We start from the raw sequence: 57,671 nt of genomic DNA on the forward strand, positions 1-57,671 counted from the left end.
CCTGTAACTCCATCTTGAGATGCATAAAGGTTTAACTGTAACGCATTTGAAATTTCAGTAACTGGACTTCCAACATTATGAAGTTGTCCTACTATACTATTGAACTCTGCACGTTTGTTTTCTATATCATCAGAATGTTTAAGCAAATAGTCTATCGCCAAGAAATCGGTGTCGTTTAAAATTTTATCTTCATTAAAAAGCTGTTTTGTAAATCCTTGGTTTTTGATTTCCTTTACAATTGTTTCAACCAAATAAATATCTGATTTAGTATCTTTTTGATGAGCTTCAATTAATTTTTTCCAACTTGCGGCAACTTCTTTTTTGTCTAAAGGTGTTTTTGTGAATACAAATTCTGTTGAATTAGGATCTGTTACTACATCTTCTGAATCGTAGTCATAAGAAGCTTCGAGCATTGCTGCTTTATTAAAAGCCTTAATTATATCGGCATCACCTGCTTTTTTATTCTTTAAAACAGTATTCATTGCTAAAAAAGCATCTGTTCGCAGAAGTTTGCGATAAAAATCACCATAATAACTAAATTGATATTTCTGAGCTTCTAAATCAGATTTTGCAACTGCTAGTATATTGCCTTGACCGTTCAATACCAATACGCTTGGATCATTTGTTATTTTATTGTTTTTGAGCCATTTTTTATCATCGGCTCCAGCCAAATAATAATTAAAAACATCGTAAACAGGATTATAAGCATCGTACATACTATATCCAGCTTGAGTTTCTTGATCTTTTATAAATAAATCAAAACTCTCTTTTGCTTCTTTTTTACTATTGACATAAACTCCTAAAAACTTATTATTGTTTGATTCTTTAGTCGCCGAAATGGCTTTGTTCAGATTATTTTCAATTTTTAATTTAAAATCATATTGTGTATAAGCTGGAGTTGCTACATCTTCAACGGCAACCACAACACTATCTTTTGCAACAAGTCCTGTCCCAAAATCTTCGTTCACCAAAACATTTTCTTTACCTGGATAAGTCCAATTTGCAATAGACAAACTTTCTAGAGGAGTAACTTTTGAAGTTTTGGCTGCTGGCTGAGGATCTTTTTCATTAGTAAAAACTAAAGGATTTAATCCTGATTTTTCAGAGATTATCAATTGATTGGTTTTTCTATCAAAAAATCCTGAAATTTTCAAATCTCCCAAAACTGCCAATTCATAACCAATTGTTATTTCAGAAACATCTTTTGGCAATGCGTATTTATTAACCGTCGTTGGGTTGTAGTTATCTTCAAATACTAAATATAAAAAGTCTGCTTTTTCAATTTCAAAAGTAAGATCAGTCTCCTTCCATTCTGGATCTATCTTCGTTTTAATGTCTGAAATTCTTTGGTATTTAATTTCTTCTTTACCTTTTTGAGTTCCTATATAAAAGGAATAGTACGAAGGATCTAAGAATTTTACTTTTATGCTTTTAGCTTTTTTATCTACTTTAAAAGAAAGATCAAAATTAGTTGCTGTAGCTGTGTTTTTAGCAAACAGCAATGAATCTCCTTTTACCTCATAATCACCTGAATAAAATACTAGTTCATATTTGTTACCATCCAATAAATTTAATTTGATTTTCTGGCCTTTGTTTGTAGATAAATAGGTTCCTTTTTCATTATTTTCTTGAGAAAAAGACATAGAAATTGCCGAAGTAAATAGCAATAAACTCCAAATAAAATTGCGCATAATATAAAAATTTGGCTGTTAATATTCATGTAAAGATATTCCATTCTTATTTAAATAAACACCTTATTTATAAAATTAAACCAATTCTATTACTATAAATTATATTTCATCGAAAAGATGATGTATCGGGGCTGTACGGTATATTGAGAAACTCTTGTAGAGAATTGCGTAAAATTATCATCGTTCAAATATCTTGTATTTAACAAGTTGGTTGCCGAAATTTTATACTCCCATTTACTGTTTTTCTTTTGATAAATTAAACTGGCACTTAAGAAATCATATTCATTATCGACCGTTTTATCTCCGTTGTAATAATGGTAAAATTCATACTCCGAAACAAAAGAAAAACTATCTAAGAAATAGTAATCTAATCGAGCAAATGGTTTATCGGTATAAAATGTAGAGCCGCTATATTTATTCACCAAAAGATTGTAACCAAATTCGATATTCGGGAGTTTTTTATAATTTGTTGATGCTCTTACGGTGTAACTCTGCACAAAACTTTCGGTTGTTCTCAATTCGTTATCTTGAATATTATTGAACTTTGACCAGTTGATACTCGCACTTGCCGACGCTTTGTAATTTTTTAAAAACGAACGTCCATAAGATCCCATTCCAGAAAAAGTTTCATCGGCTAAATTTGAATTGTATGGAACTGACGATTGGTTAATTCCATCAAAATCTGCTTTCGTTTTAATAGCATCTACTTTTCTCGTGTAAGTTGCATTGGCAAAAATATTTTCAAAATTGAACATATTATACTTGAAATAACGAAGCGAATGCACTTGCGAAGTGGCATTTTCTAAAAATCGATTTCCATGAAACAAATTGCTGTAATTGGACAAAACATAACCTGCTGCCAACTGATTAACATCTGTAAAATCATTGGTTAAAGAGAAATTATAAGTCAATGTTTCTGCCTTTTTAATTTGATATAAAGCAAAGAAATCTGGCAGTAATTTGGTAAAACTTTGAGAATAATCGCTTCCTAATTGTCCGTTTGTCATTTGGTAGGAATGCAGGCTGACTCCTGGTGTTAAAGTAAATTTTCCCGTTAAGATTTTATAATGAAAACCCAGAAAAGCATCATTAAATCTATAATCTACATCATTGTTATTTGCCGAATCATTCAAATCATTCCGTGTTCCGTTATCCAATATTTGGAAAATATGAGAATTGAAGTTTTGGTACGAATAAGTATTTCCTAAAGTAATATTGATATTGCTTTTTGGCGTTACCATATAATAGTAATCCAGTTTTGCATCTAGTTTATTGGTTTTTACAAAACGATTTTGATTGTAATCATTTCGATCTTGTTTAACAAATCCTGACAAACTAAAAGGAAGCGTCGCCAGATTGGCATTGTAAAAAGGATTCTCGTCTTGGTACAAATGCTGCATTTCAAAAGCAAAAATATTTTTATCGCTTTGCGTGTAATACAAACTCAAGTTCTGATTAATCGAAGTTGGATCTTGTTTTTTTGTTGTAAAAATAGTTTCTGGAGTAGATTGGTTCTGTACAATCTGTTCTCTAAATAAATCTGAATATTCTTCTTGTTTGGTCAACTTGGTTAAGATATCATAATCAAACTGAAATTTATCGTTTGGTTTGTAAGTCGAACTTAATTTGAAAAGTCCCAAGTTATTCTTTTGACTTGTATTTTCGTCTCTTCTTTCCTGATTTCCAGAATTTAAAAATGTAGTCTGAGATTTGGTTTCTAATTCTGTTTTTGAAGTAGAAAGAATTCCGAAACCACTGATATTCCAAGCTTTATTGACTGAATAAGCAAAGTTTGTTGCACCAAATTTTGTTTCAATTTCTTTAGCGCGATTATTTCGAAGCAATGAAATTCCTAAATCGTTTGACGAAACATTAAAACTGCTTCCACCTTTTTTCATTAGATTTTTGAATCCTCCGGTGAACTTAAAATAATCCTGTGCCGTTAAAGGTAATTCTCCAATATTATTAAAATTGGTAATTAAATTGATGCTGTATTTGGGACTGTAATAAAATAATTTTGGGTTAATTATATAACGGCTGTCTAATTCTGCAACGCCAATTCCTGCGGTAACATCTCCAAACCAAAAGTTCTTTTTTCCGTCTTTTAGTTTAATATTCATCGCCACATTGTCTTGATCATTTTCCAGACCTTTTAATGCGCTGACTTCATTGTAATTTCGTAAAACCTGAATTTTATCAATCGCATCGGCAGGAATATTTTTTACGCCTAATTTGGTATCTCCATCAAAGAAGTCTTTTCCTTCAACCATCAATTTACTGACTTTTTTTCCTTCCACTTCAATTTCTCCGTCGGTATTTACCTCAACGCCCGGAAGTTTTTTCAAAACGTCTTCCAGTTTTTTTTCAGTTCCTGATTTAAAAGAATCTGCGTTATAAACAATCGTATCTCCTTTTATAGAAACGGGCATTTCGCGTACAATTTCAACACCTTCCAATTCAATTCCTGCTCCATCCAAAACAATATTTTGGTTTATGTTTTCAGCTTTAGTTGTTACGGCGATTTCTTTTGATTTCATTCCGAGGTAACTAACTTTGATTGTATAAGCAGTATTCGGTTTTAAAGTCAGCTGGAATTTTCCTTTATCATTGGTAATTCCGTAAGAGTCCATTGCTTTTGTAGCTGTATTTACAGCCATAATATTGGCCATCTCCAACGGATTTTTTTGTTCGTCTTGAATAAATCCATCAAAACGAATACTTTGTGAAAAAGAAACAGAAGTAATTAAAAAAGCTAAGAAAAGATATAATTTGCTCATTAAAAGAATACTTAGAATAAATAATAAATGCCAGAAATTTATCTTCCCATTGGAGGTGGCCCGCCGGCGCGGCCACGGTTCATTTCTCTAAATTCTTCCATTTTTTTAATTACTGTTTCGTCGTAATCTTTTTGAGAAATTACTTTCCCTTTTTTAGAAGGTTTTATTTCTACTTTATCCTTTGCATTCAAAACAATTTTAGAACATAAAATAGTTGTTCTTCCATCATTTACTTCCAAAATCAAACCTGGAAGCCCCCAATAATTCTCTGGTCCTTGGTTTACAGGAATCTCTGGTGTATACCAAGCCGTTACAACAATTTCTTTTGGCATCTCAAAGTTATCCTCAAAATTGGTTTTTGTGTCTCCAGAAGTCTTCTTTGGTTCTTCTTTTTTATCATCATTATTTTTAGGTCGGAAGTTTCTAAAATCGGTTTTACTTGCTTCTTTTACTGCTGTTGCTTTAAAACAATTGTAACCGCCAATTTGTTTGGTTTCCTGCTCTAGCTTCCAGTTTAATTTCGGCAGTGAATCAACAACTAAAAATTCTTTTCCCATAAATTCTTTATCAACGGTATACGATTTTGTTTTCACGTCTTTGTAGAAAGTGCCTCCGCCTCCCATGAAAGAGTTCATCATAATGCGCATACCGCCTTGCTGTCCAGGAGCTTCTAATTTTTCCTCCTCTTTATAAATTGATGCCGATTTATCGAAGTTTAGAATAAATGTTTTCTCCAGCATTTTTTTCATACGCTCTTCCATATTCTTTTGCATCTCTGGCGTAATGTCTCTGTTTCCGCGCATTCCTTCAAACTTTGGCGCTTGAGTTTTTGACTCATAAACTGCCATTCCCTGAAAATCTTTTTGAGCTTGAATTTGTGTACCAACAAGCATCAATGTCATATAAAAAAATATTTTCTTCATTTCATTTTCTTTAAAAGTGAGTAAATCCGAGAAACTTACAATCAAATGTATTATTAATTTAAAAGTACTAAAAATTAAATATATTAATAGCCGCACGGCATAGACAGAAGCCCTTATTTTTTAGACTATTAGAATTAAAAAAGGTTTAAATGCTAAAATTGAACTTCTAATGAGGGATTTTTGTAATTTGCACTCTTGTAAATTTATTTCTAATGCGTGAAACTGTGCAAAAACTTGTATACTATTTATTTCTTTTCTGCACTTTTAATGCATTGACTGCTCAGGAAGCCAGCATAAATCCGAAATTAATTTCTCATTATAAAAATGAAGCTGAACAATTTTTAGGATACGATTCTTTTGGTTATTCTTATCAGATAACAAATAATGTTTTTAGTAAAATTAAAGGGAAAGAGATATTTGAATATAAAAATGTTTCTCTCGGAAAAATTACAAAAGTCGATTTACAAAATCCGCTGAAAATAGTTTTGTTTTATGAAGACTTTAATAGCGTCGTTTTATTGGATAATCAATTGAATAAAATGACTGAAATTAATTTTTCGCAAAATTCAACGCCTATTGTAGTTGCCGGAATCGGGATGTCTACTCAAAATCAATTATGGATTTACAACACTTTAAATCAGCAGATTGGTCTTTTTGATTATTTAAAAAATGAATATAAAACAGTTTCAATTCCGCTAACAGAGCCTATTAAATATTATCAGACTGATTTTAATACTTTCTATTGGATCGACAAAAATAACAACTGGTTTTCTTGTGACATTTTTGGAAAAATTACTTCGTTGGCCAAAATAGAAGACTTTGATAAAATTGAAATAATAAATCCTTCACAATATATCTTCAGCAGAGATAGCTTACTTTATTTTAAAGGGATTAATAAAGCAAATCCTGATGTAATTTCTGAGATTAAAATTTTAGAAAAAACCTTTACCAATTTTTATTACAAAGACCAAATTTTATCTATTTTTACATCTACAGATATATCAAATTATAAAATCGTAACACCGTAATGCACATAGCAATAGCAGGAAACATAGGCGCAGGAAAAACTACTTTGACCAAATTATTAGCGAAACATTTTAAATGGGAACCTCATTATGAAGATGTAGTTGATAATCCGTATTTAGATGATTTCTATCATCAGATGGAACGCTGGTCATTTAATCTTCAGATTTATTTCTTGAACAGCCGTTTTCGTCAAGTGCAGCAAATTCGCGAAAGCGGGAAAAAAATCATTCAAGACAGAACGATTTATGAAGATGCACATATTTTTGCTCCGAACTTATATGCAATGGGTTTGATGACAAGCCGTGATTTTGAAAATTACACTTCTTTGTTTGAATTAATGGAATCTTTGGTTAAAGCTCCAGATTTGTTGATTTATTTAAGAAGTTCTATTCCGAATTTGGTTGGGCAGATCCATAAACGCGGACGTGAGTACGAAAACTCAATTTCTATTGATTATTTAAGCCGTTTGAACGAAAGATATGAAGCCTGGATTCAGACTTACACTAAAGGGAAATTATTAATTATTGATGTTGACAATATTAATTTTGTTGATAATCCGGAAGACTTAGGAAACATCATTAATCGAATTGATGCTGAATTGAACGGGTTGTTTTAAACACGAATTACACAGATTTACACGAAATAAAAAAAGCCTCTAAATAATATTTTTTAGAGGCTTTTCTGTTAATTATGATCCTAACAGGTTTCCAAAACCTGTTAGGTATTTTTTATTCTCAGCATTTAACTAGATAGATACCTAACAGGTTTTGGAAACCTGTTAGGATAGTGAGTATCATTTTTTATTGTGCAGCGTTAATTTTTGCCTGCACTTCTTCTTCTGTTCCTTCGTAAACTTCTGTAGTTGTTTTACCATTTTCTTTTTTAGTAACAGTTCCAGTCGTTTTTCCGTTTATATTTTTAACCTCAACGCGAACCGATTTTCTCTCATAACCAGCATCAGAGTATTTTCCGCTTGCATCAAAATGCGCTAAACATTTAGCCGTTTCTTCTGGAGAACAGCCTTTTTCTTTGCACATTTTAATACATTCTTCTTTTGTCATTCCAGACATGTCTCCACATTTAGAAACTCCTCCATGCATTTCAGTTTTTGCACAGCAAGAAGCTGAAGCTGCTATATCTGATGGAGAATGTCCTTCTCCCAAAATTGGTGCAATTACCAATCCAATCAAACAGGTTAACTTAATTAAAATATTCATTGATGGTCCAGAAGTATCTTTAAATGGATCTCCAACTGTATCTCCAGTAACTGCTGCTTTATGTGCATCAGAGCCTTTATACGTCATTTCGCCATTAATCATAACTCCTGCTTCAAAAGATTTTTTAGCATTATCCCAAGCTCCTCCAGCATTGTTTTGAAAAACTGCCCAAAGAACTCCAGAAACGGTAACTCCAGCCATATATCCACCTAACATTTCTGCAATTAGCTGGTTGTTATCTCCGTAAACTAATTTTCCAATCAAGACAATTAGAATCGGAAAACCAATTGTCAAAATCCCAGGAAGCATCATTTCGCGTAAAGCTGCTTTTGTAGAAATCTCCACACATTTTCCATATTCTGGTTTTCCAGTTCCTTCCATAATTCCAGGAATTTCTTTGAACTGGCGGCGCACTTCGTATACCATATCCATCGCAGCTTTTCCAACAGAATTCATCGCTAAAGCGGAGAAAACCACCGGAATCATTCCGCCGACAAATAACATCGCTAAAACGGGTGCTTTAAAAATATTAATTCCGTCAATTCCTGTAAAAGTTACATAAGCTGCGAATAATGCTAGTGAAGTTAAAGCTGCAGAAGCAATTGCAAAACCTTTTCCAGTTGCTGCTGTTGTATTTCCAACAGAATCTAAAATATCAGTTCTCGTACGAACTTCTTTTGGTAATTCGCTCATTTCTGCGATTCCTCCAGCATTATCAGAAATTGGTCCGAAAGCATCAATTGCTAATTGCATTGCTGTAGTTGCCATCATAGCTGATGCTGCCAATGCCACTCCATAAAATCCCGCCAAAGCATACGAAATCCAGATTGCTCCAGCGAACAATAATACGGTTGGAAAAGTCGAAATCATTCCAGTTGCCAAACCAGCAATTACATTTGTTCCCGCACCTGTTGATGATTTTTGAACAATAGCCAAAACTGGTTTTGTTCCTAATCCTGTATAATATTCTGTTACAGATGAAATTGCACCTCCAACAACTAATCCTACCAAAGTAGCATAGAAAACTCGCAATGATGAAATCGCTTTTGATCCTTCACCAAAAAAGCTCATCTGCATCGTTTCCGGAAGCATATATTGTACTAAAAAGAAACACGCAACAGCCGTTAAAGCAATCGAAACCCAGTTTCCTATATTTAATGCTTTCTGCACTTGTGCTTCTTTTGCATTGTCATCTGAAATTTTTACTAAAAGTGTCCCAATAATTGAGAATATAATTCCGAAACCGGCAATTGCCATTGGAAGCAAAATTGGACCAATTCCCCCAAAAGCATCATTGATACTTCCGCCCATATCTTTGATCACATAATTCCCTAGCACCATTGCTGCTAAAACAGTTGCTACATACGAACCAAATAAATCGGCTCCCATTCCGGCAACGTCTCCAACATTATCTCCCACGTTATCAGCAATTGTTGCAGGATTACGTGGATCGTCTTCTGGAATTCCCGCTTCAACCTTACCAACTAAATCGGCACCAACATCTGCTGCTTTGGTATAGATTCCGCCTCCAACTCTGGCAAACAAAGCGATTGATTCGGCACCAAGTGAAAATCCAGCTAATGTTTCTAAAACAACTGTCATTGTTTCGGTGTCTTTCCAAACTCCGTCAGAAAAAAGATTAAAGAAAATGATAAAAAAAGCTGTTAAACCTAAAACGGCTAAACCTGCAACGCCTAAACCCATTACGGTTCCGCCTCCAAAAGAAACCTTTAAGGCTTGTGGAAGACTTGTACGCGCAGCTTGAGTAGTTCTAACGTTTGTTTTAGTTGCTATTTTCATTCCTATATTTCCCGCATAAGCAGAAAATAAAGCTCCAAAAATAAATGCAATTACGATTAATAAATGTGTTTTTACACCCGGAATAAAAGTAATTCCTGCCAAGGCTAAACTGGCAATAATTACAAATATGGTTAATAGTTTATATTCGGCTTTTAGGAAGGCTAAGGCTCCTTCGTAGATGTAATCTGAAATCTCTTTCATCTTGCCATCTCCAGCATCTTGTTTTAAAACCCAAGTCCTTTTTATTCCCATGAAAAGTAATCCTAAAACTGCCATAATAATTGGCAGGTAAATCATAAATGCATTCATAATTTTTAATGGTTTTGGTTAATAGTCAACAATCTAACTGAAACGAATTTAAACAAAAAAGCAATACTCCTGACGGAGTATTGCTTTTTTTATAAAATATAGAACCTTAAATTATTTAATACTAAATAATCCCTCTGGTTTATTTTCAATATCGTTAAAACGTTTTGTACACTCAGCAATAATTTCAAATGCTTCGTTCACATCTCCCCATCCTTCAACATCTACTTTCTTGTTTTCAAGATCTTTGTAAACTTGGAAGAAATGCTCAATTTCTTTTACTAAGTGAGGGTTGATGTCTGATAAATCTGTTAATGAATTCCAGATTGGATCTGAAACTGGTACACAAATAATTTTTTCATCTGGTCCTTTATCATCTGCCATATGGAAAACACCAATTGGCTTAACTTCCATAACACATCCAGGAAAAGTTGGTTCGTTTACCAAAACTAATACATCAAGAGGATCACCGTCTAAAGCTAAAGTTTCTGGAATAAATCCGTAATCTGCTGGGTACATCATTGAAGAGAATAACATTCTGTCGAAACGCATTCTTTTAATTTCAAAATCGTACTCGTATTTATTTCTGCTTCCTCTTGGTATTTCGATTAATACATCGAAAGTCGTTAATTTGTCTGCGGTCATTTTCGTTTTTTATTGTTTCTATAATTTCGGTTGCAAAAATAACTAAAGAATCCAGTTTTACAATAAAAAACAAGGTTAAATTATCCTCATTAGAGTTTAAAAAACAAGCATTTAATAGGTAATTTTTCTGTTTCGCTTATTTAGGTAGTAATGCCAGAGCAAATAGGTTGCATACGATCGATAAGGACTCCATTGTTCGGCATGAATTTCCATTTCTTGTTTATCGTGTATATTCAACAATTCTTTAATGGTATTTACGACTGCAATATCTCCTAACGGAATCAAATCTGGCTGTTGAAGACAGAACATTAAATAAATATCTATTGTCCAGTTTCCGATGCCTTTTAGTTTTATAAGTTCTTCGCGGACTTCCTTTGCTGATTTTGAAGCCAAACTTTCAACATCTAATTCTTTGTTTAAAATCGCTTCGGCTAAAATCTTAATGTATTTTGTTTTCTGACGGCTGACACCAAGATTTCTATATTCTTCATCAGAAAGGACAGCCATAGTTTCTGGATTACAAGTAGTATATGCTTTAATTTTTAAGAATGTGGCTTTCGCCGAATCTATGGAAACCTGCTGTTCGAGGATTAATAAAACCAAAGTCTCAAATCCCTGAGGTCGTTTCGGAATTGCCGGAAGTCCATACTTCTCGATTATCTCTCGAAATATTGGATTTTTATTGATTAGAAAATCGATGGCTTCCTGCATGGTTTTGATTTAAGTCTATTCAAAATTAAAGAAAAAAGAATTTCGCAGGTATAAAGTTTTTTCACGCAGATTTTGCAGATTTAAACAGATTTTTAAATTTAGCAGAAATTACAAATCTGCAAAATCAGTGTCAAACAAAAAAGCCGCAAAGATTTAAACCTTTGCGACTTTGTAACTTTGTACCTGTGAACCTCATCTAAAAACTTAAAAATAGAATCCGAAAGATCCTTTTATAGCAAATTTATGAGCATCTGGCATATCTAAATAATTTCCTCTCCACGAAAAATCAAGTCTGAAAACTTTAAAGATATTTCCAATTCCGGCGTTGTATTCCCAGTATACTTTTTCAGGAGCATTATAAGGCAATCCAGAAGCATTAATGGCGCGATTAGCATCAGAAATAGTTCCATGAACGGCTCTAACTCCTATAAATTCTCTCCAATTTAATTTTCTCATGAATGGAATTCTAGCAAATAATCTTCCTCCAAAATCATGATTCCATTGTAAGGTTGTGTATTGATCTGTAACAAATTCGTAGAAATTCAAATTACTAAACGTATTTTCTATCGTAAAATAAGTTTGGTTACCTGGAATTACGCTCATCAATCCTAACGGAATTGTTCCAAAGGTTTTTCCCGTTTCTACTATAATATTTGATCTTCCTAATGGTCCGATAATAATAGGCTGTTTATAGAAAATCTGAATTTTTTCATACGCAAAATCACTATCCATAACTCCTTTTAGACCGTAACTAAAGTTTACAAAGAAATGACTGAAAGGGCTGTCAACTAAATCTCTTTCTACTCCGTAACCAATCGTTTTTCGGTTCGGCATATATTCAAATTGAATATTGGCTTCTGATTGTTTTACATCACTTTTAACAACTCCCAAAGGGTTTGCTGCAGTTGGCAATGTTGTATAATAATCTAAACTAAAAGTTTTTGAAGCCGATTCCAATGTTCTATAAGAGAATCCCGCCGAAACAATGAAGTTCTTCTTAGCTTCCATTTCAACAGAAACATTGCTCAGGTTGATATTGGTCAGCTTTCCGTTACTTCCTGTTGTAAATAAAGCAGAAGATGCAAAACTTCGCCCTAAAACATCATTCGTAGTAGTTAAACTGGCTCCAATTTGTTCGATGTCCCGCCTGTTCCCTCCAGAAATAATAACTCGGTTTTTCTTATCAACCATCCATTTTCCTGAAAGTCCGTATTTGAATTTATTATCATCAAATCCGTATGCTGTGTAAGCTTGTATACGCCAAGGGTCATTTGGTCCGAAATAAGTTCTTCCTCCTACCCTTAATCTTAAACCTTCAACTTCATTATACCCAAAGGTTGAATAAATAGGTCCGTAATCGAAATTCTTAAATTCGACGTAACCGCTTCCCAAGATGGAGACGAGATTATACAACTGTTTAAATCGCTTAACGGTCTGCAATGTATCAAGCATTTTATAAACGCCTGCTTCGTCTTTATTTAATTTTTCAAAACGATTTTCTTCCCAGAATTCAGGCGGTCGTTCATAGACGGCATTGTCAATAAAATTGACTTCTTCTTTATAGAATTTCTCTGGTTTTTGAATATTAAATTTATGATTACGATACAATGTCGTTCGTTTTCCATAAACTCCTTTTGATTTTTCTTTTTTATTTAAAGCAAAATCAGACATCATATAATCACGGGTTAAAAGGAAAACAGAATCGTTTTGTACTTCAAACTCCTGTTCGATATAAATATCTTTTACCCAGTTAATATTGGCGCTTTTTGTTACACCCATATTAATTTTTTTGATCGCAAAAGTCGTATCGTTTACCCAGAAATCACCTTTAAAAGTCAATTCGTTTTTACGTCTTGGATAGAAAACAATGTTGTAACACCATTTTTTATCAATATACGCACTGTCTTTTAAGACATAATTGTAAACATCAATCCCTGTTCGCGAAAGCGGACTTGTGAAGCTTTTATCAAAAAATTTAAGGTGATTATCGTAAATATTATAATCCGAATAAAGGTCTTTTACAAAAGATAAAATCTGCTGATTTCCATTAAAACCAGACATTTTATTTCCAGTTAGGTTTTCTTTTACTTTCTTTAATTTATTATCTCCGTAAACATCATAAACTGATTCGTTGATGAAAATTGGCAGATAAGTTTTTCCAGTAACATCTGAAGTATCAACATGATTAAAGATAAACTCCATTCCCTTGAAAAGTTTGTTTTTCATGAATGCGCTATCAATAGTATTCATATCAAACTCTACTTTTTCATACTTCTGCATTTGATATTGATTAAATTGGTAAAGTCCGTTTTTACGTTTTCTTTCCCATATTTTTCTCAAAATATCAAGCGCTGGATTATTCTTTTTGGAGGTTTTACCAGTATAAATTACAACTTCATTAAGTGCTTCGGCTTCGCCTAAAACAATTTTAAAATTATAATTAACTGCTTTTTCTAGTGGAACTTCTTTATCTGAAAATCCTGCCGAGGTAACTAATAAAGCTGTATAAGTATTTGGAGATTCTAAATAAAAACGACCGTCTTCATTAGAAACGATTCCAGTATTTGAACCTTTAAAAACAACATTTGCAAAAGGTATCGGCTGATTAGATTTGTCCAAAACAATTCCACTCACTTTCGTTTGTGCAGTAGCAATAGTCGCAAATGCGATTACAAAAAATAGGCTGAGTAAAATTATTCTTTTCATAATCTGGGCAAAAAAAAACTTCATCAATTAACTATGAATGATGAAGTTTTGTGAGTATTTTAAATATGTATTATTTGTATAATACTTTTTTAACTGCTTTTACTACATCACCTGCGTTTGGCAACCAGTCTTTTAACAGTACTGGAGAGTAAGGTGCAGGAGTGTCTGCTGTTGTAATACGTTGAATTGGCGCATCAAGGAAGTCGAATGCTTGTTCTTGAACAATATATGTAATTTCAGAAGAAATACTTGCAAATGGCCAAGCTTCTTCAAGAATTACTAAACGATTTGTTTTTTTAACAGATTTAAGGATTGCATCTTTATCCATAGGACGAACTGTTCTTAAATCGATAATCTCACAAGAGATTCCTTCTTTAGCTAATTCATCAGCAGCAATAAAAGCTTCTTTGATAATTTTTCCGAAAGAAACGATAGTTACATCTGTTCCTTCACGTTTAACATCAGCAACTCCTAATGGAATAGTGTATTCTCCGTCTGGCACTTCACCTTTGTCACCATACATTTGCTCAGATTCCATGAAAATAACTGGATCATTATCGCGAATTGCAGATTTCAAAAGTCCTTTTGCATCGTAAGGAGTTGAAGGAACAACAACTTTAAGACCTGGAGTATTAGCAAACCAGTTTTCTAAAGCTTGAGAGTGAGTAGCTCCTAATTGACCAGCAGAAGCTGTTGGCCCGCGGAAAACGATTGGCACATTAAATTGTCCACCAGTCATTTGACGCATTTTAGCAGCGTTATTAATGATTTGATCAATACCAACTAAACAGAAGTTGAATGTCATATATTCTACAATAGGACGATTTCCATTCATTGCAGAACCTACTGCAATTCCTGTAAAACCAAGCTCAGCAATTGGAGTATCAATAACTCTTTTTTCGCCAAACTCCGCAAGCATTCCTTTTGAAGCTTTGTATGCTCCGTTGTATTCTGCAACTTCTTCGCCCATTAAATATATGGATTCATCGTGACGCATTTCTTCACTCATCGCTTCGCAAATGGCCTCTCTAAATTGTATTGTTCTCATATTTATATTGTATGTTGAATTTTCTGAAGAGCAAAAATAAATATTTTAAATAACTTAAAAGCATAAATTGAATTTAAAATCGCATGAAGTTCTTTCTCTCTTTAGCTTTTAACTTTTTAAAGTTAATTGTGATATTTACGAAATCGATATAATAGCGTAAAATTCACACTTAATTTACTGGAAATATTTTTTAGACAAACTTTAATCTATTTGTTTAATTCTTTGTTTCTCTGAAATTCATTCATCAAAACGTAAATATTTAAAGTTTAGTATTTTTAATAGAAAATATTTTACAAATTAATTTTATCAGATATTGTAAAATTACTAACAATCAGTCAAAATGATTGATTTTTTAATTTCAGATTCCGATAAAAATCACCTCAAACTACATAATCTTCGAAATCGTAATAGTTTTAAAAAATATTATGCATGCATAGTATAATTATTCCAAATTAAATTCTAAATTTGTAAAAGCATATTATAAATTCAAAATATATACTTATGAAAATACTAGTTTGCATCAGCCATGTGCCTGATACTACTTCAAAAATTAACTTTACTAACGGCGATTCAGAATTTGATACAGCCGGTGTACAATATGTGATAAACCCTAACGACGAATTTGGACTTACACGTGCAATCTGGTTTCAAGAACAACAAGGTGCAAATGTAACTGTCGTAAATGTCGGAGGTCCTGATACTGAACCAACTTTACGTAAGGCTTTGGCAATTGGTGCAAATGAAGCTATTCGTGTTAACGCGAATCCTACTGATGGTTTTTTTGTTGCTAAACAATTAGCAGAAGTAATTAAAAATGGAGGTTACGATCTTGTAATTGCAGGAAAAGAATCTCTTGATTATAATGGCGGAATGGTTCCTGGAATGATCGCTGGAATTTTAGGTTCTAACTTTTTAAACTCTTGTACAGCTTTAACTGTTGATGGAAACAATGTAAAAGCGGTTCGTGAGATTGATGGCGGAAAAGAAACAGTAAGCACTACTCTACCTTTAATTATTGGAGGTCAAAAAGGTCTTGTTGAAGAAAAAGATTTACGTATTCCCAACATGAGAGGAATTATGACAGCAAGAACTAAAGCTTTAACTATTTTGGAACCAGTTGATGCTCCAGCAAATACTAAAGCGGTGAAATTTGAAAAACCAGCTCCAAAATCAGCAGTAAAATTAATTTCTCCTGATAATTTAGATGAGTTAATCAATTTATTACACAACGAAGCGAAGGTAATCTAGTAATCAGTTTTCAGTCTCGGTTTTCAGCTTTCAGTTTATCAACTTGAAACCTGAAACTTGAAACTCATAACCTCTAAACAAAAAAATCATGTCAATATTAATATATGCAGAATCTGCAGAAGGAAAATTTAAAAAAGTAGCTTTCGAATTAGCTTCTTATGCAAAAAAAGTAGCCGAAAGTTTAGGAACAACCGTTACGGCTTTAACTGTAAACATTAGCGACGTAAGCGAATTAGCTAAATACGGAGTTGATAAGGTTTTAAAAGTAAACAACGATAAATTAGCTGGTTTTACCGCTAAGGCTTATGCGGACGTAATCAAACAAGCCGCTGAAAAAGAAGGAACAAAAGTAGTTTTACTTTCTTCTACAACAGATAGTATTTATCTTTCATCATTGGTTGCAGTAGCTTTAAATGCCGGTTTTGCCTCAAATGTTGTTGGACTGCCAGTCAGCACTTCGCCTTTCCAAGTAAAAAGAAATGCGTTCTCAAACAAAGCTTTCAACATTACTCAAATCGATACAGATGTAAAAGTTCTTGGTTTGGCTAAAAACTCATATGGAATTTTTGAAAGTGCAGGATCTGCTGCTGAAGAAGATTTTAATCCATCGATTGGAGAAAATGACTTTGGAATAAAAGTAGATTCTGTTGAAAAAGTTACTGGAAAAGTTTCTATTGCTGATGCTGATATCGTAGTTTCTGGCGGACGCGGATTGAAAGGTCCAGAAAACTGGGGATTAATCGAAGATCTTGCTGCTGTTTTGGGAGCTGCAACTGCATGTTCTAAACCAGTTTCAGATTTAGGATGGAGACCTCACAGCGAGCACGTTGGACAAACAGGAAAACCAGTTGCAACTAATTTATATATTGCGGTAGGTATTTCTGGAGCAATTCAGCATATTGCTGGTATTAACTCGTCAAAAGTAAAAGTGGTTATCAATAACGATCCTGAAGCTCCTTTCTTTAAAGTTGCTGATTACGGAATTGTTGGTGATGCTTTTGAAATTGTACCTCAATTAACAGAGAAATTAAAAGCTTTTAAAGCTCAGCATTCTTAATTCAAGAATTCTCTTCAAAATATTTGCTGCCTAAAAACAAGATATTGTATCTTTGTTTATAGGCAGCTTTTTTGTTCCATATTTTTTGATTAAAATTGCAGCTTTATTTTTCAAACAAAAAAAGCAATAAAACAAGGCTCTAAGTGCCTTTTTTACAAACATATATGAGTCTAGTAAAATTATCTATAAAAGGAATTTCATACAGTCAAACTCAAAATGGAGCTTATGCCCTAATTTTGAACGAAGTTGATGGCGAACGAAAATTACCTATCGTTATTGGCGCTTTTGAGGCCCAGTCGATAGCTATTGCCTTAGAAAAAGAAATAAAACCACCTCGTCCGTTAACACACGATTTATTCAAAAACTTCGCTGAAAGATTTGATATTGTAGTAAAACAAGTAATTATTCACAAACTGGTTGACGGCGTTTTTTATTCTAGTTTAATCTGCGAAAGAGATAAAATTGAAGAAATTATCGATGCCAGAACTTCTGATGCAATCGCTTTAGCTTTACGCTTTAATGCACCGATTTTTACTTATAAAAACATCTTAGATAAAGCAGGAATTTATTTAAAATCAAATACTGCAGATACAGATCAAGGTTCTCAGGAAATTGATGATGTTCTTTCGAATCCAGAAACTTTTGGACACGAGGAAGAAACAAATCAATCGGGAGAAGTTTACGCAAAACATACCCTGCAAGAACTGAATGAACTTTTGGATCAAGCCGTTTCTCAGGAAGATTACGAAAAAGCAGCCAAAATTAGAGACGAAATCTCGAAAAGATAATTTTATGGCTATAAGCCATAGGCCTTAGGCTGTAAGCTTAAGCTAAAAACATAAAAAAATCCAAGCTACAAGATTTTAGGAAAAAGCCTAAAGCCTATAGCATAAAGCTTAAAGCATCTATGAAGCAATACTTAGATTTAGTAAAACACGTTTTAGAAAACGGCTGTCAAAAAGGAGACCGAACTGGAACTGGAACAAAAAGTGTTTTTGGTTACCAAATGCGTTTTGATTTAAGTGAAGGTTTCCCAATGGTTACGACCAAAAAATTACATTTAAAATCGATCATTTACGAATTGCTTTGGTTTTTAAAAGGCGATACAAACGTAAAATATCTTCAGGAAAACGGAGTAAAAATTTGGGATGAATGGGCAGATTCTAATGGTGATTTAGGACCTGTTTACGGACATCAATGGAGAAACTGGAACAGTGAAGAAATTGATCAGATTACTGAATTAATTACTGAATTAAAAACAAATCCGAACAGTCGCAGAATGCTGGTTTCTGCTTGGAATCCTTCGGTTTTGCCAGACACTAAAAAATCATTTGAAGAAAATGTAGCTAACAATAAAGCGGCTTTGCCTCCATGTCATGCATTTTTTCAATTTTATGTGGCAACACCAGATTTAGAAAAAGGAGAAACTAAAGGAAAATTATCTTGTCAGTTATACCAAAGAAGCGCAGATATATTTCTGGGAGTTCCTTTTAATATTGCTTCTTACGCATTATTGACCATGATGATTGCTCAGGTTTGCGATTTAGAACCAGGCGATTTTATTCACACTTTTGGTGACGCACATATTTACAACAATCATTTTGAGCAATTGGAATTACAATTGACTCGCGAACCAAAACCATTACCAAAAATGATTTTAAATCCAGAGATTAAAAACATTTTTGATTTTGATTTTAATGATTTTACATTAGTAGATTACGATCCGCATCCTGCTATAAAAGGAAGTGTTGCAGTATAATTATAAAAAAATCCGCTTGAATTTTAAGCGGATTTTTTTATACAACTAAAACACTATTCTCACTTCCAGCATAATCATTCCATTTGTAGAAATCTGCTTCTGGATCATTTACATAAATCCCGTCGATTACATACTTAAATTCGTAAATCGCATCTTTCACCAAATCATAAGTCGCTTTAAAAGTTCCATTTTTCAACTTACTTAAAGTTCCTTCTTCAACATTCCAGTTGTTAAAATCCCCTACGACCGCTGCCGAATCAGCGTCTTTGGCATCTATAGAAAATGTTACTTTACAAACTGGCTTCGTTTTGATAAATTGTTTTTTTAAAGACATAACTATTTAGTTTTTAGTTTTATACATCTAAAATTAATTAAAATCAACCAAACACTCACCACTACGGCAATCGATTTATGATAATGCTAAAAACAGTATATCATTTTAGATTTATCTATAATTTTAAAGACATAAAATTTTGTTTTTCAAATTCTTATATCGATTTAAAACAAATATTGTATCTCCAAAATATTGACTTTCAAAAATAAATTTTAACTTTATAATCTCATATTTATCTTATGGAAAAAGAAGTGCACGAACAATACGAATACGCTAGACGACGATTAAGACAAAAAAAAATACTATATTTTCATTTTGTTCTTTTCCTTTTAGGAAGTTTATTTTTATTTATTGCTAATAGATTTTTTGGTTTTGGAGAAGGGACAACTCAAAACTGGTGTATTTGGGGTATTACGATCTGGCTTTTTATTTTTATTTTACATTTTATAAAAGTTTACATTACCGACCGCTTTATGAATAAAAAATGGGAAAGAGAGCAAATTGACAGATTAGTGGCTTTACAACAAAAAAGAATCACTCAGCTTGAATCTTCTATTAATGAAGAGAATGAAAATAAAATTTAGTTTCAGCATACCATGATTATAATGATAGCGGCAGCAGCCGAAAACAATGCGCTTGGAAAAAACAATGAATTAGTATGGCATCTGCCAAATGATTTTAAACGTTTTAAATCGCTTACTACAGGGCATCATATTATTATGGGAAGAAAAACTTTTGAAAGTTTCCCAAAACCATTGCCAGACCGAGTTCATGTTGTAATTACACGTCAGGAAAATTACCAGCCAGAAGGATGTATTGTTGTAGACAGTATTGAAAAAGCAATTGCTGTTTGTCCTGAAAATGATGACAGTTATATTATAGGAGGCGGTGAAATTTACAATCTGGCACTTCCATTTACCGATATAATAGAACTTACTAGAGTTCACCATACTTTTGAAGCAGATGCTTTTTTTCCAAAAATTAGCAGAAGTGAATGGATTTTGGTAGAATCTGAAGAAAATTACAAAGATGAAAAGCATCTTTATGATTATACTTATGAAACTTACATTAGAAAATAAATAAAAAAACATCCTCTTTTGGGAGGATGTTTTTAAAACGATTGATTTTTTAGACCTGACTTACTCAAGAATAGTTTTGTTTAAAATCACAAATACTCAAAAAGCATTTGAAATAACTGAATAACATTTAATGTTATTTGAGATATAAATCTCAAAAACGCCTTTAATAACAAATACCACTAAGATATTAAAGGCAGAAAATTAAAATTTCCAAAAACAAATTTAATCCTAAGAACGTATTTTGCACTATAAAATAGTATTTCCCCCCAAGAACAATACTTACAAAACTTTTTCAAGAACAAATGAAATTACAAGTGCAAAAAAAGTAACCATCTGCTTAAGTCTTTGCGGTACTACCAATCATTAAAACTTTAATCATTTTTACTTCTACAAAGTTGCTCATAATGGAGCGATTGGACAATACCGTGATTTGGTGATTTTACCAAAATCCCTAAATTTAGGGATGCAGAGAATACAACTTGAATTAACTTTAAAATAAATCATTCAAAACATTTATTTTACAAATTAAAAAACTCAATTACAGTTAAACTAGATTGTTTATATTTGCCTAAATAAAAAAAATGTCTGAAAAAATAACTCCGTATAAAGACTCTTCTTTAGGTAAAAAAGAGCAAGTAACCCAAATGTTTGACACCATTTCTGGGAATTACGACAATTTAAACCGTGTCATTTCATTTGGAATTGATGTAAAATGGCGTAAAAAAGTATTGAAAATAGTCTCAGACAAAAAACCAAAAGTTATTCTGGACATTGCAACAGGAACTGGCGATTTGGCTATTTTACTTGCACAGACTAATGCTGATAAAATTATTGGTTTAGACATTTCTGAAGGAATGCTGGAAGTTGGAAAAAAGAAAGTTGCAGAAAAAAATCTTTCTAATATTATTGAATTAGTTTTAGGCGATTCTGAAAACATGCCTTTTGAGGATAATTATTTTGACGCTATTACGGTAAGTTTTGGTGTTAGAAATTTTGAAAACCTTGAAAAAGGTTTTGGAGAAATCTTAAGAGTTCTAAAACCAAATGGTGTTTTTGTTATATTAGAAACTTCTGTTCCAGATAAGTTCCCTTATAAACAAGGTTATAATTTTTATAGTAAAAATATACTTCCGTTAATCGGGAAATTATTTTCTAAAGACAATGATGCCTATGGTTATTTATCTGAATCTGCTGCTGCTTTTCCTTATGGAGAAGCGTTAAACAATATTTTGAGAAAAACTGGGTTTATAGATGTTGTGGCAATGCCTCAAACTTTTGGTGTCGCAACGATTTATTCTGCATCTAAAAAATAGTATGAAAAAAGCTGTAATCTTATTTTTATTGGTCTTCGCGACAAAAGGGTATTCTCAATTTGCTAAAAACATGTTTAGCAAAGACCCTATTATTAATCTTGAAAACTGGCAAAAGCAGCGTGTCTACTTTGGCTATTATTTAGGTTTTAATAGTTTTGACTTTAAATTTGATTACAAAACTCCTGTACAAGCTGATATTCAGGTAAAAAAAACTACTGGTTTTAATGTGGGTGTTGTTGCCGATTTAAGATTACAGGAATATATTAATCTGCGTTTTGAACCAGGATTGTATTATACAAAACGTGATTTATATTTTCCTGGCGTAGGAACTTCAGAAAATGATTATTTGAGAGAAGTAAATAGTACTTATATTCACTTTCCTTTATTATTAAAATTCTCTGCTTTGCGTACAGGAAACATTCGTCCTTACTTAGTTGGCGGTATGTCTACAACTTTAAATTTATCGAGTAATTCTAAATCTAAAGACGATAACTTTCAGCAGAAATTTAGAGTTAAACAATGGACCGCTGCTTATGAATTAGGTGTAGGAATTGATATTTTTACTGAATACTTTATTTTCTCGCCTTCTGTAAGAGGAATGTTTGGTATAACCGACGAACTTATCAGAGATAATACTGCAGATAGTCCGTGGACTGGAAATATTGATTCAATGAAATCTAGAGCAATTTTAATAAATTTCACTTTTCATTAAAACAAAAATCTAACTATTTCGTTTAAATTCACTAAGAATAATTGCTGTTGCAGTAGCTACATTTAAACTTTCGGTTTTTTGCAGCTCTCCAAATCTAGGAATTGTTAGACGAGTTGTAACTACTTTCTCAATCTCTTCTGAAATACCGTTAGCTTCGTTACCCATAATAATGATGCCGTCTTGAGGTAATTCTGATTGATAGATATTTGCGCCGACCATAAAAGTTCCAAAAACGGGCAGTTTAGTTTGAGCAAGGAAAGATTTTAAATCAACGTAATTTATATTTACCCTAGTAATGGAGCCCATTGTTGCTTGTACTACTTTCGGATTATAAATATCTACTGTTTCTTTAGAACAAATTACTTGTTTAATGCCAAACCAATCGCAGAGACGTAAAATAGTTCCTAAATTTCCAGGATCTCTAATATCGTCTAAAGCCAAAATTAAGCCCGAATCAATTATTTGCTTTTCGGCAGGAATTTTGAAAACACCCAGACAAGAATTTGGAGTTGTTAAAGCACTTATTTTTTTTAGTTCTTGTTCATTAATAAGAGTTCGTTTAGAAGATTGAACCTCTTCAAAATCATTTAATGTAGTGTATAAATGTTCTAATTCAAAATTGGATTGCAGAAATTCTTGAATTACTTTTACTCCTTCAGCAAAAAATAATTGATTAGCAAAACGCTGCTTTTTTTGATGTAAACTTGAGATAAGCTTTATTTGGTTTTTACTAACCATAAAATAATGTACTTTTGAATTAAATATTAAAAAACACTTGAAAAATAATTCCACAAAAATAATAGCATTTCTTCTAATTGCAATACTTATTTGCGCTTGTAATGCCGTAAAAAGAGTTCCCGATGGAAAAAACCTTCTTGTAAAAAACAATATTATAGTAAATGGCAAATCTTCAAACGACGAAATTGCCACAAATCAAATGTATCAAAAACCTAATGGTAAACTATTGGGTTACAAACTTCGATTGAATTTATACAATTTAGCCAATTTAAATCCAGACTCAACTTACCAGGCAAAATTCAAAAACAATCCTGGCAAATATGAGCGTATGTCTAAAATATTATCTGCAAAACAAGTAGATCGTCTGGGACAGTCTTTTTATTACAAAGGAATTCATGAGTTTTTAAAAAATACTGGCGAACCTCCTGTAATTATTGATACTTCTAAAACTAAAAAATCATTGCTTCGTTTGAAATTCTATTATTTCAATAATGGTTATTTTAATGTGAAGACTGATTATACTATTGATACAGTTGGACGAAAAAGAGCCGCAATTAATTATAACATCACTACTGGTCCTGCTTATAAGCTGGATACAATCAAAAGTAATATATTGACACCTGCACTAGATTCATTATACAAAACAAATAATGAACCTTCTTTGTTAAAATCTGGCAATCAATACAAAACTACAGATTTTGAAGATGAAAAAAATCGTATTACAACATATTTCAGGAATCATGGTGCATATTACTTTCAGCCCACTTACGTAACTTTTGATATTGATACCATTGGTAAAAAGAATAAAGCTGATGTTACTTTAAATATTACTAATAATGTTATTCAAGGAAGAGATTCAAGCCGTACTGAACCTTTCAAACTATACACTATTAGCGACGTTAATATTTACACCGATTATTCTGCCGCAAATTCAAAGAAAAAACCAACCGACAGCACAACATACAATAATTTCAATCTTTACAGTTACAACAAACTTAAGTACAAGCCTCGTGCCATAACTGATGCTATTTTTATAACCAAAGGAAGTACTTTCGCAGATTTTAGAACTACCCTTTCTTCTCGTTATTTAAATAATTTAAAGATTTTTAATTATCCTTCAATACAATATGAAGTAGACAAAAGAGATTCTACTGCTCAATCTCTTATTGCTAATGTTTATTTAACGCCTAGAAAAAAATATAGTTTTGGGGCAACTTTCGACGTAACACATTCTAACATTCAAGATTTTGGAATTGGAGCAAGTGTTTCTGAAACCATACGAAATGTATTTAATCGTGCCGAAACCTTAGAAATTTCTGCCCGTTTAAATATTGGTTCTTCAAGAGATATGGCAAATCCGAATAACAATTTCTTCAATGTTTCCGAATATGGTTTGGATCTTAAATTGAACTTTCCGAGAATTTTACTGCCTTTTGGAACTGAAAAAATCATTCCTAAAAGTATGATTCCGTCGACCTCTATTACTTCTGGTTTTTCAAAACAGCGGAATATTGGTTTAGATAAAGAGAATTTTACTGGAGGTATTGCTTATAATTGGTCGCCAAAACGTCATAACACTGCAAAATTAGAATTATTGAATGCACAGTTTGTTCGTAATTTAAATCCTGGCAATTATTTTAATGTCTATACATCTTCTTATAATGATTTGAATAATATTGGAAAAGATTACAATATTAACCCACTTAACTGGGGAGAAACAACAGAAGAGCAAAATAGAAAAGACCTAACGATACCTAATGGAACTACAGGTTTTACCAATGACGTTTTAACCAATCAAACAGCTTTACTGCCTGGAAATCCGGAATATAAAGAGGTACAAAGTATTGAAGAGCGCCGCATTAGGCTGACAGAAAATGATTTTATTTTGGCTACAAGTTATTCTTTCACTAAAACAACCAAAAAAGATTTAGCAGATAATAACTTCTATCAATTTAGAACAAAAATAGAATCGGCAGGAACATTATTATCTGCGATTTCAAGCATAGGAAATCTACCTAAAAATGCAAGAGGTAATTATGAGATATTCAACTTAGAATACTCAGAGTATATCAAAACCGAATTTGATTACATTAAACACTGGGATTTCGGAAAAGAAAAAGTGCTTGCTGTAAGAAGCTTTTTCGGAATTGCAATTCCTTTTGGAAATTCAAATTATATTCCATTTTCACGAAGTTATTATGGCGGAGGTTCAAATGACAACCGTGCATGGCAGCCTTATGCTTTAGGACCTGGAAGCACAAATGCTGTAAATGACTTTAATGAGGCAAATATGAAAATTGCAATGAGTGCAGAATTTCGTTTCAAAATTGCCGGAGATGTAAAGGGAGCGATCTTTGCAGATGCTGGAAATATCTGGAATGTGCTCGATAATGTTACTGATGAGAAAGCAAAATTTGACAACTTAAACGATTTAGAAGAAATTGCTTTAGGTACAGGATTTGGTTTAAGATACGATTTAAGCTTTTTTGTTATTCGTTTAGATTTAGGCTTTAAGACTTATAATCCGGCACATGAGAAGGGAGATCGATGGTTTAAAGAATATAATTTTGGACACTCGGTTTTAAATTTTGGTATAAATTATCCGTTCTAATGCTAATTAATTCTTATTTTTGCAACCTAAAAACTAAAAACAACTATAAAAAAAATTACAATGGCACACAATATTAAACCCGGAGTAGCTACAGGAGATCAAGTTCAGGAGATTTTTAATTATGCGAAAGAAAAAGGATTTGCTTTACCTGCAGTAAACGTTACAGGATCTAGTACAATTAATGGAGTTCTAGAAACTGCAGCAAAATTAAATGCACCGGTTATCATTCAATTTTCTAACGGAGGAGCACAATTCAACGCTGGAAAAGGATTATCAAATGCAGGCGAAAAAGCAGCAATCGCTGGTGGTATCGCTGGAGCAAAACACATTCACACTTTAGCAGAAGCTTACGGTGCAACTGTAATTTTACATACTGACCACTGTGCAAAAAAATTATTACCTTGGATCGATGGTTTATTAGATGCTTCTGAAAAACACTTTGCAGAAACAGGAAAACCATTATTCAGTTCTCACATGATCGATTTGTCTGAGGAGCCAATCGAAGAAAACATAGAGATCTGTAAAGAATATTTAGCAAGAATGAGCAAAATGGGCATGACATTGGAAATCGAACTTGGTATTACAGGTGGAGAAGAAGATGGTGTAGACAACTCTGATGTTGACAGCTCAAAATTATATACACAACCAGAAGAAGTAGCTTATGCTTACGAAGAATTATCTAAAGTAAGTCCTAAATTTACAATTGCTGCTGCTTTTGGAAACGTTCACGGTGTTTACAAACCAGGAAACGTAAAATTAACTCCAAAAATCTTAAAAAATTCTCAAGATTTCGTACAAAAGAAATTCAACACTGGACACAACCCAGTAGATTTCGTTTTCCACGGAGGTTCAGGTTCTACACTTGAAGAAATCAGAGAAGGAATTAGCTACGGAGTTATCAAAATGAACATCGATACAGATTTACAGTTTGCATACACTGAAGGAATCCGTGATTATATGGTTAAAAACCTTGACTATTTAAAATCTCAAATTGGAAACCCAGAAGGTGCTGATGCTCCTAACAAAAAATATTATGACCCAAGAAGATGGGTTCGTGAAAGCGAAGTAACATTCAACGCAAGACTTGAACAAGCTTTTGCTGATTTAAATAATGTGAATACACTATAATAAAAAAGTTTAAAGTTTCAGGTTTCAGGTTTAGCAACTTTAAACTTTAAACCTGAAACAAAAAAAACATTCAATATGGCTTGGTTTAAAAGACAAGAAAAAGGGATTACGACCGCTACAGAAGATAAGATGGACGTTCCGAAAGGATTGTGGTACAAATCTCCTACTGGAAAAATTATTGATGCTGACGAATTAGCTCGTAACTTATTCGTAAGCCCTGAAGATGATTTTCACGTTCGAATTGGAAGCGCAACCTATTTTGAAATTTTATTCGACAACAACGAATTTGTTGAGTTAGATAAAAACATGACATCAAAAGATCCTTTGCATTTTGTGGATACAAAAAAATATGCAGAGAGATTAAAAGATGTAATGGAAAAAACTCATCTTAAAGACGCTGTGCGTACGGGAGTAGGAAAATCTAAAGGAAGAGAACTTGTAATCTGCTGTATGGATTTTGCCTTTATTGGTGGATCTATGGGAGCTGTTGTAGGTGAAAAAATTGCAAGAGGTATTGATCACGCGATCAAAAACAAACTGCCTTTTGTTATGATTTCTAAATCTGGTGGAGCTCGTATGATGGAAGCTGCTTATTCTTTAATGCAATTAGCTAAAACTTCTGTAAAACTAGCTCAATTAGCTGAAGCTAAATTACCTTATATCTCTCTTTGTACAGATCCAACAACTGGAGGAACAACTGCATCTTACGCTATGTTAGGAGACATTAATATCTCTGAACCAGGCGCTTTGATTGGCTTTGCTGGCCCACGTGTTGTTCGTGATACTACTGGAAAAGATTTACCAGAAGGTTTCCAAACTGCTGAGTTTCTTTTAGAGCACGGTTTCTTAGACTTTATCACGCCAAGAAAAGAATTGAAAGATAAGATCAACTTATATATCGATTTGATTCAAAACAATGATATTAGATAGTTTTTGAACTATTCAAAATAGAAAAATCCCAAGAAATTGCTTCTTGGGATTTTTTTATATCTACTGATGTGTCGTTCCTACAGAACTTTTTTACTGAATAAATTCACCATAAACATGACATTGAATAGCAATCCTAAAATCCTTCTTCTTTGAAAAAACAAAAAAATTAAATCATCCCGCTTTTTTCAAATCCTTTTTCAATTCCCTATCAGCAATTTTAAAAGCTAGTTTCTCACGCCAAATTGCATAGCGTTCTCTAAAAACTACTTTTATGGCGCTATCGACTGCACCATGCATAAATAAGCTCCAAACGCTTCCCATTTTTCGAGTTATTGATCTATCCCACGCACGAAGACTTAGCGAGAAAGAGCCGTCTATGTAGCGCATCCAGTGCCACATTCCGGTAGGCATGAATAGAGTGTCTCCGTGTTCTAGGAAAACCTCATAGCCTTCTACTCCTTTTAGTGCCGGAAATTTTTCAAAATCTGGATTGGCAACATCATAATCTTCTAAAGCGTAAGTAGTATTTGGCACACAATAGAGCCTCTTTTTCCATTTATTATCGAACAAGATTATATGTTTTCTGCCACCAAAATGTGTGTGAAAGAGATGTGGTAGATCAATATCGTAATGCAGGAAAGTAATCGCCTTTGAGCCTCCAAAAAACATAGCAGGCATACTTTCTATAAAACCACCCATTAATTCTTTGGGAATTTTTACATCATTAATTAATTCAGGCCTGTGTTTAAAAAGATTAAAGAAAAAAATACGTAATTGAGTCGGCTCCCTTTTTATTAAATCGAGATATTCACCAAATTTCATACTGGCAATAGAAGCATTAATTACTTTTGCAGGATCTGCCTTAGAATTATCAACTAGCTTTACTTCAATATCTCCTGCAATTTCTTTAAAATAATCCGTAGACCATTTTTCTCGTGCAGGCCAATCTTTGGTTAATCCTTTTATTATAAGAGGCTTTCTTTTATCTAGATAATTCTTTTTAAAATCTTCTCTAGAAATAGATTCAACTGTATCAACATTTTTTAGGATAAAGCTCATTGTTTTCCGATTTAAATTATCTACACCACCACAACAATTATTCTAGTTTTAAAATTTCAGAAGCAAATACACACAATAACTACATTCCAGTTCGAATAGCTTCTACGGGATCTAGATTTGCTGCAGAAATAGCAGGTAAAATTCCCGAAACTAAACCGATAAATGCCGCTAAACCAGTTCCTAAAAGAATATTTCCTAAACTCAAAACAAATTCAAAGTCAAGTAATTTAGTTAAGACTAAAGCAATTCCCCAAACCATAAGAAGTCCAATGATTCCGCCTATAACTGATAAAATTACAGCTTCAAATAAAAACTGGAATAAGATAAATTTATTTTTTGCTCCTAATGATTTCTGAATTCCGATAAGGTTTGTCCTTTCTTTAACAGAAACAAACATAATATTAGCAATTCCGAAACCACCAACCAAAAGCGAAAATCCACTGATTATCCATCCAACAACATTCATTTGTCCTAGAATCCCGTCAATAAAATCAGTAAATCCAGAAAGTACATTAATAAAGAAATTATCCATTTCTCCTGCTTTCATTCCGCGAATAGCTCGGAGTTTTTGAGCTATTTGAGCTTTATAAGCTTCCATGTCTACTCCTTTAACTGGTTTTAAAATAATTACTGGTGTCATGGCATCAGTGTCCCCGTACATTCTGCGTAAAAAATTGGCTGGAAGATAAACCGAAGTATCATTACTATCTCCAAAAAAACCTGCTCCTTGTTTTGCCATTACACCAATGACGGTAAATCGCTGTCCGTACAAACGGATATTTTTTCCAATTGGATCACTTGAACCAAAAAGTCCTTCAGCAATATCATATCCAAGAACAATAACTGCTGTTCCAGAATTAGATTCAGATTCGTTATAAAATCTGCCTTTATCGAAACTTAATCCATCAATGTTAACCATTTCGCTTGACGATGGAACAATATTTACATCACTAACCGTTTTAGAATCGTATTTTAAACTTTCTCTATTTACAAAAAGCTGATATCCTACTTGATCAGTATCGTTCATTGAATTTTTCAACCCTATATACTCATCATATTTTACATTTGGAAACTGTTCTCTTTTCCATTGTGGAATTTCAGATGGCCCAAAGCAGAATTTCATTAAATAAATCGTATTTTTATCTAAACTGCTCAAATCTTTAGAGATTTTTTTATCTAAAGAGTCAACGGCAGCCAAAACAGCAATAATTGAAAAAATACCAATTGTAACACCTAAGAGCGACAACAAAGTACGTAATTTATTATTTCGCAAAGCGTTGATAGCAAAGCTCAGACTTTCTTTTAATAATCTTAAATAAACAAGCATATTTTAGTATTTTTCAATAAAGTAAAATTCAATAATTTAAAATCAAAAACCTAATAAAAGTTAACTTACTCATCAGTAGATTTTTTTAGCATTTTGTTACACTAATTTTTTTTAATATAATATATAAAAAAACTACTTTTGCAGTCTCAAAATCATAACTACAAAATGAGCACAACTAAAAAAATACAATCGGCATTAATTTCTGTTTTTTCGAAAGATGGATTAGAACCAATCGTTAGAAAATTACACGAACAAAATGTTACACTTTATTCTACTGGAGGAACTGAAGATTTTATCAAAAACCTTGGAATTCCTGTAGTTCCTGTTGAAGACATTACATCTTTTCCTGAAATTCTTGGAGGAAGAGTTAAAACTTTACATCCAAAAATTTTCGGTGGTATCTTGAATCGTCAGGATAATGAAAGTGATGTACAACAAATGAAGGAATTTGATATTCCTCAAATCGATTTAGTTATCGTTGATTTGTATCCTTTTGAAAAAACAGTTGCTTCTGGTGCAAGCGAACAAGATATTATTGAAAAAATTGATATTGGCGGAATTTCATTAATTCGTGCTGGTGCAAAAAATTTCAAAGACACTGTAATTGTAGCTTCTGTGAATGAATACAGTTTGCTTTTAGATTTAATTACAGAACAAGACGGAGCAACAACTCTTGAAAACAGAAGATTGTTTGCCACTAAAGCGTTCCATGTTTCTTCTCATTATGACGGAGCTATTTTCAATTATTTCAACACAGACGAGACTATTTACAAAGAAAGTATTGCAAACGGTCAAGTTTTAAGATATGGTGAAAACCCTCACCAAAAAGGATTTTTCTTTGGAGATTTTGATGCAATGTTCAGCAAACTTCACGGAAAAGAATTATCATACAACAACTTACTTGATGTTGATGCTGCAGTAAATTTAATTGCTGAATTTAAAACTGACGGACCAACGTTCGCAATTTTAAAACATAACAATGCTTGCGGTTTAGCGTCAAGAAAAACAATCAGCGAAGCTTATTTAGCAGCTTTGGCTTGCGATCCTACATCTGCTTTTGGAGGTGTTTTAATTTCAAATACTAAAATTGATTTAGCTACAGCTCAGGAAATCAACAAATTATTCTGCGAAGTAGTTATTGCTCCAGCGTATGATGATGAAGCTGTTGCTGTTTTACAAGAAAAGAAAAACAGAATTATATTAGTTCAAAATGATGTTGAATTACCATCTCGCCAAGTAAGAACTTGTCTTAATGGATTGTTAATTCAGGATAGAAATAATATTACGGATAATAAAGAGCATTTAAAAACCGTTACTATAACAGAACCTACTGCTCAGGAGATCGAAGATTTGATCTTTGCTTCTAAAATCTGCAAGAATACAAAATCAAACACAATTGTTTTTGCTAAGAATGGAACATTGATTTCATCAGGTACAGGTCAGACTTCAAGAGTTGACGCCTTAATACAAGCTGTTGATAAAGCAAAAGCTTTTGGATTTGATTTAAATGGAGCTTCGATGGCGAGTGATGCATTTTTCCCATTTCCGGATTGTGTAGAATTAGCCAAAAAAGCAGGAATTACAGCAGTAATTCAGCCAGGAGGTTCGATAAAAGACGAATTAAGCATAAATTATTGCAACGAAAATAATCTTGCAATGGTATTTACAGGAACTCGTCATTTTAAACATTAATTTGTTTAACTTTGTTCAAAATAATTTATAACATTTTAAACCCCTAAAAAACTTATGGGATTTTTTGATTTCATGACTGAGGATATTGCAATAGACCTTGGTACCGCAAACACTTTAATCATTCATAATGATAAAGTTGTTATTGACAGCCCCTCTATCGTAGCACGTGATAGAGTATCAGGCAAAATCATCGCTGTTGGTAAAGAAGCCAACATGATGCAAGGTAAAACGCATGAAAACATCAAGACCATAAGGCCTTTAAAAGATGGTGTAATTGCAGATTTTGACGCGTCAGAAAAAATGATCAATATGTTCATTAAAAGTATTCCTGCGTTAAAAAAGCGAATGTTTACACCAGCATTAAGAATGGTAGTTTGTATTCCTTCTGGAATTACTGAGGTTGAAATGCGTGCAGTAAAAGAATCTTGTGAGCGTGTAAATGGAAAAGAAGTTTACTTGATTCACGAACCAATGGCCGCTGCAATCGGTATTGGAATTGACATCATGCAGCCAAAAGGAAACATGATTGTTGACATTGGAGGTGGTACAACAGAAATCGCTGTAATTGCTTTAGGTGGTATTGTATGTGATAAATCTGTAAAAATTGCCGGTGACGTTTTCACAAATGATATTGTTTATTATATGCGTACACAACATAACCTTTTTGTTGGAGAAAGTACTGCTGAAAAAATAAAAATTCAAATTGGAGCTGCAATCGAAGATTTAGATGGTCCGCCAGAAGACATGTCTGTTCAAGGTAGAGATTTACTTACTGGTAAACCGAAACAAGTAGATGTTTCTTACCGTGAAATTGCAAAAGCTTTAGACAAATCTATTCAACGTATCGAGGATGCAGTAATGGAAACATTATCTCAAACTCCTCCTGAGTTAGCTGCCGATATTTATAATACTGGTATCTATTTAGCGGGTGGTGGATCTATGTTGAGAGGTCTTGACAAACGTATTTCTCAAAAAACAGATTTACCTGTTTACATTGCAGAAGATCCTTTAAGAGCTGTTGTTCGCGGTACAGGAATGGCACTTAAAAATATTGCAAAATTTAAAAGTATCTTAATCAAATAAGATTCAAAATAACAATCAATTTACTTTTATAAGGGTCAAATTTTTAATATTTGATCCTTATAAAATCTGAAACCATAAAGCATATCCTGAAACAAAATAACCAAACAAGAAATGCAGCAAATTTTTAATTTCATTATAAGAAACAGTAATCGATTGCTGTTTTTGCTGCTTTTAGGTATTTCGTTAGGACTCACAATTCAATCTCATTCTTATCACAGAAGCAAGGTAATCAGTTCTGCTAATTTTTTAAGCGGCGGTGTTTATGAAAAAATAAATCGTGTAAATGAATATTTGAATTTAAGAGCTGAAAACGACGAACTTGTACTTGAGAACGCAAGATTAAAAAGTCTTTTATTCAACAAGGAAGACACTACAAAATTACCTTTACCTGACAGTATCAAAGGCGTAAAACCTGCTGACATAATCGTATCAAAAGTAATTCACAACTCTTATAATACACATGAAAATTACATCACCTTAAATGCTGGAAGCAATGAAGGGATTAAACAAGATATGGGTGTTATTAATAGCTTAGGAATTATTGGAGTCGTTGATAATACTTCGCCAAGATATTCTACTGTTGTGAGTATTTTAAACATGAAATCGCAGATTAATGCTAAAATCAAAAAATCAAATCATTTTGGTTCATTAACTTGGGATGGAAAAAGTACAGGATTTGTGCAATTAGAAGATGTTCCTAGATTAGCTTCTATTAGAAAAGGCGATACTATTGTAACTGGAGGTCAATCTGTGATTTTCCCAGAAGGAATCAATATTGGTACGGTAGATAAAATATACATCAAAAAGAATACAAGTTATTATGTCATAAATGTTAAGCTATTTAATGACATGACAAATCTTGGACACGTTTATATTATCAAGAGTAAGGACAGAGAAGAACTTATTAATTTAGAAAACAAAAGCAAAGAAAAAGATGAATAGCGCTTTGTTGGTAAATATTTTTCGATTTATTATGCTGCTGGCAATTCAGATTGTTATATTCAACAATATGAATTTCTTAGGATACATAAGTCCTTTTCCGTATATCTTGTACATTATTTTGTATCCTGTAAACAGCAATAAAGCTGGTTTAATTCTTTCTAGTTTCTTACTAGGAATAACAATGGATATGTTTTGTAATTCTGGTGGAATACATGCAACTGCTTGTGTTATTCTAGCCTACTACAGGCCTTATATTTTCAAATTTTCATTCGGACTTAGTTACGAATATCAAACCATAAAATTAAATGAGTCTCTAACTCCAGAGCGTTTTTCATTTATTTTGGTTTCGGTTTTAATACACCACATTGTATTATTTGTTCTCGAAGCATTTCAGTTTAAATTTATCTGGGACATTTTACTCCGAACCTTATTTAGCTCTATCTTTACTATAATCACCTCAATAATAATAATTTATCTTATTAAGCCCAATAAACGATGAGAAAAGTTCTGCTGCCCACTATAATTATTATTGCAGCATCTTTGCTAGTGATTAGGATATTTTATCTGCAGATTATTGACGATTCTTTTAAATTGAAATCAGAAAATAATGCGATAAAAAAAGTTTATGATTACCCTGAGCGAGGTTACATTTACGATCGAAATGGAAAACTTCTTGTGGCTAATCAGGCTTCGTATGATATTATGGTAATTCCTAGAGAAGTAAAGAAAGACCTTAATATTGCTGAATTTTGTAATCTTCTAAATATTACTCAAGAAGAATATCATAAACGTATTGAAAAGGCAAAAGTATACAGTCCGAGACTTCCTTCTGTTTTTCTATCGCAATTAAATAAAACTGAATTTGCTGCTTTTCAAGAAAAAATCAGAAAGTATGAAGGCTTTTATTTCCAAAAAAGATCTTTACGTGATTATGAAGTAGATTATGGTGCAAATATTTTTGGTTTCATCACACAAGTTAATGAGAAATTAATTGCCAAGAATCCTTACTATAACAGTGGTGATTTAATCGGAAAACAAGGTGTAGAAGAAAGTTACGAAGAAATTTTACGTGGTATAAAAGGTGTAAAATACATTCAAAAAGATAAATACAACCGAGAGATTGGTCCCTATAAAGAAGGAAAATACGATACGATTGCCGTTGCCGGAGAAGATATCAACTTGACTATTGATGCTGAACTTCAAAAATATGGTGAAGAATTAATGATCAATAAGCGAGGAGGAATTGTTGCCCTTGAGCCTAAATCTGGTGAAATCTTAGCGCTTGTCACCGCTCCTTCTTACGATCCAGGTATTTTAGTAGGACGTCAGAGATCTAAAAATTATACGCTTTTATATCGTGATTCTATCGCGAAACCGTTATACGACAGAGGACTTTTAGCAGAATATCCACCAGGTTCTCCATTTAAAATTCTTACTGGATTAGTTGCACTTCAAGAAGGTGTAGTTAATGAGCAAACCACTTTTATGTGTCATCACGGATTTAGTTATGGAGGAGGCCGATTCATGAAATGTCACGGTTTTGGACCTCATCAACTGCATAATGGAATTTACAATTCTTGTAATACTTATTTTGGTCAGGCATACATGTTAACAATTAACAAATATTCTGATCCTGGCAAAGCTGTAGATGTTTGGAGTGATCACGTAAGAAGTTTTGGTTTAGGACAATTTATGGGTTATGATTTACCAACTGGTAAAAAAGGAAATATTCCGACCTCTAAAACATATAAACGAATTTACCCTAACGGAGGATGGAGAAGTTCCACCATTGTATCAAATGCAATTGGTCAGGGTGAAGTTTTGATGACTCCGATTCAATTAGCCAATATGATGGCAACTGTTGCAAATCAGGGTTATTATTATACTCCTCATATCATTAAAAAGATTGAAGGAGAAAAAATTGACGAAAAGTTTACCACAAAGCATGTTACAACTATTGATCAGAAATATTTTCCGCCAGTTATCAGCGGATTATTTGATGTTTACAATAAAGGTACCGCATATGCTCTTAGAGTAGAAGGAATTGATATTTGCGGAAAAACTGGAACAGCTGAGAATTATGCAAAAATAAACGGTAAAAGAGAAAAGCTTAAAGATCACTCTATTTTTGTGGCTTTTGCACCAAAAGACAATCCGAAAATTGCAATTGCAGTTATGATTGAAAACGGAGGTTTTGGAGCAACTGTAGCTGGACCTATCGCGAGTTTAATGATTGAAAAATATCTTAGAAAAAAAATTACGAGAACTGATTTGGAAGTAAGAGTATTAAACAAAAGTTTGCTTTCTGAATATGCTAAATTGGGCGGATTAGGAGAGGCTCTTAAAATAGAATCTGTACCAAAAGATTCTGTTTTACAAGCCAAAATTGTAAAACCAAAAGCACCAGTCGCAACAGCACCAACCACTGAAGTTAAGAAAACAGCAGTAGACACTACTAAGAAAAACTAAGAAAGATTATTTCAAATGAAAAATCAAAGTGTAAAAAATAATATCGATTGGATAAGTGTCTTTATCTACATTGCGCTGGTAACTTTAGGTTGGCTGAATATTTATTCGTCTTCATTATTGTCAACTGACGGAACTTATCAAAAACAGCTTATTTTTATCTGCTGTACTATTCCTTTGATATTTATAGTTCTTTTTGTTGATGGTAAGTTTTATGAAAAATATGCCAGTATTATCTTTGGAGTTTCTCTCTTATCTCTTGCGGGCCTATTTCTTTTCGGAAAAACGATTGCAGGTCAGCGATGCTGGTATGCCATAGGAAGTTTTACTTTACAGCCTTCAGAATTTGCAAAAGCCGCAACTTCATTGGCGCTGGCTAAATACCTGAGTGACACTCAAATTAATTTAAAAGAAACCAACAGACAGATTCAGGCATTAGCTATTATGTTATTACCTGTAATACTTATTTTACCACAGCCAGATCCTGGAAGTGCTTTAATTTACAGTGTTTTTATCCTTGTTTTATATAGAGAAGGCCTACCTTCTTGGTATGTCTGGACCGCTTTTATTACTATTGTTCTCTTTGTTCTTACATTAGTACTAGAACCTTATGTAGTTGTCATAATTGCGTTTGTTGTATTAGCTATTATCCATTTCAAAGGCAGGGCTGTTGACCGCAATATAATTTTGAGCGCTATATTATTAGCCTTAATCTCTGGTTTTGTCTTTTCTGTTGATTACGTTTTTGATAACGTTTTTAAACAACACCATAGAGACCGTTTCAATATTTTATTAGGTAAAAGCGTCGATATGAAAGGTATTGGATATAATACCAATCAGTCTGAAATTGCAATTGGATCTGGGGGATGGATTGGAAAAGGTTTCTTGGAAGGAACACAAACCAAAGGCGGATTTGTACCCGAACAACATACCGATTATATCTTTACAACAGTTGGTGAAGAATGGGGATTTGCAGGCTCTTTAACCGTAATTGCACTTTTCGTTGGATTATTGCTTAGAGTAATTTATTTAGCTGAAAGACAAAAAACAAAATTCAGCCGAGTCTACGGATATTGTGTCGCAGGTATTCTCTTTATACACTTTTTTGTAAATATTGCGATGGTAATTGGAATATTCCCTACAATTGGGGTTCCTCTACCCTTCTTTTCATACGGAGGTTCTGGACTCTGGGGTTTTACCATTTTGTTGTTTATTTTTCTTAAAATGGACGCTAACAAAGTAAATGAATGGTAGGTTTTAAAATTGTTAATTGTTAACTACAAATTTTAAAACTTCTTACGAAACACTAACATTTACAGAAACTCTTACAAGTTCGTTCTAATAATCAAAAGTGTTTGTTATTTTCTTATATCCGGTTGAAACCGCACTATAGTAAATACTAGAGAGAATTCATTTATATAAATAGAAATTATTTCTAAATTAAATATGAAAATAAAAAAGTCCGAAGTTTTGAAGCTTCGGACTTTTTTATTTTTATTTCTTATTATATCTTTTCTGCTGGTCTCTTTTTCAAAAGCTTCATTAACACTGGGAATGTTGATATGATTACAATAATTATAATAATATATTCTATATGTTTTTTCAAATCTATTCCTTGTTTTAAAAAGATGCCGTACAAATAATGTCCTGCAAAAATTAATATGAAAGACCAAAGGAAAGAACTCAAAATATTATAAAACATAAACTTCTTTTTATCCATCGAAACAATTCCTGCAACTATTGGCGCAAACGTTCTAAAAATAGGAAGAAATCTAGCGTAGATAATGGCTTTTCCTCCATACTTTTCGAAGAAATCTTTTGATTGAAGCAGATATTTTTTCTTAAACCAGAATGAATCTTCTTTTTTAAATAAATAATAACCACTTTTGGCTCCAAACCAATAACCTGTCATATTTCCTAAAACTCCCATTATTCCAACTAAAGTCGCAAGTAGTAGTACATTTAAAAAATCGTTAGGAATAAACATAACATTTTCAATCAAGTCACGGCTATAAATACCTGCTAAAAAAAGCAAACTATCTCCAGGCAGAAAAAAACCTGCAAAAAGCCCTGTTTCAGCAAACACTATAAACAGCACAATAAACAACCCAATCTGAAAACCTCCGACACTTAAAGTAATATAAAATTCAGGGTTAATTAACTGGGTCCAATCAAAATTATTCATAAAACGAAGTTGGTTATCTTTATAAGTGTGTGAAAGTAACAATAATTTACTGTAACCGCAATAAAATGCGGTATTTTAAACATAAATTAACTATTAAAAAAAGCCCAAACTAACGCTTGGGCTTTAAAAATAATTATTCTCTTACGTACTTGCAGCAAGTGTGTAAATTGTCATAATCTGCTGTTTCAGCTTTAACCTCCTTAGTATCGTGACCTGCTTTTGCGACTGCCTTGTTTAAATCTAAAGGAGAAGATTTTTCTTCGTTTAAAATAACTGAAAGCTGATGCGAACTTATGTCCCAGCTAGCAGTTTTTACTCCGGGAACACCATAAGCCGCTTTTTCTATTCTCTTCTTACATTGTTCACAGTTTCCGTTTACTTCTGTGGTGTATTTTAAATTTTTATTCTTTTTAGTTTGTGCCTGCGCAGAAAACCCTAAAAAAGATATCATTACTATTAAAACTAATTTATTCATTTTGTTACTATTTATTAACGTTATATTGATTTTTGAAATTGTTATTACGATTAAAATTTTATTTAATCTTAAATCTTAAACCCGCGTAATACATTTGCCCAAAAATTGGAGCATATGCTACAGAGGCATCAAAATTTGGTCCAAAAGGATTCTCTGCACCTAGAATTGCTTTTTCTTGTCTATAGTTTCCAATATTTTCTCCTCCAATGTATACTTCAAAAACAGAAGAAAAAACACGAGTTACTTGTGCATTCATTACAGCATATGAAGGCGAAAAATCTGGAAATTGATCTGCCTCAGGATTGGAAGCCGTATAAGGCAATTGCTGCTTTCCAGACCAATTATAGGTAAAATCAAACCTCCATTGTTTGTCTTCATCCATTATTGTTTCATACTCTAAATTCCCTAAGAAGCGATGTTTTGCCTGTAGCGGACGTTGAAATGTTCCTCTTAAATAATCCGTTTGGATGTCATAATATTTATAGGCTGTTCTTAAATTTAAATTATGAATGAGCTCATAATTAAATTCCACTTGCAAACTATTGGCAAATGAGCTTCCTTTCTGATCATAAAACAACACTTGCTGCGGACTTTGCATTAAATCTACCACAGCTTGATTTTGAAAATCGGTTCTATAAAAGTCAAAACCGGCATCTGCATTTTTATTGAAAAGACGGAATTTCTGTGAAAAACTAATACCATAATTCCATGCAATTTCAGGGTTTAGTCCATATACTTTTCCGCTTGAATCCAAGATCGAAAAATTTCTTGAGCTGGCAAAAAGCTGCTGGTTTTCGGCAAAAATATTCGCTGTACGTTTTCCTCTGCCTGCAGAAAAACGAATAACACCATTTTTCCAAGGATTATATCGCATGTGTAATCTAGGAGTAACAAAAAATCCCAATCGATTATGATTATCTACTCGTCCTCCTAAAATCAAACTAAAATTATCTGTATTGTCATAAGTATATTCGAAGAATGCTCCAACCGAGTTATCAATTCGGCTGTAATCGGTAACATTTACAAATTCCTGATACTGATCGTATGTAAAATTCAAACCAGTCGTAAACTTATGCATTGTATTGTTTATGATGGAATTGAAAATCAAATTAGAATAAAAACTATTCTGTTTGATATCGTATTGATTTAAACCAAAATAAGAATCTTGTTTGTGACTGTTGAATGCATTTTGAAAACCAATACTTTGATAAGGCATATCTTTAAAAACATAACCTATTTTTGTTGATACATCAAAGCGTTCTGTATTGATCTCAGATCCCCAAAAATTTGTGGTTCCACGATCACGATCTTTATCAAAATCAACTTCTCCTGTTTGTTTTTTATCATTCATATACCTGAAATTGATAAAACTAACCAAACCACTTTCTGGATTATAATATTGGTAACGGTTTAAAACATTGATTTGTTTTCCTAACGGGTTGTCTAAAAATCCGTCATTGTTCATGTCGTTTTTGGCTACACGCGTGTTTCCGTGAACGAACAAACTTGTTGCCCATTTATCAGAAAGTTTTTTGTTGAAATGGGTATTTAATTCAAAACGAGAATCAGTTGAACCATAAACATTCAGGAAAAAAGGAATATCGCTTAAAGGTTTTAAAAGCTCAGTATTAATTTGACCTGAAATACTTTCGTAGCCATTAATAACACTCCCCGCTCCTTTAGTGATTTGCACGCTTTCGATCCACGTTCCTGGAGTAAATGATAAACCGTATGCTTGTGAAGCTCCCCTAACAGAAGGTATATTTTCTTCGGTAATCATTAAATAAGGACTTGTTAAACCGAGCATTTTAATTTGCTTGGTTCCTGTTAAGGCATCCGAAAAATTGACATCTATGGATGGATTTGTTTCGAAACTTTCGGCCAGATTACAACAAGCGGCTTTAAGCAGCTCTTTACTTGTAATTAAAGATGTGTTGGCTGTTACTGTGAAGGATTTTTTTATTCCTTTTTGCTTTTTATTAATTTTTACTTCCTCTAAATCTTCTTGCGAAAAAGCAGTAACAGAAAGCAAAAACGCCATAAAAAGCATTATATTTTTTTGCATAAAAAATGATTTTAATGTTGAAAAGAATTACATGTTTGATGTTTGATCAAAACAAAACCATCAAAATGTAAATGCAAAGTCTTAATCAAGACCTGCAGTGCATCTTAACATTAAAATCAGGAATAGAAAATATACTGATGGTATAATTTGAATAAGGGGGGCGCATTCGCATCAGAATAATACGAAAGAACTTCTTTCTTTTTAAAATTTGGAAGCGCTAAAAAAGCTAATGGTTTGTAGTCTTGAATAACAGCTGGAAATGCAAATTGGAAAAAGAAAAATTTGAAAGTTGCATTGTCTGACTTTTTTTCAAAATGAACTAGTTTATCCTTACAACAAGAATTCTTTTTCTCTTTTGAACCACAACATTTTTTTTCTACAACAGGCTCTACTGTTGTATTTAATGAAACGGAAGCAATTTTTCCTCCGCAATAGTGCACGTCAAAAGCAAACCCAATATTGGAAACCAATAAGAGGAACGCCAAAAATAGACCTGTACACTTTTTCAAATTCATACTGCAAAGCTATTCAAAAAACAATCGATAAAAAACAAAAAGAAATGTTATTTTTTTGAATTCTGAAGCTGATAATAGAATCCCGGAATAAACAGTAACACTAAAATAGGCTGGATTATGAATCTTCTTACATAGAAAAGAAGCCAGCTTGCATCTGGAAAATATTCTAGAATTACATAAAACATTCCCAATAGTACGACTAGAAACAAGGTATATATTAATAAACTAAATTTTAAAATATCACGATCTTTAAATAATGCGTAAATCAAGATCAAAGACAATACGGAATTTAATAAATAACGAAAAAAAAGTCCTAAAAAGAGCTTTGGAGTTTCAACTTGAGGATAAGGCTGACTATGAAAGTCATTTTTAAAATAGTTCAAAAACGGATCGTAAAACAATTTTGTTTCAAATGCTCTTATCAATGCAAAGCATACTACAATAACTATTGCTATGAAGATTTTAAACTTATTTTCTCTTAAATTATTTAGCATATTTTGAAAATCTATTAATCCATAAAATCCATAAAATAAAAACATAACCGTAAATTATTAACGGAAACAAAACTCCATGAAGAAATGCGTTTTGTTTTGGGAAATAGAATAACAGCACCGTTAAAAGAGCAATTCTAATTACGTTCAAAATATAAATAGAGATAAGTCCTAAGATTATAAATAAGAATGTTTTTTTAAACTTTCCAGAAAAAGCTGCGACAAATGAAACAAAAAGAATCATTACACTTACCGCGTTGCAGCCTTCGGTTATACGAGCTAAATAAGCACCATTCATAATAATCTCCTGCCAAGGATTTTGAGAGCTTTTTTGAATTATTACATCATAATTAAAAAGCTTTAACAACAACTCTGCATTTTTACCTGTAACTATAGTAATACCATCTAAATCGTCTGCTTCATAACTATTTAAATAAAATTTATAAAGCAAAGTCAAGACAATATATGTCAAGAAAAAGATGCTTACAAAAATCAAGAAAGGCTTAAACTGAACTAAATATTTTTTCAAGAGATTTTTTTTTCAAATTTATGTATTTTTTGAGTTCAGCTTTAAATACTTTTGTATAAAATTTTACATCATGACATTTCAAGAATTAGAACCACAAATAACCGCCATTGTTACTGGCAATGAAGCAAATAGAGACGAGAAATTATTAGCAATCTGCAAGCTTTTAAATGAAAATATAGAATATTACAACTGGGTTGGTTTTTATTTTGCCAATCACGAAGCGAAAACTTTGCATCTAGGTCCGTATGTTGGAGCAGAAACAGACCATACTGTTATACCTTTTGGAAAAGGAATTTGCGGACAAGTAGCAGAAAGTAATGCTAATTTTGTAGTGCCAGACGTTAAAGCACAGGATAATTATATTGCATGCAGTTTTACAGTGAAATCTGAAATAGTAGTTCCGTTATTTGTGAATGGAGTAAATATTGGTCAAATTGATATTGACAGTCATGTTATTGATCCGTTTACAGAGGCTGACGAAAGATTTTTAGAATTTGTTAATCAGGAAGTTGCTAAACTATTCTAGAAGGACTATTTTTAGTATAAAAAATAGAACTGAATGAAAAGAAACATATTCCTTTTTTTGCTTCTGATAATTTCAGTTAGTCTGTCTGCACAAATTAGCATGGTCTCAAAAAAAATCTTTTTAGACTCGTTAAATCAGGAATGCACACCCGACAATTACAGCTATACGAGAGTAATTACCAATTATTCGCAAAAAAGCATGCGATATGTCGTAACTGATTTCTATAAAAATGGACGAAAGAAGATGACTGGCGCTACTTTAGACCGTGATGTTCTAAAAAAAGACGGAGAGTTTATTTACTATTACAAAAACGGAGCCAAGGAAGCTGTTGTTAATTATACTGACGACCACAAAAATGGCAAGGAAATTAATTGGTACGAAAACCAAAGTAAAAAATCTGAGAAACATAATATTTGGGATCCAAAAACAAAGAAATCTCAAACCTTAATTCTTAATTGCTGGGATGAAGATAAAAGCCAAACCGTGACTGACGGAAATGGAGAATATGAGGAAACAGATAAGTTTGTATCACAAAAAGGAACGATTAAAGATGGACTGAAACAGGGTTCTTGGCAAGGAAACGACCTATTGCACAAAACGACTTTTGTCGACAATTATGATAAGGGGATTTTAACTTCGGGAATAAGTGTTGATGAAAACAATGTGAAAACCACCTATTCATCATTAACTGAAAAACAGAATACAAAAAACGTTAAGAAATTAAAATAAGAAATATATACTAGCCAACATTCAATGAAAAAAACTCTTCATTTACTTTTTTTAATATTTCCAATCTGGATTTTTTCGCAAAACACATCAGATAAAATCATTTATTATGATTCGATTGGAAAAGATGTTTCAAAAGAAAATCACATCTCTTACAGAATTATAAAAGACTATTATACGGAAAAAGATTTATATCAAATTAAAGATTATTATAAGTCTGGTGTATTAAAAATGGAAGGGAATTCTAAGACAAAAGATGGATTTTCCAAAGAAGGTAAATTTGTCTACTACTACGATAATGGAAATAGAAAAAGAGAAGAAAATTACTTTAAAGGAAGACTAAAAGGCAGCTTCAAGGAATGGTACGAAAATGGAAATCCAAAGTTAGAAGGAGAATATTTTCAAGATGAAAAAACACTAAGCTCTGATTTTAGAATGGATAATTATTGGAATTCTAAAAACGAGCATTTAGTTGTTAATGGAAATGGAAATTATGATGAAAATGACAAAGAGGTTATTGTCAAAGGAAAAATAAAAAACGGCTATAAAGATGAAATCTGGACCGGAACTAATAAAAAACTAAATTATAGTTATATCGATATTTACAAGAAAGGAAGGTTTATCTCTGGTAAAAGCACCGATTCTTTAGGAGTTGAACGTAAATACGATGTTTTAGAGGTAAGACCATTACCCAAAAAAGGAGTCAACGATTTTTATAAATTCATTGGGGATAATTTTGTAAAAACAAAAGAAGCTGTAAATAATAAAGTAGCTGGGAAAATAATCGTACAATTTATAATTGCAAAAGACGGAAAAATTGTTGAGCCAAAAATCTTAAAATCATTAGGATACGGACTGGATGAAGAATTAATCAGAGTTATTACCAGCTATGAAAACTGGAATTCAGGACAACAAAGAGGCGTACCCGTTAGAGTGCAGTATTCGATACCTATAACAGTAACAAATTAGTAAAATGACAAGGTAGCAAATTACTCAAAAAACAAAAATCAATATTCTATTTTTAGATTCTTGTATTTTTTTTTGATTTTTCTGTTTTTTTAATCTAATTTTGCACCGTCTTACAAAAGATGTATGACATACATAAAAATCATTAAATAATATTGGAATGTATTTAACTAAAGAAAAGAAAGAAGAGATTTTCGCACAACACGGTGGTGCAACAAACACTGGAAGCGCAGAAGGTCAAATTGCATTGTTCACTTACAGAATTGCTCACTTAACTGAACACTTGAAAAAAAATCGTCACGATTACAACACTGAGCGTTCTCTTGTACTATTAGTAGGTAAAAGAAGAGCTTTGTTGGATTACTTGAAAAAGAAAGAGATCAACAGATATCGTGAGATTATCAAAGTATTGAATATCAGAAAATAATCAATATATAAAAGAGGTGCGAAAGTGCCTCTTTTTGTTTTTACAATTACAACTGCTTACAAGCATATTACAAGAAAAAAAGTTTGGTTTTTCATTGGGTTTTAGATAACAACAACTACACACAACAACACTACAACACAACTAAAACCCATTGTATAATCAAAAGGAAAAAATTTATGATTCCACAATTATTTGTAGAAAAAATCGATTTAGGTGATGGCAGAAGCATCACAATCGAGACAGGACGTTTAGCTAAACAAGCTGATGGTTCTGTAGTAGTAAGAATGGGCGACACAATGATTCTTGCAACAGCAGTTTCAGCTCGCACTTCTAACCCAGGCGTTGACTTTTTACCATTAACGGTAGATTACCGCGAAAAATTTGCTGCAGCAGGTCGTTTCCCAGGAGGTTTCTTCAAAAGAGAAGCACGTCCAAGCGACAGCGAAGTATTAACAATGAGATTAGTTGACCGTGTTTTACGTCCGCTTTTCCCAGATGACTACCACGCTGAAACACAAGTTATGATTCAATTAATGTCTCATGACGAAGAAGTTATGCCAGATGCATTAGCTGGTTTAGCAGCATCTGCAGCATTAGCAGTTTCAGATATTCCTTTTTATAACTTAATTTCTGAAGTACGTGTTGCACGTATTGACGGGAAATTCGTTATCAACCCTAGTAGAGAAGAATTAGAAAAATCTGATATCGATATGATGATTGGAGCTTCTATGGACTCTGTTGCAATGGTTGAAGGTGAGATGAAAGAAATCTCAGAAGCAGAAATGGTAGAAGCTATCAAATTTGCTCACGAAGCTATTAAAGTTCAAATTGTTGCTCAACAAAAATTAAGAGCTGCAATTGGTTCTCCAGAATACAGAACTTACGAAGGTGAAATCGAAGACGAAGCTGTTTACGCAAAAGTAAAAGCTGCTGCTTACGATAAATGCTATACAATTGCACAAGAAGCTTCTGGAAAAAGTGAAAGAGGTGAGAAATTTGCAGCTGTAAAAGAAGAAGCTAAAGCTTTGTTTACAGAAGAAGAATATGCTGAAAATCCAGATTTAGCTGGTTTAGTAGGGAAATATTTCTACAAAACAAACAAAGAAGCTGTTCGTAATGTTATCCTTGAAAAAGGAATTCGTTTAGACGGAAGAAAAACTACAGAAATCAGACCAATCTGGTGTGAAACTGATTATTTACCAAGAGTTCACGGATCTTCTTTATTTACACGTGGAGAAACTCAAGCTTTGGCAACTGTAACTTTAGGAACTTCTAGAGAAGCAAACCAAATCGATTCTCCATCTGAACAAGGTGAAGAGAAATTCTACTTACACTATAACTTCCCTCCTTTCTCTACTGGTGAAGCAAAACCATTAAGAGGAACTTCAAGAAGAGAAGTTGGTCACGGTAATTTAGCTCAAAGAGCATTAAAAAACATGATTCCTGCAGATTGTCCTTATACAATTCGTATTGTTTCTGAAGTTTTAGAATCTAATGGTTCTTCTTCTATGGCAACAGTTTGTGCTGGAACAATGGCTCTTATGGATGCTGGGGTTCAAATGGTAAAACCAGTTTCTGGAATTGCTATGGGATTGATTACTGATGGTGAGAAATTTGCTGTTTTGTCTGATATTTTAGGTGATGAAGATCACTTAGGAGATATGGACTTTAAAGTAACTGGAACTGCTGATGGTATTACAGCTTGTCAAATGGACATCAAAATTGATGGATTACGTTATGACATTATGGAACAAGCTCTTAACCAAGCTCGTGACGGACGTATGCACATTTTAAGTAAATTAACTGAAACTATTGCAGCTCCAAGAGCTGACGTTAAAGCACATGCGCCAAAAATCATCACAAGAACTATTCCTGGAAACTTTATTGGAGCATTAATTGGACCTGGTGGAAAAGTAATTCAAGAATTACAAAAAGCTACTGGAACAACTATCGTTATTAATGAGGTTGATGAGCAAGGTGTTATCGAAATCTTAGGTACAGATCCTGCTGGTATTGAAACCGTATTAGCAAAAATTGCTTCTATTACTTTCAAACCACAATTAGGAGAAGCTTACGAAGTAAAAGTTATCAAAATGCTTGACTTTGGAGCTGTAGTAGAATATACTGCTGCACCAGGAAACGAAGTATTACTTCATGTATCTGAACTTGCTTGGGAACGCACTGAAAACGTTGCTGACGTAGTTAAAATGGGAGATGTTTTCCAAGTAAAATACTTAGGAGTTGATCCAAAAACTAAAAAAGAAAAAGTGTCTAAAAAAGCACTTGTTCCTAGACCTCCACGCGAGGACAAAAAAGAGTAATCAGATCTTAGTTTACTAAAGGTTTATTCATAGAAAACCCCAATTCATTAACTGAATTGGGGTTTTTCGATTTAATAATATAATGTTTTTATTACATTTTAACACTTTTGCGTGATTTTTATAACATTTTTTTTAATACTTTTGAAGCCAATCATCCAAAAAACAATAAACCACATTTCCTTTGAAAAATTATCAAAAAAAAGCTATTTATCTTTTGATATTTGGCACCTTCTTAAACATATCGTATTTACATTCACAATCTGTTGAAAAATCATCATTATACGATTATTTCGATGAGGCAGTCGGAAAAGACAATTTAAATATTAATAACGGAATTGTTCATAGCGAACCCTTTCGTCCATTAGCTGGAAAAAATAGATATTATACAGAAGAGTTTAATCTGGGCGATATTAGTTATGAAGGTCAGATTTACTCAAATGTTAACTTAAAATATGATATTCTGCTGGATCAAGTTATTTACAAGCAGAATGGTTCTTCAGAAAATTTACCTATAAATTTGATCACGCAAAAGGTTGATTATTTCTTTATTAAAAATAAAAAATTTGTCAACTTAAAAGAAGAATCAGTTAAATTCCCTTCACTTATAAAAGGCATTTACGAAGAAACATATGTTGGCGATAATGTTTCTCTTTATACCAAACATTTCAAAGAAAAGGTAAAGTCGCTTCAGTCCGATGTTGTTTACTACAATTACATTTATAAAATCAACTATTTTATAAAATACAAAAACTATTTCTATAAGGTAGAATCCGAAAAAGATTTTAAGAAAATCTTCCCAGATTATAAAAAGGAAATAAATGGTATTTATAAAACAGACAAGAAATTAGAAGATTCCAATAAAAATCAATTTATGGAAAATCTAACGAAACAAATCAATGGTCTTTTAAAAAAAAGCTCTAATTAAATGAAAAAAATTACTCTTATATTATTTTTAATAGCCTTTCAACAAATAATTTATTCTCAAGTAATTAGTGACAAAATAACCGTTGAATTTAAGAATGCCAATATAAAAACTGCTATACAAGATATCGAGAAAGTATCATATTACAAATTCTATTTTGATGAAAAATGGTTTGAAAACGATAGTGTTTCAATAACAAAGCAATATAAAGAAGTTCGAGTTGGTGAAGTTCTAGAAGATGTTTTTCAGAATACAAGCTTTAACTTTTATATTTCTGAAAATAAAATTATCGTAACCAATAACAGCATTATTTATAGTCAATTACCTGACGATTATTTTGGAATTCCTCTTGAAAGAGATGAAAATGGTCAGATGACGACCCCAATATTTTATCAGCAATATGATTCTATAAAGAAAACAAATTCAAGAAATCCTAACAAAAACGTTAGAGACCTTATTCTGATTGGTAAAGAGGTAAAAAATCAGAAAAAGAAAGCAACTTACACTATTACTGGATTTGTAAAAGGTGGAAAAAACAATTCTGGTCTTGCAAACGTTATGGTAAAAGTTCCTAATTCGGAATTTTCTGCTACTACCGATAAAAAAGGGTATTACAGCCTTCAAGTTCCAGGAGGTTTAAATGTTCTTGAAACCGATAGCTTTTCATATAACAAAGTCACTAAAAATATAATGGTTTATAATGACGGATCTTTAAACTTTTCGTTGACAGATAATGTAAACCAATTGGATGAAGTCCTCATTAAAACAAATAAAAGTAAGGCCGCAAAATCTGCCATTACGGGTGTAACAACAATTGATTCTGAAGGAATTAAAAATGTGCCTTTGGTTCTTGGTGAACGCGATATTTTAAAAGTTGCTTTAACAATGCCTGGAATAAAAACGGCTGGAGAAGGATCTTCTGGTTTCAATGTTAGAGGTGGTAAAGAAGATCAGAATTTATTCTTACTAGATCACGCGACTCTTTATAATCCATCACATTTCTTTGGCTTTTTTACAGCGTTAAACCCTTATACAACCAAAAAAGTAGATATTTATAAAGGAAGCATTCCTGCTGAATTCGGAGGAAGATTATCATCTGTTTTTGACATTACTTCAAAAAGCGGTAATGTAGACAAATTTCAGGGAGAAGGCGGTATTGGTCCCGTAACCAGCAATTTGATGCTTTCTACACCTGTTGTAAAAGGAAAATCAAGTTTAGTTGCTGGAGGAAGAGCTACCTATTCTGATTGGATTTTAAAAAGCTTAGATGACGAGAAGTTAAAAAACAGCCAGGCATCATTCTATGATTTCATCTTAAAATACAATCATAAAATAAATGCTAACAACGATATCGAATCTACACTTTATTACAGCCATGATAAATTTAGCGTATCTTCAGATTCATTATACAAATACAGCAACAGATTAGCTACATTAAAATGGAATCATACTTTTAACGAGAAAAATAAAGGTTCATTAATCGTAACTAATAGTGAATACAAATTCAACATTGATTATCAATCTGAAGGAGTAGATAATTTTGATTTTGGGTATAAAATTGATGAAACTCAAGCAATGTTAAAAATGACTTATTTATACAATCAAAAACATAAGTTCAGCTATGGTCTTTCAACAAAATTGTACTCTGTTGACCCGGGATATTTAAATCCAACAAATCCGCAGTCGACTTTAATTCCAATTGATGTTGAAACAGAAAGAGGTTTAGAATCTGCAGCATATATTGGTGACAACTTTAAAATAAGTGATAAGTTTTTACTTGATTTTGGTTTACGTTACTCGACTTTTGCTGCCTTAGGAAAATCTACTCAAAGAATTTACGAACCGAATGCACCTATTAACGATGCTACAGTAATTGAAACCAAAACATACGGCAAAAATGAGGTAATTAAAAGATACGGCGGACTTGAACCTAGAATTGCTGCTAGATATTTCTTGACGGATGACTTTTCTGTGAGAGCAAGTTATGATAAAACATATCAATACATTCATTTACTCTCTAATAACACAACTCAGTCTCCAACCGATATTTGGAAACTTTCTGATTTGAATGTTAAGCCAGAAAGTGCTCAGCAAGTTTCTTTAGGTTTATATAAAAATTTAAAAGATGGTGATGTTGAACTTAGTTTAGAAGGATATTACAAAAGATCTAAAAACATTTTAGACTATAAAGTTGGTGCCGAATTGTTACTTAATGAAAACATTGAAACTGAACTTTTACAAGGAGAAGGGAAAGCTTATGGCATAGAAGTTTTAGTAAAGAAACAAGTAGGCAAATTAAACGGATGGCTTGGATATACCTATTCGAGATCTTTAATAAAACTAGACAGTCAGTTTCAGTCAGAAAAAGTAAATAACGGAAAATATTTTGCTTCTAATTTTGATAAACCGCATGACTTTAGCGCTGTTTTAAACTACAGAATTACAAAACGTTACAGTTTTTCTAGTAACTTTATCTATCAAACAGGAAGACCAATTACATATCCTATTGGAAGATATGATTATGGTAATGAACAATACACTGTATATAGTGATCGTAATAAATTTAGAATTCCAGATTATTTCAGACTTGACATTGGTTTGAACATCGAAGGAAATCACAAAATCAAAAAGTTAGCACATAGCTTTTGGAATATATCTGTTTATAATGTATTGGGACGCAATAATCCTTATTCAGTATTCTTTGTTACAAAAGAAGGACAAATTAAAGCCTATAAAACATCTATTTTCTCTATTCCAATTCCAAGTATTACATACAATTTCAAGTTCTAAAATCATGAAAAATTTCATATATAAAATCTCTCTTTTCGTAATTCTGGCGGTTGCTGCCAGCAGTTGTACTGAACAATATGTTTTTCAGAATAATGATTTTGAAAGTGCTCTTGTCGTAGAAGGAACTATTACTAATGAACTTAAAAATCAAACTATAAGACTTTCTCAAGTTTATGAGCTTGAAGAAACTGGTCCAAAACTAGAAAAAGGTGCCAATGTTTCTGTTTCTGACGATCAAGGAAATGAGTATCAATTTGAAGAAAAAGATACATTATATGCATCTATTACTCCTTTTAAAGCAGAGCCAGGAAGAAAATATCAATTGAAAATTAGAACAAGTGCTGGAAAAAATTATACTTCTGACGAACAAGTTTTAACAACTGAAACCAAAATTGATAATTTAACTGCAACTGTCGAGAATGTTAAAGGAGAAAGAGGTGTACAAATTAATGTAAACAGCTATGACCCTAGTAATACTTCAAAATATTACAGGTATGAATATGTAGAAACGTACAAAATTGAATCTCCGTTATGGAGTCCATTTGAAACTTCGATAGTAAATGTTCCTGCTGTCCCTGCAAATCCAGAGTTAGGAACGCCAGCAATGCCTGCAAGAGAAGATATTCTTGTAAGCCTTAGAACAAAAGAGACTAAAACTTGCTTCTCAACAAAAAAATCGGACGAAATAATTTTAAATAACACAAATAGTCTTAGTGAAGATAAAGTTAATTTTCCTGTACGCTTTATTAGTAATCAAAACTATATAATCACTCACCGTTACACTATTTTTGTAAAACAATATGTTCAAAATTTAGCAGCCTATACTTATTATAAAACTTTAAGAGATTTATCGAGCTCAGGAAGTGTTCTTTCACCAAAGCAACCTGGTTTCTTCTATGGAAATATAAAGTCTGTAGAGAATCCAACAGAAAAAGTGATTGGATTTTTTGAAGTATCTTCAGTTTCATCAGATAGGATCTTCTTTAATTATGCAGATTTATTCCCTAAAGAGCCTCTTCCTCCCTATTATGAAAGTGATTGTAATGTGAGACAATTTGTAGATTGTTTAGGAGACCCTCCTTGCAACGGAACTCAATTACGTTCTGCAATTTTAAGCCGTTATTTAGTTCATTTATCTTCTAGCGGTTCATCATATTCTATGGTTAAAGCAGCATGTGGTGATTGTACAACGTTTTCATCTAATATCGTTCCTCCTTTTTGGATAGATTAATACTTTTTAAATCTCATGAAACACCTTTCTATACATAATAAAACTAATATTCTTGACAGAATTAAACAATTGACACTTTTGATCTCTTTGTTAATTCAAGGCACATTTGTATTTTCTCAGAATTCGCAAAACAAAAATGCCGTACCTAGTATCTCAGATCAGGAAACTATTTTTCTGCACTCAAACACTACAACATTTTTGACTGGAGAAACACTTTTCTTCAAATTATACTGTCTGAATCCGCTGAATAATAAAACGAGCCAAATAAGTAAAATTGCTTATGTTGAACTTATTGACAGCGAGAAAAAGTCACTTCAAAAAAATAAAATATATCTGGACAACGGGATCGGAAATGGTGAATATTTCATCCCTACAACCTTAAAAACTGGAAATTATAAAGTTATCGCCTACACCAAATGGATGTTGAATAATGTAAATTCTCAGAAACATGAAATAGATATTTTCATCATAAATCCATTTCAAACTCAAGAACCAAATGATAATATTACTTTTGATATTCCTGATCCAACGAAAAAAACTACTGCAATTCAGAACATAAATTCTAATTCAGGAAATGACAAAAGAATTGATTTTGAGTTTGATAAAGAAAGTTATTACACAAGAGATAAAGTCAATTTAAAATTAAAAACTTTAACTGATGCAAATGAAAAAGGGAACTATTCTGTTTCAATTCGAAAAATAGACCAAATTCCGACCATAAAACAACTTACAGCTTCAGAATTTGCTAAAAAATCAGCCGAAAGCTACGTTAATACGCCAAACACTTTTAATTATATTCCAGAAATTAGGTCTGAGCTAATTACTGGAAGCATTACATCAAATACAAATCGCGATGTAAGCAACAAATCGATTGCTTTATCTCTACCTGGAAAAGAATATGTATTAAAAATTGTTAGAACAAATGCTCAAGGAAAATTTGCTTTCTTATTAGATCAATTTCCGAATTTCCCAAATGCAATATTGCAGGTATTGGATGATAAACAAAATGATTTCGTAATCAATTTAGATGCATTTCCAAAGTTTGATACTTCTTCTTTGCAATTCACATCTAAGCTTAATTTGTCTCCAGATCTGAAAAAAGATATCGAAGAAAGATCTACTGCAAGCCAAATTCAAAATGCTTATTATCAAATTAAAAAAGACAGCTTAGTTACAGAAGCCGTTATGAATCCTTTCTTTAGTACAGTTGAAAAAACATATGTATTAGATGATTATACTAGATTTCCAACTTTAAAAGAAAATATAGTTGAAGTCATTATAGAACTTTATTACAGAAGAAATAATGGCAAATACCAGCTTCACGTTAGAAATCTACAAAAAGATTTAGAAATTTATGGTCCGCCATTGGTTCTTGTTGATGGATTATTGATTCAAGATCCGAGTGATCTTTTTGATTACAATATGGCTAATGTAAATAAAGTAAGCTTAATTACAGAACCTTACGTTTATGGTCCGAATTTGTATGGTGGTTTGGTTAGTTTTGAAACCAAAGACAACGAATTCTCAGTTAACTATGCGAAGAAATATTTAAAGACAATGGAAATTCAGCGTCCAAATCCTGAAAAAGTTTACAATAATCCCGATTACTCAGCTGGAAATAAATTACAAAGAATTCCAGATTACAGATATCAATTGTTATGGAAGCCAAATATTAAATTAGAAACCAAAGAAGATAATTTATCATTTTATACTTCTGATATAAAAGGAGATTTTGAAGTCGTTTTAGAAGGCTTTACCGAGAGTGGACAGCCGATATATATTTCAAAAAGCATTACAGTAAAATAATATTTCTCTTTTTATATAAACCTATAAAAACCTTAATCAAACTAGTTTTGATCAAGGTTTTTTTTTATTAATTCTCACGCAACCTTTTTTACTTATTGAGACTATAGTATAAAACCAAGCTAAAAGTCACTACAATGAAAAACTTTAAGGAAAAAACAGCGGTAATTATATTTTCTCTTTTTTTTATTTTTGGATGTTCTGAATTTCAAGATAATCCACACAAAGCCTTTAATTTAGATTCTGGAGAATTTGGCAAATTGATAGAAAAAGATTCTGAATTGTATAACACTTTGCAGAAAACAACATCAAAAAAAACGCTTCAAGAAGGAGAAGCACCTCCATGTGTAGAATTTATTTACCCGTTAAGTTTAAAAGTTTACGATCGCAATCAAAATCCGATCGGCATAAAATATATTTTAAGCGATATAGAATTTAGTAAAATCTTGGATAATCTTTCTACAGATCAATCTTTAAGCATTAGTTATCCTATTTCAACTACTTTAGCAGATAACACGGTTTATTCTGTAAACAATAATACAGAATTAAGCATTGCCCTTAAAAACTGTACTAGAGAAGATATTATAGCTTATTGCAACGGATTAATTTCTCCTCCACTAGACAGACCATTAGATTATTACTGGAAAGTAACTTATTCTCAAACTCTAGAAAACACTTATTTAAGCGGTAGATTTTTGATAAATTCAAATGGTACTTTAGTTTTTTACTTCAATAATCAAGAATACAACGGAAACTGGTTCTTTTTATTTGTAGATGATAAGCTGCATATCAACATAAAATTAGACGGCCAATCAGAAACGGCAAAATATTGGAGTATTGATGGAGCAGTAGAAATGAACGGCACTAATATTACAATTAAAATAGCAGACAAAAACATAAAATTACAACTCATATACGAAACAAAAAACAACTATAAAATAGGAGATACAGGACCTGCAAAAGGAATTGTTTTTTACGACAAAGGTAAATACACTTTTGGATGGCGCTATATAGAAGTTTCAAAAAATGATTTAAAAGATTCAGAATGGGGATGTGCGGGTTCAGCAATTTCGACAGCGAGAAATCCTGAAATAGGAAGCGGCTATTTTAATACTGCACAAATTATAAATTATCATGATCTTCTAGCCAATTATTACACAAATCCAGCGGTCTGCAATAGTATTAATAACGGAAGTCTTCTCGCCAAAGATGTGATATTATTTAATCAAGACATTTATGACGATTGGTTCATACCATCTTATGGCGAACTAGAATTAATCTATAAAAACTTATATTTAAATAATTTAGGCAATTTTACAAATTCAAATTATTGGAGTTCAACAGAAGCCGATCAAAATTCGGCATTTACAATAAGCTTTAAAACAGGAGAAAAAATTACAACTCCTAAAATTCCAGAAAAAAATAGTACCAAAGCCAGAGCTGTAAGATACTTTTAGAATTCTGAATAAGCGGCGCATCAATTTCATATATTAAAACGATATAACAAGTTTCATTTTTGAATTTAGACCAAATCATAAAAGGCTGCATCAAGCAAAACAGGAAATCACAAGAAGAACTTTATAATTTATATTATAAAACTCTTTTTGCGGTAAGCCTAAAGTATTGCCAGAATGATTCTGAAGCAGAGGACACGCTTCATGATGCTTTTATTGAAATATTTACTAACATCAAAAATTTTAAAGCAACTGGAAGTTTTGAAGGCTGGATGAAAAGGATACTTATAAATAAAGCAATAAGCAGATTTAAAAATTCCTTTTTCCTAACTCCCATAAAAGATGATAACCTAGAGGAAGTAATTATTAATGATAAGGAAATTGATTTCCCAATCGACTTCCTTTTATCATTAATACAAGAACTGCCTCATCAATACCGATTAGTCTTCAATTTATATGAACTCGATGAGTATACACACAAAGAAATTGCTGCAATGTTATCGATAAGTGAAAGTACTTCTAAATCAAACTTACATCGGGCAAAATTAATTCTAAAAGAAAAAATCATTTCAAAAACGTCATTCCATAATTATCAAGCAAACCATGGAAAATAAAAGAGAAATAGGTAAATTATTTAAAGATAAATTGGAATATTTGGACAAAAGTCCAAGTGATAATTTATGGGCTTCAATTGAAAGTGATTTAAACAAAAAAAGAAAAAGAAGAATTTTATTCTGGCTGATTCCAAGTTTATTAATGGTTGGAGTTGCAGGCTCTATATTATTTACACAACTAAATCCAGATCAAACAAAGCCAGTAAGTACACAACAAAGCAAGACTGAAATAAAACCTGCTAAATCATTAAAACAACAGTCTTCCGATTTTAAAAACAAACAATCAAAAAATGTAATTAATAATTCTATTTTGTTGAGTCAGCCAAATCCACAAAAAACAACAGGGAATTCAAGTGAAACTAAAACAACAATCAAGAAAACTCGAACCGAAAAACTTATAAAACAATCCTCAAAGCTTGTTGCTACTACAGATGAATATGAAGAATATGAAGTGGTGAAAAAGTATAAAGTCATAATAAGAAAGAATAAAACGGTAGCAACAAATTCTAAAAGACCTGGCTCTGTTTTAAAAAAATCAAATAGTACATCTCCAAAAAAGATTTCAAAAAATAAGATTAAGAAAACCAAAAAAGGAAAGGCAAATAATTCAAAAAAACAAATTCCTTCTAATGTTTATGAATCAAAGAAACTGATAGAAAAAGGAGAATTAGACGAAATCAACAGTAAAAAAAATGTACCTAAAAGCAGTGAAAATTCAAAAAGTATAGATAGTCTCAACACAATTAAAAAAGACAGTATTCCTCAAAACCAAGAGAAAAAAAATACTTCTAAAAGAGAATATATTAGAAAAGAATATCCAGAACAAGTATCGGAAAATGAACCAGAATATTCTGTTTCTATTTACTATGGCCCAGCTATTTTTGGTTCGTTATCAAATAACTCCACAATAAACGAGTCTTTAAATGATGTTTCAAAAAGCCATCCGATAACATCTCATTACGGATTTTACTTTAAATCTATGTATGGAAAATATGGTTTTAAGGCAGGTATTTCTAAAATCAATCTAAAAATAGCAAACCATTTAAATTCCCAGTCTACAGTAAATTATGACAATATGACTTTGAGAAATACTGATATTTATAGTGTAATGGGAAACGATGAAGACATTCGATTGGTACAAAAAATATCATATTATGAAATTCCTTTAGAATTTAATTATGCTATCAAAAAAGATGAAACTCCATACGGTGTCGAGGCTTTTACAGGATTTAGTGTCTTGTTTTCAGATGCTAATCAGTTATTTCTTTCTTCTAACAATTTAAAAAACGAAGAAATTGGTTCT

At 32.3% G+C, this 57,671-nt stretch carries 49 protein-coding genes (2 of these 49 cut by a window edge); 31 read left to right on the forward strand and 18 right to left on the reverse strand.

Features of this window, described 5'->3' with window-relative positions:
• From ASE40_RS13495 to ASE40_RS13505, 3 genes are all read right to left on the reverse strand, one after another.
• Positions 1-1,691 carry the 5' portion of a hypothetical protein gene (locus tag ASE40_RS13495; protein ID WP_057117587.1) on the reverse strand. The gene continues 556 nt to the left of window position 1, outside the view, so 1,691 of the gene's 2,247 nt are visible here — the first part of the coding sequence; it begins with the start codon at positions 1,689-1,691; its stop codon lies off the left edge, out of view.
• A 92-nt stretch (positions 1,692-1,783) separates the two neighbouring features.
• Positions 1,784-4,468 carry a carboxypeptidase-like regulatory domain-containing protein gene (locus ASE40_RS13500; RefSeq protein WP_057117588.1) on the reverse strand — a complete coding sequence of 895 codons (2,685 nt, stop codon included), beginning with the start codon at positions 4,466-4,468 and terminating at the stop codon, positions 1,784-1,786.
• Positions 4,469-4,506: 38 nt separating this feature from the next.
• Entirely contained in the window at positions 4,507-5,391 is an 885-nt protein-coding gene (locus ASE40_RS13505; RefSeq protein ID WP_057117686.1) for a GLPGLI family protein, read from the reverse strand.
• Between the two features lie 224 nt (positions 5,392-5,615).
• Here ASE40_RS13505 and ASE40_RS13510 point away from each other — a divergent pair, with 224 nt between their 5' ends.
• Entirely contained in the window at positions 5,616-6,419 is an 804-nt protein-coding gene (locus tag ASE40_RS13510; RefSeq protein WP_317039099.1) for a hypothetical protein, read from the forward strand.
• Entirely contained in the window at positions 6,419-7,033 is a 615-nt protein-coding gene (locus tag ASE40_RS13515) for a deoxynucleoside kinase (RefSeq protein WP_057117590.1), read from the forward strand. Before ASE40_RS13510 ends, ASE40_RS13515 begins: the two co-directional genes overlap by 1 nt.
• 184 nt (positions 7,034-7,217) lie before the next feature.
• On the opposite strand, the gene ASE40_RS13520 is transcribed toward ASE40_RS13515, so the two are convergent.
• From ASE40_RS13520 to ASE40_RS13540, 5 genes are all read right to left on the reverse strand, one after another.
• Complete coding sequence (locus ASE40_RS13520) at positions 7,218-9,743, reverse strand: sodium-translocating pyrophosphatase (protein WP_057117591.1); 2,526 nt, start codon at positions 9,741-9,743, stop codon at positions 7,218-7,220.
• Between the two features lie 111 nt (positions 9,744-9,854).
• Complete coding sequence (locus tag ASE40_RS13525) at positions 9,855-10,385, reverse strand: inorganic diphosphatase (RefSeq protein WP_057117592.1); 531 nt, start codon at positions 10,383-10,385, stop codon at positions 9,855-9,857.
• Between the two features lie 111 nt (positions 10,386-10,496).
• Positions 10,497-11,096, reverse strand: coding sequence for a DNA-3-methyladenine glycosylase family protein (locus ASE40_RS13530; RefSeq protein WP_057117593.1), 600 nt, complete (start codon positions 11,094-11,096; stop codon positions 10,497-10,499).
• Positions 11,097-11,300: 204 nt separating this feature from the next.
• A complete protein-coding gene (locus tag ASE40_RS13535) occupies positions 11,301-13,802 on the reverse strand; it encodes a DUF5686 family protein (RefSeq protein ID WP_057117594.1) in 2,502 nt (833 codons plus the stop codon).
• A 70-nt stretch (positions 13,803-13,872) separates the two neighbouring features.
• Positions 13,873-14,850 carry a pyruvate dehydrogenase complex E1 component subunit beta gene (locus ASE40_RS13540; protein ID WP_057117595.1) on the reverse strand — a complete coding sequence of 326 codons (978 nt, stop codon included), beginning with the start codon at positions 14,848-14,850 and terminating at the stop codon, positions 13,873-13,875.
• 501 nt (positions 14,851-15,351) lie between these two features.
• Between ASE40_RS13540 and ASE40_RS13545 the strand changes: the two genes are divergently transcribed.
• The 4 genes from ASE40_RS13545 (at position 15,352) to ASE40_RS13560 (ending at position 18,914) form a co-directional block, all read left to right on the forward strand.
• Positions 15,352-16,098, forward strand: a complete 747-nt coding sequence (locus tag ASE40_RS13545) for an electron transfer flavoprotein subunit beta/FixA family protein (protein WP_057117596.1) — start codon at positions 15,352-15,354, stop codon at positions 16,096-16,098.
• 88 nt (positions 16,099-16,186) lie between these two features.
• Positions 16,187-17,155, forward strand: a complete 969-nt coding sequence (locus ASE40_RS13550; protein WP_057117597.1) for an electron transfer flavoprotein subunit alpha/FixB family protein — start codon at positions 16,187-16,189, stop codon at positions 17,153-17,155.
• Positions 17,156-17,319: 164 nt separating this feature from the next.
• Positions 17,320-17,943: a bifunctional nuclease family protein gene (locus ASE40_RS13555; RefSeq protein WP_057117598.1), complete on the forward strand. Its 624-nt coding sequence runs from the start codon at positions 17,320-17,322 to the stop codon at positions 17,941-17,943.
• Positions 17,944-18,062: 119 nt separating this feature from the next.
• Positions 18,063-18,914, forward strand: coding sequence for a thymidylate synthase (locus tag ASE40_RS13560; protein ID WP_057117599.1), 852 nt, complete (start codon positions 18,063-18,065; stop codon positions 18,912-18,914).
• A gap of 37 nt (positions 18,915-18,951) precedes the next feature.
• On the opposite strand, the gene ASE40_RS13565 is transcribed toward ASE40_RS13560, so the two are convergent.
• The gene (locus ASE40_RS13565; protein WP_057117600.1) at positions 18,952-19,248 is read right to left on the reverse strand and encodes an isoamylase early set domain-containing protein; all 297 of its coding nucleotides are present in this window, start codon (positions 19,246-19,248) and stop codon (positions 18,952-18,954) included.
• A gap of 239 nt (positions 19,249-19,487) precedes the next feature.
• Here ASE40_RS13565 and ASE40_RS13570 point away from each other — a divergent pair, with 239 nt between their 5' ends.
• The 4 genes from ASE40_RS13570 (at position 19,488) to ASE40_RS13585 (ending at position 22,352) form a co-directional block, all read left to right on the forward strand.
• On the forward strand, positions 19,488-19,832 hold the full coding sequence (locus ASE40_RS13570) for a 2TM domain-containing protein (RefSeq protein ID WP_057117601.1): 345 nt from the start codon (positions 19,488-19,490) through the stop codon (positions 19,830-19,832).
• 12 nt (positions 19,833-19,844) lie between these two features.
• Positions 19,845-20,327, forward strand: coding sequence for a dihydrofolate reductase (locus ASE40_RS13575; protein ID WP_057117602.1), 483 nt, complete (start codon positions 19,845-19,847; stop codon positions 20,325-20,327).
• A 581-nt stretch (positions 20,328-20,908) separates the two neighbouring features.
• Entirely contained in the window at positions 20,909-21,640 is a 732-nt protein-coding gene (gene ubiE / locus ASE40_RS13580) for a bifunctional demethylmenaquinone methyltransferase/2-methoxy-6-polyprenyl-1,4-benzoquinol methylase UbiE (RefSeq protein WP_057117603.1), read from the forward strand.
• A gap of 1 nt (position 21,641) precedes the next feature.
• Positions 21,642-22,352 carry a porin family protein gene (locus ASE40_RS13585; protein ID WP_057117604.1) on the forward strand — a complete coding sequence of 237 codons (711 nt, stop codon included), beginning with the start codon at positions 21,642-21,644 and terminating at the stop codon, positions 22,350-22,352.
• A 9-nt stretch (positions 22,353-22,361) separates the two neighbouring features.
• Here ASE40_RS13585 and ASE40_RS13590 read toward each other — a convergent pair whose 3' ends face one another.
• Positions 22,362-23,090, reverse strand: a complete 729-nt coding sequence (locus ASE40_RS13590; RefSeq protein ID WP_057117605.1) for an RNA methyltransferase — start codon at positions 23,088-23,090, stop codon at positions 22,362-22,364.
• A gap of 37 nt (positions 23,091-23,127) precedes the next feature.
• Here ASE40_RS13590 and ASE40_RS13595 point away from each other — a divergent pair, with 37 nt between their 5' ends.
• From ASE40_RS13595 to accD, 3 genes are all read left to right on the forward strand, one after another.
• Positions 23,128-25,701 carry a BamA/TamA family outer membrane protein gene (locus ASE40_RS13595; protein ID WP_082586809.1) on the forward strand — a complete coding sequence of 858 codons (2,574 nt, stop codon included), beginning with the start codon at positions 23,128-23,130 and terminating at the stop codon, positions 25,699-25,701.
• Between the two features lie 60 nt (positions 25,702-25,761).
• Positions 25,762-26,829: a class II fructose-bisphosphate aldolase gene (gene fbaA, locus ASE40_RS13600; RefSeq protein ID WP_057117606.1), complete on the forward strand. Its 1,068-nt coding sequence runs from the start codon at positions 25,762-25,764 to the stop codon at positions 26,827-26,829.
• A gap of 75 nt (positions 26,830-26,904) precedes the next feature.
• Complete coding sequence (gene accD / locus ASE40_RS13605) at positions 26,905-27,759, forward strand: acetyl-CoA carboxylase, carboxyltransferase subunit beta (protein ID WP_026728501.1); 855 nt, start codon at positions 26,905-26,907, stop codon at positions 27,757-27,759.
• Between the two features lie 171 nt (positions 27,760-27,930).
• Here accD and ASE40_RS13610 read toward each other — a convergent pair whose 3' ends face one another.
• Positions 27,931-28,818 carry a cupin-like domain-containing protein gene (locus ASE40_RS13610; RefSeq protein ID WP_057117607.1) on the reverse strand — a complete coding sequence of 296 codons (888 nt, stop codon included), beginning with the start codon at positions 28,816-28,818 and terminating at the stop codon, positions 27,931-27,933.
• 79 nt (positions 28,819-28,897) lie between these two features.
• On the reverse strand, positions 28,898-30,145 hold the full coding sequence (locus ASE40_RS13615; protein ID WP_057117608.1) for an ABC transporter permease: 1,248 nt from the start codon (positions 30,143-30,145) through the stop codon (positions 28,898-28,900).
• A gap of 165 nt (positions 30,146-30,310) precedes the next feature.
• On the opposite strand from ASE40_RS13615, the gene purH reads away from it, so the two are divergent.
• The 6 genes from purH (at position 30,311) to rodA (ending at position 37,582) form a co-directional block, all read left to right on the forward strand.
• Positions 30,311-31,837: a bifunctional phosphoribosylaminoimidazolecarboxamide formyltransferase/IMP cyclohydrolase gene (gene purH / locus ASE40_RS13620; RefSeq protein ID WP_057117609.1), complete on the forward strand. Its 1,527-nt coding sequence runs from the start codon at positions 30,311-30,313 to the stop codon at positions 31,835-31,837.
• 54 nt (positions 31,838-31,891) lie between these two features.
• A complete protein-coding gene (locus tag ASE40_RS13625; RefSeq protein ID WP_008466528.1) occupies positions 31,892-32,920 on the forward strand; it encodes a rod shape-determining protein in 1,029 nt (342 codons plus the stop codon).
• 111 nt (positions 32,921-33,031) lie between these two features.
• Positions 33,032-33,862: a rod shape-determining protein MreC gene (gene mreC / locus ASE40_RS13630; protein ID WP_057117610.1), complete on the forward strand. Its 831-nt coding sequence runs from the start codon at positions 33,032-33,034 to the stop codon at positions 33,860-33,862.
• Positions 33,855-34,361 (forward strand): hypothetical protein, encoded by a 507-nt coding sequence (locus ASE40_RS13635; RefSeq protein WP_057117611.1) that lies wholly within the window; start codon positions 33,855-33,857, stop codon positions 34,359-34,361. The genes mreC and ASE40_RS13635 overlap by 8 nt, the downstream gene beginning before the upstream one ends.
• Positions 34,358-36,331 carry a penicillin-binding protein 2 gene (mrdA, locus tag ASE40_RS13640; RefSeq protein WP_057117612.1) on the forward strand — a complete coding sequence of 658 codons (1,974 nt, stop codon included), beginning with the start codon at positions 34,358-34,360 and terminating at the stop codon, positions 36,329-36,331. The genes ASE40_RS13635 and mrdA overlap by 4 nt, the downstream gene beginning before the upstream one ends.
• Positions 36,332-36,346: 15 nt before the next feature.
• Positions 36,347-37,582, forward strand: coding sequence for a rod shape-determining protein RodA (gene rodA / locus ASE40_RS13645; RefSeq protein ID WP_057117613.1), 1,236 nt, complete (start codon positions 36,347-36,349; stop codon positions 37,580-37,582).
• A gap of 250 nt (positions 37,583-37,832) precedes the next feature.
• Here rodA and ASE40_RS13650 read toward each other — a convergent pair whose 3' ends face one another.
• The 6 genes from ASE40_RS13650 to xrtF all read right to left on the reverse strand — a co-directional run bounded on the left by ASE40_RS13650 (position 37,833) and on the right by xrtF (position 42,588).
• Positions 37,833-38,513: a DedA family protein gene (locus tag ASE40_RS13650; protein WP_057117614.1), complete on the reverse strand. Its 681-nt coding sequence runs from the start codon at positions 38,511-38,513 to the stop codon at positions 37,833-37,835.
• Between the two features lie 133 nt (positions 38,514-38,646).
• Entirely contained in the window at positions 38,647-38,988 is a 342-nt protein-coding gene (locus ASE40_RS13655; RefSeq protein WP_057117615.1) for a heavy-metal-associated domain-containing protein, read from the reverse strand.
• Positions 38,989-39,046: 58 nt separating this feature from the next.
• Positions 39,047-41,053, reverse strand: a complete 2,007-nt coding sequence (locus ASE40_RS13660; RefSeq protein ID WP_057117616.1) for a TonB-dependent receptor plug domain-containing protein — start codon at positions 41,051-41,053, stop codon at positions 39,047-39,049.
• A gap of 116 nt (positions 41,054-41,169) precedes the next feature.
• On the reverse strand, positions 41,170-41,568 hold the full coding sequence (locus ASE40_RS13665) for an HYC_CC_PP family protein (protein ID WP_057117617.1): 399 nt from the start codon (positions 41,566-41,568) through the stop codon (positions 41,170-41,172).
• Between the two features lie 47 nt (positions 41,569-41,615).
• Positions 41,616-42,062, reverse strand: a complete 447-nt coding sequence (locus tag ASE40_RS13670; RefSeq protein WP_057117688.1) for an exosortase F system-associated membrane protein — start codon at positions 42,060-42,062, stop codon at positions 41,616-41,618.
• Positions 42,052-42,588: an exosortase family protein XrtF gene (xrtF, locus tag ASE40_RS13675; protein ID WP_057117618.1), complete on the reverse strand. Its 537-nt coding sequence runs from the start codon at positions 42,586-42,588 to the stop codon at positions 42,052-42,054. The genes ASE40_RS13670 and xrtF overlap by 11 nt, the downstream gene beginning before the upstream one ends.
• Positions 42,589-42,658: 70 nt before the next feature.
• Here xrtF and ASE40_RS13680 point away from each other — a divergent pair, with 70 nt between their 5' ends.
• The 12 genes from ASE40_RS13680 to ASE40_RS13735 all read left to right on the forward strand — a co-directional run.
• Positions 42,659-43,114 (forward strand): GAF domain-containing protein, encoded by a 456-nt coding sequence (locus ASE40_RS13680; protein WP_057117619.1) that lies wholly within the window; start codon positions 42,659-42,661, stop codon positions 43,112-43,114.
• Positions 43,115-43,147: 33 nt separating this feature from the next.
• Entirely contained in the window at positions 43,148-43,843 is a 696-nt protein-coding gene (locus ASE40_RS13685) for a hypothetical protein (RefSeq protein WP_057117620.1), read from the forward strand.
• Between the two features lie 24 nt (positions 43,844-43,867).
• Positions 43,868-44,809, forward strand: a complete 942-nt coding sequence (locus tag ASE40_RS13690) for an energy transducer TonB (RefSeq protein ID WP_057117621.1) — start codon at positions 43,868-43,870, stop codon at positions 44,807-44,809.
• A gap of 157 nt (positions 44,810-44,966) precedes the next feature.
• Entirely contained in the window at positions 44,967-45,233 is a 267-nt protein-coding gene (gene rpsO, locus ASE40_RS13695; protein WP_057117622.1) for a 30S ribosomal protein S15, read from the forward strand.
• A gap of 176 nt (positions 45,234-45,409) precedes the next feature.
• Positions 45,410-47,554 (forward strand): polyribonucleotide nucleotidyltransferase, encoded by a 2,145-nt coding sequence (locus ASE40_RS13700; protein ID WP_057117623.1) that lies wholly within the window; start codon positions 45,410-45,412, stop codon positions 47,552-47,554.
• A gap of 181 nt (positions 47,555-47,735) precedes the next feature.
• A complete protein-coding gene (locus tag ASE40_RS13705) occupies positions 47,736-48,479 on the forward strand; it encodes a hypothetical protein (RefSeq protein WP_128414975.1) in 744 nt (247 codons plus the stop codon).
• Complete coding sequence (locus tag ASE40_RS13710) at positions 48,480-51,266, forward strand: TonB-dependent receptor domain-containing protein (RefSeq protein ID WP_057117625.1); 2,787 nt, start codon at positions 48,480-48,482, stop codon at positions 51,264-51,266.
• A gap of 4 nt (positions 51,267-51,270) precedes the next feature.
• On the forward strand, positions 51,271-52,497 hold the full coding sequence (locus tag ASE40_RS13715) for a DUF4249 domain-containing protein (protein WP_057117626.1): 1,227 nt from the start codon (positions 51,271-51,273) through the stop codon (positions 52,495-52,497).
• Positions 52,498-52,512: 15 nt separating this feature from the next.
• Positions 52,513-54,303 carry a hypothetical protein gene (locus ASE40_RS13720; protein ID WP_057117627.1) on the forward strand — a complete coding sequence of 597 codons (1,791 nt, stop codon included), beginning with the start codon at positions 52,513-52,515 and terminating at the stop codon, positions 54,301-54,303.
• 134 nt (positions 54,304-54,437) lie between these two features.
• Positions 54,438-55,757: a hypothetical protein gene (locus tag ASE40_RS13725; RefSeq protein ID WP_057117628.1), complete on the forward strand. Its 1,320-nt coding sequence runs from the start codon at positions 54,438-54,440 to the stop codon at positions 55,755-55,757.
• 59 nt (positions 55,758-55,816) lie between these two features.
• Complete coding sequence (locus ASE40_RS13730) at positions 55,817-56,368, forward strand: RNA polymerase sigma factor (RefSeq protein WP_057117629.1); 552 nt, start codon at positions 55,817-55,819, stop codon at positions 56,366-56,368.
• Positions 56,358-57,671, forward strand: the 5' portion of a protein-coding gene (locus ASE40_RS13735) for a porin family protein (RefSeq protein WP_057117630.1). 186 nt of this gene lie beyond the right edge of the window; 1,314 of the gene's 1,500 nt are visible here — the first part of the coding sequence; the start codon lies at positions 56,358-56,360; its stop codon lies off the right edge, out of view. Before ASE40_RS13730 ends, ASE40_RS13735 begins: the two co-directional genes overlap by 11 nt.

Origin of the sequence: Flavobacterium sp. Root935, from assembly GCF_001429295.1 — a bacterium.
Taxonomy (GTDB): domain Bacteria; phylum Bacteroidota; class Bacteroidia; order Flavobacteriales; family Flavobacteriaceae; genus Flavobacterium.

Excerpts from the sequence above, each read along its gene's own strand:
- ASE40_RS13500 (WP_057117588.1), bottom strand. The coding sequence starts at position 4,468 with ATGAGCAAATTATATCTTTTCTTAGCTTTTTTAATTACTTCTGTTTCT.
- ASE40_RS13505 (WP_057117686.1), bottom strand. The coding sequence starts at position 5,391 with ATGAAGAAAATATTTTTTTATATGACATTGATGCTTGTTGGTACACAA.
- ASE40_RS13515 (WP_057117590.1), top strand. The coding sequence starts at position 6,419 with ATGCACATAGCAATAGCAGGAAACATAGGCGCAGGAAAAACTACTTTG.
- ASE40_RS13520 (WP_057117591.1), bottom strand. The coding sequence starts at position 9,743 with ATGAATGCATTTATGATTTACCTGCCAATTATTATGGCAGTTTTAGGA.
- ASE40_RS13525 (WP_057117592.1), bottom strand. The coding sequence starts at position 10,385 with ATGACCGCAGACAAATTAACGACTTTCGATGTATTAATCGAAATACCA.
- ASE40_RS13530 (WP_057117593.1), bottom strand. The coding sequence starts at position 11,096 with ATGCAGGAAGCCATCGATTTTCTAATCAATAAAAATCCAATATTTCGA.
- ASE40_RS13535 (WP_057117594.1), bottom strand. The coding sequence starts at position 13,802 with ATGAAAAGAATAATTTTACTCAGCCTATTTTTTGTAATCGCATTTGCG.
- ASE40_RS13540 (WP_057117595.1), bottom strand. The coding sequence starts at position 14,850 with ATGAGAACAATACAATTTAGAGAGGCCATTTGCGAAGCGATGAGTGAA.
- ASE40_RS13545 (WP_057117596.1), top strand. The coding sequence starts at position 15,352 with ATGAAAATACTAGTTTGCATCAGCCATGTGCCTGATACTACTTCAAAA.
- ASE40_RS13550 (WP_057117597.1), top strand. The coding sequence starts at position 16,187 with ATGTCAATATTAATATATGCAGAATCTGCAGAAGGAAAATTTAAAAAA.
- ASE40_RS13555 (WP_057117598.1), top strand. The coding sequence starts at position 17,320 with ATGAGTCTAGTAAAATTATCTATAAAAGGAATTTCATACAGTCAAACT.
- ASE40_RS13560 (WP_057117599.1), top strand. The coding sequence starts at position 18,063 with ATGAAGCAATACTTAGATTTAGTAAAACACGTTTTAGAAAACGGCTGT.
- ASE40_RS13565 (WP_057117600.1), bottom strand. The coding sequence starts at position 19,248 with ATGTCTTTAAAAAAACAATTTATCAAAACGAAGCCAGTTTGTAAAGTA.
- ASE40_RS13570 (WP_057117601.1), top strand. The coding sequence starts at position 19,488 with ATGGAAAAAGAAGTGCACGAACAATACGAATACGCTAGACGACGATTA.
- ASE40_RS13575 (WP_057117602.1), top strand. The coding sequence starts at position 19,845 with ATGATTATAATGATAGCGGCAGCAGCCGAAAACAATGCGCTTGGAAAA.
- ubiE (WP_057117603.1), top strand. The coding sequence starts at position 20,909 with ATGTCTGAAAAAATAACTCCGTATAAAGACTCTTCTTTAGGTAAAAAA.
- ASE40_RS13585 (WP_057117604.1), top strand. The coding sequence starts at position 21,642 with ATGAAAAAAGCTGTAATCTTATTTTTATTGGTCTTCGCGACAAAAGGG.
- ASE40_RS13590 (WP_057117605.1), bottom strand. The coding sequence starts at position 23,090 with ATGGTTAGTAAAAACCAAATAAAGCTTATCTCAAGTTTACATCAAAAA.
- fbaA (WP_057117606.1), top strand. The coding sequence starts at position 25,762 with ATGGCACACAATATTAAACCCGGAGTAGCTACAGGAGATCAAGTTCAG.
- accD (WP_026728501.1), top strand. The coding sequence starts at position 26,905 with ATGGCTTGGTTTAAAAGACAAGAAAAAGGGATTACGACCGCTACAGAA.
- ASE40_RS13610 (WP_057117607.1), bottom strand. The coding sequence starts at position 28,818 with ATGAGCTTTATCCTAAAAAATGTTGATACAGTTGAATCTATTTCTAGA.
- ASE40_RS13615 (WP_057117608.1), bottom strand. The coding sequence starts at position 30,145 with ATGCTTGTTTATTTAAGATTATTAAAAGAAAGTCTGAGCTTTGCTATC.
- purH (WP_057117609.1), top strand. The coding sequence starts at position 30,311 with ATGAGCACAACTAAAAAAATACAATCGGCATTAATTTCTGTTTTTTCG.
- ASE40_RS13625 (WP_008466528.1), top strand. The coding sequence starts at position 31,892 with ATGGGATTTTTTGATTTCATGACTGAGGATATTGCAATAGACCTTGGT.
- mreC (WP_057117610.1), top strand. The coding sequence starts at position 33,032 with ATGCAGCAAATTTTTAATTTCATTATAAGAAACAGTAATCGATTGCTG.
- ASE40_RS13635 (WP_057117611.1), top strand. The coding sequence starts at position 33,855 with ATGAATAGCGCTTTGTTGGTAAATATTTTTCGATTTATTATGCTGCTG.
- mrdA (WP_057117612.1), top strand. The coding sequence starts at position 34,358 with ATGAGAAAAGTTCTGCTGCCCACTATAATTATTATTGCAGCATCTTTG.
- rodA (WP_057117613.1), top strand. The coding sequence starts at position 36,347 with ATGAAAAATCAAAGTGTAAAAAATAATATCGATTGGATAAGTGTCTTT.
- ASE40_RS13650 (WP_057117614.1), bottom strand. The coding sequence starts at position 38,513 with ATGAATAATTTTGATTGGACCCAGTTAATTAACCCTGAATTTTATATT.
- ASE40_RS13655 (WP_057117615.1), bottom strand. The coding sequence starts at position 38,988 with ATGAATAAATTAGTTTTAATAGTAATGATATCTTTTTTAGGGTTTTCT.
- ASE40_RS13660 (WP_057117616.1), bottom strand. The coding sequence starts at position 41,053 with ATGCAAAAAAATATAATGCTTTTTATGGCGTTTTTGCTTTCTGTTACT.
- ASE40_RS13665 (WP_057117617.1), bottom strand. The coding sequence starts at position 41,568 with ATGAATTTGAAAAAGTGTACAGGTCTATTTTTGGCGTTCCTCTTATTG.
- ASE40_RS13670 (WP_057117688.1), bottom strand. The coding sequence starts at position 42,062 with ATGCTAAATAATTTAAGAGAAAATAAGTTTAAAATCTTCATAGCAATA.
- ASE40_RS13680 (WP_057117619.1), top strand. The coding sequence starts at position 42,659 with ATGACATTTCAAGAATTAGAACCACAAATAACCGCCATTGTTACTGGC.
- ASE40_RS13685 (WP_057117620.1), top strand. The coding sequence starts at position 43,148 with ATGAAAAGAAACATATTCCTTTTTTTGCTTCTGATAATTTCAGTTAGT.
- ASE40_RS13690 (WP_057117621.1), top strand. The coding sequence starts at position 43,868 with ATGAAAAAAACTCTTCATTTACTTTTTTTAATATTTCCAATCTGGATT.
- rpsO (WP_057117622.1), top strand. The coding sequence starts at position 44,967 with ATGTATTTAACTAAAGAAAAGAAAGAAGAGATTTTCGCACAACACGGT.
- ASE40_RS13700 (WP_057117623.1), top strand. The coding sequence starts at position 45,410 with ATGATTCCACAATTATTTGTAGAAAAAATCGATTTAGGTGATGGCAGA.
- ASE40_RS13710 (WP_057117625.1), top strand. The coding sequence starts at position 48,480 with ATGAAAAAAATTACTCTTATATTATTTTTAATAGCCTTTCAACAAATA.
- ASE40_RS13715 (WP_057117626.1), top strand. The coding sequence starts at position 51,271 with ATGAAAAATTTCATATATAAAATCTCTCTTTTCGTAATTCTGGCGGTT.
- ASE40_RS13720 (WP_057117627.1), top strand. The coding sequence starts at position 52,513 with ATGAAACACCTTTCTATACATAATAAAACTAATATTCTTGACAGAATT.
- ASE40_RS13725 (WP_057117628.1), top strand. The coding sequence starts at position 54,438 with ATGAAAAACTTTAAGGAAAAAACAGCGGTAATTATATTTTCTCTTTTT.